The organism is Moraxella porci DSM 25326 (genome assembly GCF_002014855.1).
GTDB classification, from domain to species: Bacteria; Pseudomonadota; Gammaproteobacteria; order Pseudomonadales; family Moraxellaceae; genus Moraxella; species Moraxella porci.
This window is the reverse complement of sequence record NZ_MUYV01000001.1, coordinates 1-57,671: the sequence shown is the minus strand read 5'-3', so window position 1 is coordinate 57,671 and position 57,671 is coordinate 1. Positions and strand designations below refer to the sequence as shown.

At 47.0% G+C, this 57,671-nt stretch carries 53 protein-coding genes (1 of these 53 running past the window's edge); 20 read left to right on the top strand and 33 right to left on the bottom strand.

Annotated features, from left to right (window positions below; genetic code table 11):
* The 6 genes from ubiA to ffh form a co-directional block, all read right to left on the bottom strand.
* On the bottom strand, positions 1–744 hold the 5' portion of the coding sequence (ubiA, locus tag B0681_RS00265) for a 4-hydroxybenzoate octaprenyltransferase (RefSeq protein ID WP_078316757.1). The gene continues 171 nt to the left of window position 1, outside the view; only the first 744 of its 915 coding nucleotides appear in the window; the start codon lies at positions 742–744; its stop codon lies beyond the left edge, outside the window.
* A 12-nt stretch (positions 745–756) separates the two neighbouring features.
* Entirely contained in the window at positions 757–1,005 is a 249-nt protein-coding gene (locus B0681_RS00260) for a hypothetical protein (RefSeq protein WP_078316756.1), read from the bottom strand.
* A gap of 52 nt (positions 1,006–1,057) precedes the next feature.
* Entirely contained in the window at positions 1,058–1,852 is a 795-nt protein-coding gene (locus tag B0681_RS00255) for a class I SAM-dependent methyltransferase (protein ID WP_078316755.1), read from the bottom strand.
* Positions 1,853–1,876: 24 nt separating this feature from the next.
* Positions 1,877–2,719 (bottom strand): undecaprenyl-diphosphate phosphatase, encoded by an 843-nt coding sequence (locus tag B0681_RS00250; protein ID WP_078316754.1) that lies wholly within the window; start codon positions 2,717–2,719, stop codon positions 1,877–1,879.
* A gap of 79 nt (positions 2,720–2,798) precedes the next feature.
* Positions 2,799–3,485 carry a tRNA (adenosine(37)-N6)-threonylcarbamoyltransferase complex dimerization subunit type 1 TsaB gene (tsaB, locus tag B0681_RS00245; protein ID WP_078316753.1) on the bottom strand — a complete coding sequence of 229 codons (687 nt, stop codon included), beginning with the start codon at positions 3,483–3,485 and terminating at the stop codon, positions 2,799–2,801.
* 93 nt (positions 3,486–3,578) lie between these two features.
* On the bottom strand, positions 3,579–5,123 hold the full coding sequence (gene ffh, locus B0681_RS00240; RefSeq protein ID WP_078316752.1) for a signal recognition particle protein: 1,545 nt from the start codon (positions 5,121–5,123) through the stop codon (positions 3,579–3,581).
* A 216-nt stretch (positions 5,124–5,339) separates the two neighbouring features.
* Here ffh and B0681_RS00235 point away from each other — a divergent pair, with 216 nt between their 5' ends.
* The 4 genes from B0681_RS00235 (at position 5,340) to B0681_RS00220 (ending at position 11,906) form a co-directional block, all read left to right on the top strand.
* A complete protein-coding gene (locus B0681_RS00235; protein ID WP_211271482.1) occupies positions 5,340–6,134 on the top strand; it encodes a cytochrome C assembly family protein in 795 nt (264 codons plus the stop codon).
* A 75-nt stretch (positions 6,135–6,209) separates the two neighbouring features.
* The gene (locus B0681_RS00230) at positions 6,210–6,512 is read left to right on the top strand and encodes a YbeD family protein (protein WP_078316751.1); all 303 of its coding nucleotides are present in this window, start codon (positions 6,210–6,212) and stop codon (positions 6,510–6,512) included.
* A 38-nt stretch (positions 6,513–6,550) separates the two neighbouring features.
* Positions 6,551–7,933 (top strand): exonuclease SbcCD subunit D C-terminal domain-containing protein, encoded by a 1,383-nt coding sequence (locus B0681_RS00225; protein ID WP_078316750.1) that lies wholly within the window; start codon positions 6,551–6,553, stop codon positions 7,931–7,933.
* Positions 7,934–7,973: 40 nt separating this feature from the next.
* Positions 7,974–11,906, top strand: a complete 3,933-nt coding sequence (locus tag B0681_RS00220; protein WP_078316749.1) for an AAA family ATPase — start codon at positions 7,974–7,976, stop codon at positions 11,904–11,906.
* 95 nt (positions 11,907–12,001) lie between these two features.
* Here B0681_RS00220 and B0681_RS00215 read toward each other — a convergent pair whose 3' ends face one another.
* The 3 genes from B0681_RS00215 to mnmG all read right to left on the bottom strand — a co-directional run bounded on the left by B0681_RS00215 (position 12,002) and on the right by mnmG (position 15,628).
* On the bottom strand, positions 12,002–12,463 hold the full coding sequence (locus B0681_RS00215) for a hemerythrin domain-containing protein (RefSeq protein ID WP_078316748.1): 462 nt from the start codon (positions 12,461–12,463) through the stop codon (positions 12,002–12,004).
* A gap of 285 nt (positions 12,464–12,748) precedes the next feature.
* The gene (locus B0681_RS00210; protein WP_078316747.1) at positions 12,749–13,720 is read right to left on the bottom strand and encodes an AEC family transporter; all 972 of its coding nucleotides are present in this window, start codon (positions 13,718–13,720) and stop codon (positions 12,749–12,751) included.
* A 3-nt stretch (positions 13,721–13,723) separates the two neighbouring features.
* A complete protein-coding gene (gene mnmG / locus B0681_RS00205; RefSeq protein ID WP_078316746.1) occupies positions 13,724–15,628 on the bottom strand; it encodes a tRNA uridine-5-carboxymethylaminomethyl(34) synthesis enzyme MnmG in 1,905 nt (634 codons plus the stop codon).
* A 271-nt stretch (positions 15,629–15,899) separates the two neighbouring features.
* On the opposite strand from mnmG, the gene B0681_RS00200 reads away from it, so the two are divergent.
* From B0681_RS00200 to B0681_RS00145, 12 genes are all read left to right on the top strand, one after another.
* A complete protein-coding gene (locus B0681_RS00200) occupies positions 15,900–16,085 on the top strand; it encodes an NF038104 family lipoprotein (RefSeq protein ID WP_078316745.1) in 186 nt (61 codons plus the stop codon).
* 251 nt (positions 16,086–16,336) lie between these two features.
* Entirely contained in the window at positions 16,337–16,768 is a 432-nt protein-coding gene (gene rplM / locus B0681_RS00195) for a 50S ribosomal protein L13 (protein ID WP_078254213.1), read from the top strand.
* A 9-nt stretch (positions 16,769–16,777) separates the two neighbouring features.
* Positions 16,778–17,164 carry a 30S ribosomal protein S9 gene (gene rpsI / locus B0681_RS00190; RefSeq protein ID WP_078316744.1) on the top strand — a complete coding sequence of 129 codons (387 nt, stop codon included), beginning with the start codon at positions 16,778–16,780 and terminating at the stop codon, positions 17,162–17,164.
* A 482-nt stretch (positions 17,165–17,646) separates the two neighbouring features.
* Positions 17,647–18,231, top strand: a complete 585-nt coding sequence (gene petA, locus B0681_RS00185; protein ID WP_078316743.1) for a ubiquinol-cytochrome c reductase iron-sulfur subunit — start codon at positions 17,647–17,649, stop codon at positions 18,229–18,231.
* 23 nt (positions 18,232–18,254) lie between these two features.
* Positions 18,255–19,472 (top strand): cytochrome b, encoded by a 1,218-nt coding sequence (locus B0681_RS00180; RefSeq protein WP_199174066.1) that lies wholly within the window; start codon positions 18,255–18,257, stop codon positions 19,470–19,472.
* A complete protein-coding gene (locus tag B0681_RS00175; RefSeq protein ID WP_078316741.1) occupies positions 19,472–20,197 on the top strand; it encodes a cytochrome c1 in 726 nt (241 codons plus the stop codon). The genes B0681_RS00180 and B0681_RS00175 overlap by 1 nt, the downstream gene beginning before the upstream one ends.
* Positions 20,198–20,360: 163 nt before the next feature.
* Positions 20,361–20,987, top strand: a complete 627-nt coding sequence (locus tag B0681_RS00170; protein WP_078316740.1) for a glutathione S-transferase N-terminal domain-containing protein — start codon at positions 20,361–20,363, stop codon at positions 20,985–20,987.
* Positions 20,984–21,394: a ClpXP protease specificity-enhancing factor gene (locus B0681_RS00165; RefSeq protein WP_228143810.1), complete on the top strand. Its 411-nt coding sequence runs from the start codon at positions 20,984–20,986 to the stop codon at positions 21,392–21,394. The genes B0681_RS00170 and B0681_RS00165 overlap by 4 nt, the downstream gene beginning before the upstream one ends.
* A 93-nt stretch (positions 21,395–21,487) precedes the next feature.
* Positions 21,488–22,942 carry a TolC family protein gene (locus B0681_RS00160; RefSeq protein WP_158077900.1) on the top strand — a complete coding sequence of 485 codons (1,455 nt, stop codon included), beginning with the start codon at positions 21,488–21,490 and terminating at the stop codon, positions 22,940–22,942.
* A 9-nt stretch (positions 22,943–22,951) separates the two neighbouring features.
* Positions 22,952–24,130: an HlyD family secretion protein gene (locus tag B0681_RS00155; RefSeq protein ID WP_407661921.1), complete on the top strand. Its 1,179-nt coding sequence runs from the start codon at positions 22,952–22,954 to the stop codon at positions 24,128–24,130.
* Between the two features lie 55 nt (positions 24,131–24,185).
* Complete coding sequence (locus B0681_RS00150) at positions 24,186–25,340, top strand: ABC transporter permease (RefSeq protein WP_158077899.1); 1,155 nt, start codon at positions 24,186–24,188, stop codon at positions 25,338–25,340.
* 19 nt (positions 25,341–25,359) lie between these two features.
* Positions 25,360–26,457: an ABC transporter permease gene (locus tag B0681_RS00145; RefSeq protein ID WP_228143809.1), complete on the top strand. Its 1,098-nt coding sequence runs from the start codon at positions 25,360–25,362 to the stop codon at positions 26,455–26,457.
* 55 nt (positions 26,458–26,512) lie between these two features.
* Here B0681_RS00145 and clpB read toward each other — a convergent pair whose 3' ends face one another.
* From clpB to B0681_RS00110, 7 genes are all read right to left on the bottom strand, one after another.
* Positions 26,513–29,089 (bottom strand): ATP-dependent chaperone ClpB, encoded by a 2,577-nt coding sequence (gene clpB, locus B0681_RS00140; protein ID WP_078316736.1) that lies wholly within the window; start codon positions 29,087–29,089, stop codon positions 26,513–26,515.
* 311 nt (positions 29,090–29,400) lie between these two features.
* Positions 29,401–30,276, bottom strand: coding sequence for a formyltetrahydrofolate deformylase (purU, locus tag B0681_RS00135; protein WP_078316735.1), 876 nt, complete (start codon positions 30,274–30,276; stop codon positions 29,401–29,403).
* Positions 30,277–30,360: 84 nt separating this feature from the next.
* Complete coding sequence (locus B0681_RS00130; RefSeq protein WP_078316734.1) at positions 30,361–31,155, bottom strand: ABC transporter ATP-binding protein; 795 nt, start codon at positions 31,153–31,155, stop codon at positions 30,361–30,363.
* Positions 31,156–31,164: 9 nt separating this feature from the next.
* Entirely contained in the window at positions 31,165–32,058 is an 894-nt protein-coding gene (locus tag B0681_RS00125) for an ABC transporter permease (RefSeq protein ID WP_078316733.1), read from the bottom strand.
* A gap of 151 nt (positions 32,059–32,209) precedes the next feature.
* Positions 32,210–33,211: an ABC transporter substrate-binding protein gene (locus B0681_RS00120; protein WP_078316732.1), complete on the bottom strand. Its 1,002-nt coding sequence runs from the start codon at positions 33,209–33,211 to the stop codon at positions 32,210–32,212.
* Between the two features lie 183 nt (positions 33,212–33,394).
* Positions 33,395–34,477 carry an ABC transporter substrate-binding protein gene (locus B0681_RS00115; protein WP_078316731.1) on the bottom strand — a complete coding sequence of 361 codons (1,083 nt, stop codon included), beginning with the start codon at positions 34,475–34,477 and terminating at the stop codon, positions 33,395–33,397.
* A 198-nt stretch (positions 34,478–34,675) separates the two neighbouring features.
* Positions 34,676–35,626, bottom strand: coding sequence for a hypothetical protein (locus tag B0681_RS00110; protein ID WP_078317191.1), 951 nt, complete (start codon positions 35,624–35,626; stop codon positions 34,676–34,678).
* Positions 35,627–35,852: 226 nt separating this feature from the next.
* Between B0681_RS00110 and B0681_RS00105 the strand changes: the two genes are divergently transcribed.
* Complete coding sequence (locus B0681_RS00105) at positions 35,853–36,650, top strand: methyltransferase domain-containing protein (protein WP_078316730.1); 798 nt, start codon at positions 35,853–35,855, stop codon at positions 36,648–36,650.
* Positions 36,637–37,524, top strand: a complete 888-nt coding sequence (locus B0681_RS00100; protein WP_078316729.1) for a DMT family transporter — start codon at positions 36,637–36,639, stop codon at positions 37,522–37,524. The genes B0681_RS00105 and B0681_RS00100 overlap by 14 nt, the downstream gene beginning before the upstream one ends.
* Before the next feature lie 44 nt (positions 37,525–37,568).
* Here the strand turns inward: B0681_RS00100 and B0681_RS00095 are convergent, their stop codons facing one another.
* The 4 genes from B0681_RS00095 to pepN form a co-directional block, all read right to left on the bottom strand.
* Positions 37,569–38,282 (bottom strand): 16S rRNA (uracil(1498)-N(3))-methyltransferase, encoded by a 714-nt coding sequence (locus B0681_RS00095; protein ID WP_078316728.1) that lies wholly within the window; start codon positions 38,280–38,282, stop codon positions 37,569–37,571.
* Positions 38,279–39,619, bottom strand: coding sequence for a 3-deoxy-D-manno-octulosonic acid transferase (locus B0681_RS00090; RefSeq protein WP_078316727.1), 1,341 nt, complete (start codon positions 39,617–39,619; stop codon positions 38,279–38,281). The genes B0681_RS00095 and B0681_RS00090 overlap by 4 nt, the downstream gene beginning before the upstream one ends.
* Positions 39,620–39,722: 103 nt before the next feature.
* Complete coding sequence (locus B0681_RS00085; RefSeq protein ID WP_078316726.1) at positions 39,723–40,427, bottom strand: DUF805 domain-containing protein; 705 nt, start codon at positions 40,425–40,427, stop codon at positions 39,723–39,725.
* Positions 40,428–40,579: 152 nt separating this feature from the next.
* Positions 40,580–43,153: an aminopeptidase N gene (gene pepN / locus B0681_RS00080; protein WP_078316725.1), complete on the bottom strand. Its 2,574-nt coding sequence runs from the start codon at positions 43,151–43,153 to the stop codon at positions 40,580–40,582.
* A gap of 288 nt (positions 43,154–43,441) precedes the next feature.
* Here pepN and pal point away from each other — a divergent pair, with 288 nt between their 5' ends.
* A complete protein-coding gene (gene pal, locus B0681_RS00075) occupies positions 43,442–43,954 on the top strand; it encodes a peptidoglycan-associated lipoprotein Pal (RefSeq protein WP_078316724.1) in 513 nt (170 codons plus the stop codon).
* Between the two features lie 76 nt (positions 43,955–44,030).
* Positions 44,031–44,603, top strand: a complete 573-nt coding sequence (locus tag B0681_RS00070) for a 4'-phosphopantetheinyl transferase family protein (protein ID WP_078316723.1) — start codon at positions 44,031–44,033, stop codon at positions 44,601–44,603.
* Between the two features lie 106 nt (positions 44,604–44,709).
* On the opposite strand, the gene B0681_RS00065 is transcribed toward B0681_RS00070, so the two are convergent.
* The 13 genes from B0681_RS00065 to B0681_RS00005 form a co-directional block, all read right to left on the bottom strand.
* On the bottom strand, positions 44,710–45,459 hold the full coding sequence (locus B0681_RS00065; RefSeq protein ID WP_078316722.1) for a hypothetical protein: 750 nt from the start codon (positions 45,457–45,459) through the stop codon (positions 44,710–44,712).
* A 331-nt stretch (positions 45,460–45,790) separates the two neighbouring features.
* Positions 45,791–46,558, bottom strand: coding sequence for a hypothetical protein (locus B0681_RS00060; protein WP_143821207.1), 768 nt, complete (start codon positions 46,556–46,558; stop codon positions 45,791–45,793).
* A 5-nt stretch (positions 46,559–46,563) separates the two neighbouring features.
* Positions 46,564–47,523, bottom strand: a complete 960-nt coding sequence (locus B0681_RS00055; protein WP_078316720.1) for a hypothetical protein — start codon at positions 47,521–47,523, stop codon at positions 46,564–46,566.
* Positions 47,520–48,065 carry a type IV pilus modification PilV family protein gene (locus B0681_RS00050; RefSeq protein WP_078316719.1) on the bottom strand — a complete coding sequence of 182 codons (546 nt, stop codon included), beginning with the start codon at positions 48,063–48,065 and terminating at the stop codon, positions 47,520–47,522. Before B0681_RS00050 ends, B0681_RS00055 begins: the two co-directional genes overlap by 4 nt.
* Positions 48,062–48,844: a ComF family protein gene (locus B0681_RS00045; protein ID WP_078316718.1), complete on the bottom strand. Its 783-nt coding sequence runs from the start codon at positions 48,842–48,844 to the stop codon at positions 48,062–48,064. Before B0681_RS00045 ends, B0681_RS00050 begins: the two co-directional genes overlap by 4 nt.
* A 70-nt stretch (positions 48,845–48,914) precedes the next feature.
* Complete coding sequence (locus B0681_RS00040) at positions 48,915–50,270, bottom strand: phospholipase A (RefSeq protein WP_078316717.1); 1,356 nt, start codon at positions 50,268–50,270, stop codon at positions 48,915–48,917.
* A 151-nt stretch (positions 50,271–50,421) separates the two neighbouring features.
* Positions 50,422–50,904, bottom strand: coding sequence for a DUF3465 domain-containing protein (locus tag B0681_RS00035; RefSeq protein WP_078316716.1), 483 nt, complete (start codon positions 50,902–50,904; stop codon positions 50,422–50,424).
* 27 nt (positions 50,905–50,931) lie between these two features.
* On the bottom strand, positions 50,932–51,390 hold the full coding sequence (locus B0681_RS00030; protein ID WP_078316715.1) for a hypothetical protein: 459 nt from the start codon (positions 51,388–51,390) through the stop codon (positions 50,932–50,934).
* Between the two features lies 1 nt (position 51,391).
* Positions 51,392–52,108, bottom strand: a complete 717-nt coding sequence (rph, locus tag B0681_RS00025; protein ID WP_078316714.1) for a ribonuclease PH — start codon at positions 52,106–52,108, stop codon at positions 51,392–51,394.
* Positions 52,109–52,219: 111 nt separating this feature from the next.
* Positions 52,220–53,923, bottom strand: coding sequence for an AMP-binding protein (locus tag B0681_RS00020; RefSeq protein ID WP_078316713.1), 1,704 nt, complete (start codon positions 53,921–53,923; stop codon positions 52,220–52,222).
* Positions 53,924–54,230: 307 nt separating this feature from the next.
* Entirely contained in the window at positions 54,231–55,916 is a 1,686-nt protein-coding gene (locus B0681_RS00015; RefSeq protein WP_078316712.1) for an AMP-binding protein, read from the bottom strand.
* Between the two features lie 142 nt (positions 55,917–56,058).
* On the bottom strand, positions 56,059–57,291 hold the full coding sequence (gene coaBC, locus B0681_RS00010; RefSeq protein WP_078316711.1) for a bifunctional phosphopantothenoylcysteine decarboxylase/phosphopantothenate--cysteine ligase CoaBC: 1,233 nt from the start codon (positions 57,289–57,291) through the stop codon (positions 56,059–56,061).
* 122 nt (positions 57,292–57,413) lie between these two features.
* Positions 57,414–57,623 carry a hypothetical protein gene (locus tag B0681_RS00005; RefSeq protein ID WP_143821206.1) on the bottom strand — a complete coding sequence of 70 codons (210 nt, stop codon included), beginning with the start codon at positions 57,621–57,623 and terminating at the stop codon, positions 57,414–57,416.
* Positions 57,624–57,671 lie beyond the last annotated feature (48 nt).

Genomic DNA, 57,671 nt, shown 5'->3' with positions numbered 1-57,671 from the left:
CATCGACAATAGCCCAAAATAATGCGCCAAAGCCATTGCCATCAATACCAAAAACCCGACTTGTAACAAAGTAATGATCAGCACATCATAGCGACCAAATAAAATCGCCGTGGATTTGACCCCGATTTTCACATCATCATCACGATCGCACATCGCATACTGTGTATCATACGCCACCGTCCAGCACATATAAGCAACAAACAGCACCCAAGTCCACACATCGGTACGCCCCTGCACTGCCACATACGCCATCGGTATCGCCCAGCCGAATGCCGCCGCCAGCACCAGCTGTGGCAAATTGGTGTATCGCTTCATAAACGGATAGACGAATGCCAGAGCCACCGCTCCAAGCGACCAATAAAATACTGCAACTGGCAAGAAAAACAGCAGGCACGCTGATAGCAGTGACAGCCCCACGAATGTCACTGCTGCAGTCTTGGCAGACAGGCGCCCATCAGCCAGCGGTCTGCCATTGGTACGCTTGACTTGCCCGTCCACCTTGCGATCGGCAAAGTCATTAATGGCACATCCTGCTGCACGCATCAGCACTGCACCAAGCGTAAAAATCAGCACCACGAGCCAGTCAATCGGCCGAGCCACACCGACATGCGCCAATAGCACCGCCCACAAGGTCGGATACAGCAAAAGCTCAGTGCCGACTGGTTTGTCAAATCGGGTCAACTGCAGCCATGCAGTCAGCTTATCACGAAGCGTCATCGGCTCGCCTGTTTGATGGTTTTTCATGCTACTACTCAATCACTGTTTGGCGATGGTGTAAAGCTGCAAAGCCTGCCTTAGGCTCAGCTCGGGAAACTGTGTACGAATGGCCTTGACTGACTGCGCCATCGGTAAGTGCGTCTGTGTCCGCGCAAATGGCAGCCATTCATGCTGTTTTAGCTTAAAGATCTCATCCTCAAGTGTGCGGATACGGCGTTTGTGATTGAAATTTTGGATAAGCAGTAATACGCTGATGCCCAAATACGCCCAAACAATAAAATTATCCATCCTTATTATCCTCATTAATCATCAGATCATCGATTTGGCCATCACCACTTCGTCAAGACATTTGGCCATCATATCTGTCAAAACGGATAGCGTCATTTTGCCATGACTGAATGGGTGGCTCATTCGCCAAAAAAGGTGCATTTAGTGGTCTTTTTACCACCACTCGTCCATCTGCACTGTGCAATAATGATTTAGCATGGCTTAATAGCTCATTTTCATCATCAAGGGTTGGTGGTGATACAAAACTGTGCAAGGCTTGCATATGTTTATTCACCTTGGCATCATAGCTATCCTTGGGAAACATCGGATCTAGATAGACGACATCAGCACCATCACTGCAATCACGCACATCACCATAGCGGATAGACAGCCGTGATAATAGACCTTGCCAATTTTGATTATCCTGCATATAAGCATATTCAGCATACAGCATCAGTGCCATGATAGGACTACTCTCAAGCATCAAGACATTCGCCCCAGTGCTAGCAAGTATTAGGCTGTCATGCCCAAAGCCTGCTGTGCCATCAATCGCCATCATGCCTGCATTGAGCCGACACGCCTGCAACACAAGCTCCGACTTACGCCCTGCCGATACCACACGACGAGTCTGCGATGCCCAATCAGGGCTGACTTTGATGATATCGTCGCCCAGCTTTTGGATCAGTAGCAATCTATCTTTTTCAACGATGAATGCCTGATTGGCATGATGATCACAAAATGCGAAATTCAGATGCTTATTATTAAGTTTTGATAATTGAATAAAATCCAACTGTATTGGCAAATCGTGCGTGCTAATCAGTGACTCAATTGGCTTGATTTGCTCAATATCCACACCAAAAAATAGCATCGAACACCCCTTTTTAACCACCGATTAACCTTGAATCTGATAATCAAATCCAAAAAACGCAATCAACACCACCACGCCTGTGATGATACGCAGCCAAGCAAAAATCATAAAGTCTTTTTTGGAGACCCAGCCCACCATCAAGCGGATACAAAGCAGCGCCACAATGAATGACACCACTGTGCCGACAGCCAAGATCATCCAGTCGCCACTGGTCTGTAGCGCGTCTTTATGTTTGACCAAATCAAGCAGTGCCGCACCAACGATCACAGGAATGCCCAAGAAAAACGAAAACTCAGTCGCCGCCTTGCGTGATGTACCAAGTAGCAACGCCCCAATGATGGTTGCCCCCGAACGGCTCGTGCCTGGAATGAGCGCCAGACATTGACACAGACCAATGTACAGTGCAGTCTTAAAGCTGATGTTCTCGGCCTCGATAGCGATGATTTTGCGGGGAGTTTTCTCAGCATAAATGATCAGTAGCGCACCAATGATCAGCATGGTCGCCACCACCAAAGGATGGAACAGCACCTCGGTAATCACATCAGCGAACAAAAAGCCCATCACCATCACAGGTATGGTCGCTACAATCAAGGCAAGACCCAGCTGGCGAGGCTTGGCAAGGCCTTCTGCCTTACCAGTCAATAGCCCGATAAAGGCATTCCACAATCTACCCCAGTAATCATAAATGACCGCCAAAATCGCCCCAAGCTGAATAAAAACGATGAACAGATTGCGAAATTCACCGCTCAAAAAATTCATCATATCCGCTGACAAAATCAAATAGCCAGTGCTAGAAATCGGCAAAAATTCTGCAATGCCTTCAACAATACCCATGATGACGGCTTTGATAATCAGCAAAATATCCATAGTACAACCTAAGAAAAATAAAAAGACGGCGTATTGTACACCACAAATCTGAAATTTGGCTTAAGCCAAACCCGAAAGCTTAAGCTTTGCCCTGTTCAGCTAGCGTTTTCCACGCATTATCTCGCAGATACACAGGCAGTGCCTTGTCGGCACTCACCGCTTTACCTGCCAAAAAGTCAATCAGACCAAGGCGTGCGATATCCACCGCCGTAGGATGCACCTGTACAGTTTGGGCATTGTCAGTCTGCACCAGCTGCACCCCATCACCCACAGTCACATCACAGATAAGATGACTGTCATAATCCAGCAAAGCTTCATCACCGACTATCCCACCGGCATCATCACGGTTAAGCAAGCCATTTTTGGTGACAAATCGCCCATGATACACTTGGTTTTGGCGAGCGTCCATCACCGCTGATATGACGGTGTTGTCTTTAAAGTCATCATTTTGGCAGGCAGTATCGGCAAGTACAGCCAAGCTTGACACACCGACACAGGGTGTATCACTGGCGACAGATAGTGCCTGCACCACCGCTGTATTGATGCGAATGCCGCTAAACGCCCCTGGCCCACGGTTGAACGCCAAGCAGTCCAGTTGTGCCAATGACAAGCCTGTCTGCATCAAGGCTTCGTCTACCATCCCAAGGATAATCTCAGTCTGCCCACGATTGCCCGCAACGCTCTTATGATACAGCACCGAGTCGTCTTGTATGATTGCCACCGAACACTGCTCAAACACCGTATCAAACGCCATCAAGATTGCCATGTTTTACCCTATATACTGATTTTGCTGACAATTTATACCGACAATTTAAGACCCAAGCCATGACAGCTTGGGCGTCGTGATACCATGAATGCATCAGAAGCGTTTTTTGAATTGTGGTGGCAGCTGACCGCCCATTTCTTGCATTTTTTTCTGCATTTCTTCCATGCTTGGCAAATCGTTCGGGTTTAGCCCCAAATCCTGCATCGATTTTTGCATCTCAGCCATATTTGCTGCTTGATTGGCATCACCGCCTTTATTGCCAAACAATGGGCCACCGCCCGACATACCACGAGTCAAGCCCTGCACCGCTTTCATCATCTTGCCGATACCATCAGGACGGCTGATCATTTTCATCATTTTTGCCATTTGCTTGTGTTGCTTGAGCAGGCGATTGACATCTTGGATTTGTTTACCCGAACCTGCAGCGATACGACGCTTACGGCTTGGGGTGATTTTGTCTGGATTTTGACGTTCAAATGGTGTCATCGAATGAATCAACGCTTCCATTTCTTTGACCTTTTCTTCTGGCTTGGCTTCTGCCATCGCCTTTTGGATATCCGCACCGCCTAAGCCTGGCATCTTATCCAGAAAACCTGCCATGCCGCCTAGATTTTTCATTTGTTGGAACTGGGTCAAAAGATCTTCAAGGTCAAATTCACCACCCTTTTGCATCTTTTTCGCCATTTGTTCGGCTTTTTCGCGGTCGATTTTAGCTTCGACTTCTTCAACCAAACTCAGCACATCGCCCATGCCAAGAATACGCTGTGCGATACGCTCAGGGTGGAATAGCTCAAGTGCTTCTAGTTTTTCGCCACGACCCAAAAACTTAATCGGCTTACCAGTAATCGCACGCACCGACAGAGCCGCACCACCACGGGCATCGCCATCAGTCTTGGTCAAAATCACACCAGTCAATGGCAGTGCATCATTGAACGCTTTGGCGGTATTGGCAGCGTCTTGACCAGTCATCGCATCGACGACGAACAGCGTCTCTACTGGATTGACCGCTGCGGTCAGCTCTTTGATTTCATCCATCATCTCATCATCGATGTGCAAGCGACCTGCAGTGTCGATGATTAGGATGTCTTGGTACTGTAGCTTGGCTTCATTAATCGCACGACGAGCGATATCAATCGGCTTTTCATCCACCGATGATGGTACAAAGCTTGCTTTGACTTGTCCTGCCACCTGCTCAAGCTGCTTAATCGCCGCAGGACGATACACGTCCGCTGACACCAGCATGACTTTTTTGCCTTGTTTTTCTTGCAAAAACTTCGCCAATTTACCCGCTGTGGTCGTCTTACCCGCACCTTGCAAACCAGCCAGCAAATAGACCATCGGTGGCTTACCTGTCATCTCAAGCGATTGGTTTGCACTCCCCATCATTTCGGTCAGTTCATCATAGACGATTTTGACAAAGGCTTGACCTGGTGCTAGCTCTTTTAGGACATCTTGACCCAATGCCTGCTCTTTGACCTTGGCGACAAAATCTCGCGCCACAGGCAATGCCACATCCGCTTCAAGCAGTGCCATACGCACTTCACGCAGCGTGTCTTTGATGTTATCTTCGGTGAGCTGACCAGTACCTGCGATATTACGCAAACTGCCAGAGAGTCGTTCTGTTAAAGTATCAAACATATCAAATCCGTCATTATCAAGTGACAAGCGTGTCAAGATAGCCACTTGCCAAAACTATTGCTACAAATAACTGCTATTTTATGCTAAATTAGGCAAATATTCCAATTTAATTGCACGAATCCCATCAATATTGACTATTTTTGCTGTATTTTCGCGTGTAATCACGCAACACAAGCAGGCTTGATGTGTTGATGGTATAAGAATAAAGGGGTTTTTGTGCTGTTGATTTTTTTGAGTGTCGTGCTGATTTATACAGCAAGCAGTCTGTATTTGGCAAATGCCTTAGTCAAGCAAAGTCGTATTTCAAAAGGTTTGCTACTGGGCGTGCTTGGCATTGGGCTGATTTTACACGGCTGTTTATTGTATCCACAAATCATCACCACAGATGGGCTAAATTTTAATCTATTTAATACACTAAATCTCACAGGCTTATTTTTCCTGCTATTTTATGTGCTGTTTGGCTTATATCGTCCGATTTTGAGCCTTGGGATTTTGGCAGTGCCAAGTGCGTTGATTGGGGTGAGCTTGGGCTATATCGGTGATGCCACTTATGAGCCGATTGAACAGCTTAGCATTTATCTTCAAGTGCATATCCTGCTGTCTTTTGCCGCTTATTGCGTACTACTGATGGCAGCGGTACAAGGGCTATTGCTTCGGCTACAAATCCGTGAACTCAAGCACAAAACCATCCATCGCTTTTGGGTATCTCGCCTGCCATCGCTACAGAGCATGGAGAGCTTGTTATTTGATATGATTTTGATGGGATTTGTGATTTTGAGCATCGCGCTGGGCTTAGGCTTTGGTGCGACTTATGACATCATGACACAGCACATCGCACATAAGATGGTGTTTAGTGTGTTAAGCTGGCTATTATATGGCGTGCTGATTGCTGGTCATTATCGCTATGGTTGGCGGGGTAAGCGTGCGGCGAATTTTGCCATCTATGGCTTTGTACTGTTGGCGGTGGGCTTTGTGGGATCTAAGGCAGTGATGGAGTTTTTGTTAAGCTGACTGATGGTTTTTGGCTCTTTTAATTGGCCAAATCATCCCCATTAAGTACTCAAACATTTTTAGTAGGAAATTTTTATGACCCAATCTCAAAAACCCGCACGCACCGAAATCCAAAACCCTGATCTGTGGCATTTTCCAATGGATTATCCAATGAGCATCATCGGCCATGAAGGTCATCACGACAGCCTGCTCAATGAAGTTAAGCTGATCTTGGCTGAGCTGTTTCCTGAGTTTGATCATGCCACGATTCAGGTGCGTCCTTCGCGTACAGGCCGTTTTCATTCGCTGCGTGTCAATTTACACCTGACGCACGCCGATCAAGTCAATCGCTTGTACACCGCCTTAGATAAGGCCGAAAGTGTCCGTACTGTCGTCTAACACGAAGACCGTCTTGCACGGTCTTTTTGGTATCTGTTATGTCAATACTAAAAACCCATCTGATCGATCAAAGTCTGGCAGCGCCTGAGTTGCCCAAGCCTGATGAGCATTTACGCATTTTACATACCTCCGATTGGCATCTGGGCAAGATGCTATATCACCAATCGCGTTATGATGAATTTGCTAAATTTTTAGATTGGCTACAAGATTCATTGAAAATTTATCAAGTGGATGTGCTGATTGTTGCTGGCGATATTTTTGATACCATGACGCCAAGCAACCGCGCCGAGCATCTGTATCATCAGTTTTTGGCGACGGCATTTAAAAACGACATCAAGCACATCATCATCGTCGCAGGCAATCACGATTCACCCACCAGCCTACATAAAACTAAAGAAGTGCTTGGCGTGCTTAATACACATGTCATCGGCAGCATCAGTGATCAGATCAATGATGAGTTGATCACCCTGACCGATGATGCAGGCGTACCTTGTGCCATCATTATGGCTGTTCCCTATCTGCGTGATCGAGATGTGCGTACCAGCATCGATGCCACCAGTATCGACAACAAAAATCAGCTACTGATCGATGGTATGTTTGATCATTACCATTGTTTAGCAGATCTTGCCAAAAGTCAGCAAAATCACATTTATAAAACACATCAAAAAACCATCCCAATCATCGCCACAGGTCACCTGTACGCCGCAGGCGCCGCGGTCTCTTCTACCGATGATGGGATGCGTGATATTCAAATCGGCACCCTCGGCCAGATCAACAGTGAGGTTTTTGATGAGGCCATCGATTATGTCGCCTTAGGACACATTCACGCCGCCCAAATCGTCGGCAAACAATCCCGCATTCGCTATAGTGGCTCACCGATCGCGATGGGATTTGGGGAGATTGGGCGGCATAAACAAGTGCTGATCGTTGATTTGCCTTATGACAAGTCACCAAAGCAGTTCATCGATCAGCCAGATCTGATGCAATTTTTTGATGGCGCGGATAGCTCAGCTATACGCATTCATAGCCTGCCTGTACCGATTTTTCAGAGTCTTGCCAAAATCAGTGGCGATATGGCATTCATCGAATCCTCCATTAATGACCTAAAAGCGCACGATCAGCCCATTTGGCTTGAGATCGAATACACAGGCGACAGTCTGATGCCGAACCTAAAGCAGCAGATCAATGCACTCACCAAAGACAGTCAACTACTGGCGCTGAGCATCAAAAACACCCAGACGCACTCAGGTAGCCTGCGCGCCAAATCGATGGATATTACTTTAGATAAGCTAAATGAAATGCAAGTTTTTAAAAAGCGGCTGGCCAAAGAAAATCTGCCAGATGATGAACAAGAGCAGCTGATCCAAGCGTATCAGGCACTAATGAAACAGATGCAAGAGACAGATAATAATGCTCAATAAAGCCAAAGTCATGCATGGCGGCAGATTTCAGGAATGATGGATGAAAATTTTAAAACTGGTCTTTGAGAACATCAACTCTTTGAAGGGAAAGTGGCAGATTGACTTTGAGGATCCTGCCTTTCACAATCATGCACTGTTCACCATCACAGGCGCAACTGGCGCTGGCAAGACGACGATATTGGATGCCATCTGCTTGGCGCTATATGGCGAGACGCCACGACTGAACATCTCTGCCAATCAAAATGAGCTGATGAGCATCGGTACCGCTTTTGCAGCCAGCACGGTGATTTTTCGCGCCAATGACAAGCTGTATCAAGCCAGCTGGTCGCAGCGCCGTGCCAATCAAAAAAGTGATGGCAAATTACAAGCGGTCAGTCGCGAGATCAGCGAGCTTAAGCATGTCAATGATCCTGATGGCAAGATCATCGAAGAAAAATCCAGTTTGGTCAATAAGCAGATTGAGCGAATTTTAGGGATGAATAAGGCGCAGTTCACCCGATCGGTAATGCTGGTGCAAGGCGAATTTGCTGCTTTTTTGCGCTCGGATGCTGCCGAACGCGGACAGATACTAGAGCAAATCACCGGTACTCAGATCTACGCACAGATCAGCCAAGCCGCCTATGAAAAGCACAAACAACAAAATAATTTGTTAAAAGAACGCCAATTAAAACTGGCAGAATTACAGCTGTTAAGCACCGAAGATTATGATGCTTTGATTGATCGTATCAGCAGCATCAGCGAACAAAAATCACAAATTGACAGTCAAATTGAGCAGACCCAAGCTCAACTAAAACTGGCCGAGCAGTACGCCACCTTAACAGATGAAGTAACCACATGGCAAAATAAAATCCTTAAAAATCAATTAGATATTAACGAATTTTCTGATGAAATGGCATGCCTTAATCAAGCCAAGCACGCCCAAGCGCTCAGTCCATTATACCAAGCCGTCGCACAAACAGCCGAGCAGCACGATCACAAAACACAAGACAGAATAAAGCTCACCGAAAGCCTAACCGCCCTTCAAGGCAGCGTCGATCACCATCGTGTTCAGCAGTCAAATATTCAAGAAAAACTTCAAAAACACACCCAAGATTACGAAGCCATCAAGCCCAATTTGCACGCAGCGCGCAAGCTTGATTTGCAGATTTCATCATTGACACAAAACCTGACCCATCAGACAAAGGCTCTAGAAAAAAACCAGCTGGATTTGCAGCACAGTGAGCAGATACTGGCCCAGCTTATCAGCGATCGGCAGCGCATCCAAGCAGTCATCGCAGAATTAAACAGCAATTATCATGACAATCAGCTAGAGCATTTGTCAGAAAAATTTCATAAAAAATCCCAAAATCTGGCACAATTTGATGCCCTGTCGGATTCGATGATGCGTGCATATCAGCTATATCAAACCGACTTAGCAAAACTAAAACACACCCTGATTGAATTACAAAATATCCGAAATGATTACAACGCAAGCAAAGATAATATAGATGAAAAAAGTAAAGAATTGGACTCACAGAGACAAGCATTTTATCAGCTGTTAAATCTAGATCACATCCATAAAGATCTCAACATCGCTTCGCTTCAGCAGCAGCTGAACGAACTTCAAAATACCATCAAAAACAGCAGCCAGACACGACAAATCCTCGAGCAAATCCAGCAGCACTACCAGCACTATTTGCCGATATCCAATGAGATCGCGCGATTAAATCAACAAAAAATTCAGCTGTCAGATGAGCAGTCCTCAATCGAAGATGCCGTGCAGTCTCTGCAAGGTCAAATTGAGCAAACCCAGAAGAATCATAGCCTGCAGCTCGATAACTTCAGCCTTCAAACTCAGCTGATACAGCTAAAAGCACAATTAGATCACTTAAATGATGGCGATCCTTGCCCACTGTGTGGCAGCACCGAGCATCCTTATAAGCATGCACATCACCCCAGCGACACTGATGATGTCGCATTGGCAAAAAAGCAGCTTGAGTCTATCGAACGCAGCCTTGAGCAGCAACGACTGCAGCTCGAACACTACAAAAACTCACTGCAACAGCTACAGATTAACCTTCAAAATAACGCGTATCAGCTGTCCACTCAGCACAAAAACAGTAAGACTATCCAGCAAAGGATGCGCGATCTATGGGTGCAGATTTCACAGGATTTTTCTGAACATAATGATTTGCCCTCTCACAGCGACATTGATATGTTAAGCCATCAGTTGCATGCCGATGTCGAGCATAAGACGCGCACTTTTGAGGATGCCAATCATCTCATGGCTCAGATTCAGATCAGTGAGAAAAATTTAGATAAATTCAATTATGAGAATCAGTCACTCGAGAATGCAGGGGTCAAAACCAATCAAGAAGCACAAGCACTGATCTTGACAGTGCATGATGCAGCTTGTCATTTGCAGCAACATCTCATACCCTCACTGATGGCATTGTTACAGTCAGAAGGCAATGACAATTTTGGTGAACTTAGCTTGCATTTGGCGACATTGAGTGACAGCCTACCGAATCTGTCTGTTTGCGCTGAGCGCGTTGAGCAATATCAATCTCAATCTCAATATCAATCTGATCCTCACAATCAACCTGCGTTTAAAGGTTTTCCAGATGCAAATGCCATCATCATACCGCATGATGCCGATCTGGCCCTAATCACCGACATGCGTGCTGCTTTAGATCATGACTGCAGCACCTTAAAAATACAGATTAATGCCGCCAAAGCACACAGTCAAAAGCTTAATCACGCACAGTCCCAACTGGCCGAGCTGTTGATAAAAATCGATGTTGAGCAGCACAAAATCCAAGTACTAAAGCCTGATATCAACGATCTGTACACAGCACAACAGTCAACATCCGCCGAGATGCAAGTTTTGCGCGATCAAAAGGTGCAGCTCATCGGTGATGCTGACATCGATGCTTTGGAGCAGTCTTATCAAACAAAACTTGGCGATCTGCGCAATCAGCTTGATCAGCTCACCACAAAATTACAAAGCGATCTTGTACAGCTTGAATCTCAAAAAGCCAAAGCCACAAGCCTTGATGCCATCATCGATGAGATCGCCCAAAAGCTCACCGCTCATCAAAGCGCCTATCAGGCAGCCTTGGCCGAATCCATCTTTGGAGATGAGGCGGAATTTTTGGCATCCAGACTGCCAGATGAGCAGATCGTCAATCTGCAGCATACTGCCGATCAGCTACACGAGGCACTCAAACAAACCCAAATATCACTCAAAAACAGCCAAGCCAAATTAGATGAACTGATAACACGACATGCAGATATAACGCTGCTGGATCAGTCTGCATTACAGGCGCAGTCAGCTGAGTTGCATGAGGCTTGGACATCGATTCATCAGCAGATCGGTGAGATGAATGCCATCAAAGCCCAAGAATTAAAAAATCGTGAGCGCCAAGCTGCCTTATTGGCCGACATTGAAAAACAACAACAAGATAATGCCATCTGGGCAAAGCTCAATGCCCTGATTGGCTCAGAAAATGGAAATAAATATCGCAATTTTGTGCAGGGATTGACACTCGATCTGGTGTTGCAGCATGCCAATCAGATTTTAAGTAAGATGAATGACCGCTATCTATTGACCACCGATGATCAAGATGGCAAAGCGCTTGAGATCTTAGTGACCGATCTGCATCAAGGCGATGCCATTCGCAGCAGCAAAAACCTATCTGGTGGCGAAAGCTTCATCATCTCGCTGGCATTGGCTTTGGGATTATCACAAATCAATAGCCAAAATGTGCAGATCGAATCGCTGTTTTTGGATGAAGGTTTTGGGACGCTGGATGAAGCGGCACTGGATTTGGCGCTAAGCACTTTATTTGAGCTACAACAAAGCGGTAAAAGCATCGGCATCATCAGCCATGTCGCAAGCCTAAAAGAGCGCATCGACACTCAGATCGTCGTGCAAAAACACGCCGGCGGCCACAGTATCTTATATGGCGCCGGCGTTACTCAGCTTGGCTAGTTTGAGTTACTCATCCAAGCTCGTATTGGCTGATATGCTCGTCATCACAAACTGCGTTTTTGTGGTGATGGGTCAGTCATTGTTATGGTGATGGGCTAGCCATTATTACGCTCAAAGGTGCTATGCTCCACTTCATATAAAGCACCCAAACGCTGCTGCTGCTCGTCATCCAAAATCTTTTTGGCTTCCTTAAAAAATTCTTGCTCTTCTTCTTTGAGATGATGGCGCACTTCAACGATCAGTGATTGACAGGTAGTCTGCCAAGTCTCATCACTGATGCGGCCATCATTGAGCGTGTGCATCAACTCATCCATTTCGTGATGCTCAGCGATGGCATGGCGTGACAAATCCAGACCCTCATCATACTGCATCACAGGCACATACAGGTGACGCTCTTCGGCAGCAGCATGGGCTTGCAGCTCGATTTCAAGTTCAGGATAGGCTTTTTTGGCAGCTTTAATGTCTGTTGATAGTAGCGATTCTAGATCATCGCACAGCGCACGCTGTGTCTGATGTGATGAGATAAGTGCTTGAAAAATATCTTGATTCTGGCTCATGTGCTTTCCTTAAAATTCTATTAATAAACTAAAACATTAATACTGACAAATGGGCTGATAAATTCAGACATCGATGAAAAATCATCGTGCCAGCACAGCGAACGATCTTTTGTTCAGATCTTTTGTTCAAATGCTGATCTTCATAATCATTTGATCACAAAACGACTGTTGTTTTGGATAAAACAACATCAATCCAACCACTTGTCTTGGTTTTATGATAACAGCCTGAGCTAAAAGGCGTGCATATTTTTGTTGTGATTGTGCTATCAATTTGTAGCCAGACGCTCACACCCAACCCAAAACCCTTAAAATCGCCATACCAACCGCCATACCAATCATCCCAAATACCGTGGTAAAGCCCAAAATATTCGCCGCAAGCACATCGTTGCCGCCCATGGCTTTGGCCATCACATAGCTTGCCGCTGCAACTGGGCTTGCGACCATCAAATACAATACCCCAAATTGCAAAGGCGGTAGCGCCATCGCCACACCCGTGATCACTGCGATCAACGGCGCGATAAGGATTCTTCCGATGCTGGCTTGCATGGACACCCCAGATGGCTGCATCATCGAACGAATGTCTAAGGTCGCCCCAGCGCAAATGAGCGCCAAAGGCAGCGCCACCGCACCCAACAGCGCACCTGTGGTATTGATGAATTCTGGCAATGCAGGTAGATTTAGACCTTTATAAATAAAAGCCAATAACAGCGCGATGATTAAAGGATTTTTAAAAATTTTGATGGCAATGTCTGTCGCTTGATTGAACCAGTTGCCTGTTTTTTGGGTGGTGCGTGACAAGGTAATCACCGCCAGCACATTATATAAAATGGTGATGATGCCCATATAGACCGCGCCGACACCAAGTCCTGCATCACCGTAGGCATTGGCAACAGTGGCCAGACTGATGATCGCCATATTCGAGCGAAACACACCTTGAACGAACACACCTTTATCGCCAAGCTTTGGGACAAAAAATTTGGCATAAATCTCTGCCAAAAAGAACAGCCCAAAAGTGGTGATAAATCCCGCCAACAGCAGCCAAGATTGATCAAAGATGCTCACCTCGCTTTTTAGTACACTAAAAAATAGCAGGCAAGGCAAGCAATAATTAAACACCATGCTCGACGCCGTCTCGATAAAGCCTGCATTAATGATCAGGCGTCGCTGCATAACATAGCCCAAGGCCATCAAAGCCAAGTTTGGAAATACAATCACAAAAGCAAAGCTTAACGCAGATAAGACAGCTTGGGCAGTCATGATTTACACCGTCTGTTCAAGGATAGCTTGGGATTTTTTCTGCTTTTTGAGCGTCATGCCAAGCAGACTGATCGCCGCTGGTGTGACACCGCTGATACGCGATGCCTGACCCAAGGTGGCTGGGCGGATTTGGCTGAGTTTTTGGATAATTTCATTGGATAAACCTGACACAGAGGCATAATCAAAATCCAAAGGCAAAGCCGTATCCTCAAGCCGCTTCATCTGTGCGATCTCTTCATTTTGGCGATCGATGTAGCCTGCGTATTTTATCGCGATCTCAATCTGCTCGCCCACTTCATTGCTAACGCTACTGTCAGAGACTTTGGCGATGTCATCAAAGGTGATATTCGGGCGCTTTAGCAGATCAAGCAGAGTATTTTCTTTGGTTAATACCTCATCGGTGTGCGCCATGAATGCTTTGCCGATCGCATTATTTGGCGTCGCCCAGATGTCTTGCAGTCGCGCGGTTTCTTGGGCGATGGCTTCTTGTTTTTGCTCAAATTTCTCCCAGCGCGCATCACTGATCAAGCCAAGCTTACGCCCGATGGCAGTCAGACGCTCATCAGCATTGTCCTCACGCAAAAGCAGGCGATGCTCAGCGCGACTGGTGAACATGCGATACGGCTCTTTGGTACCGTGCGTGATCAAATCATCAACCAATACCCCAAGGTATGCTTCATGACGCATCGGCGTCCAAGGCGATTCATTCATCGCTTGGCGTGCAGCGTTCAGTCCAGCCAACAAGCCTTGTGCCGCAGCCTCTTCGTAACCTGTCGTACCGTTAATTTGTCCAGCAAAAAACAACCCATCAATGGACTTGGTTTCCAAAGTCGGCTTGAGATTTTGCGGATCAAAATAATCGTACTCAATGGCATATCCTGGGCGCGTGATATGCGCGTTTTCAAGACCTTTCATCGAATGAATGAATGCCACTTGTACATCAAACGGCAGACTGGTTGAGATACCATTAGGGTACAACTCATGGGTGGTCAAGCCCTCAGGCTCAATAAAAATCTGATGACTGTCTTTATCGGCAAAACGATGAATCTTATCCTCAATCGAAGGGCAATAACGTGGGCCGACACCCTCAATTTTACCGCTGAACATCGGGCTGCGATCGAGATTTTGGCGGATGATCTCATGTGTGCGCTCATTGGTGTGGGTGATGTAGCAGCTGATCTGACGAGGATGCATGCTGACATCACCCATATAGCTCATCACTGGCAGCGGTGTATCGCCTGGTTGCTCGATCATCACGCTAAAATCCACCGTACGGGCATCAATACGCGCAGGTGTGCCTGTCTTCAAGCGACCAACAGGCAGCTTAAGTTCGCGCAGACGATCAGCCAGTCGAATCGATGGCATATCACCAGCGCGGCCGCCACTTTGACTGTCTAGACCCACATGGATCACCCCACCCAAAAAAGTCCCCGAGGTTAACACCACCGCGCGCGTATTAAAGCGCACGCCTGATGCCGTCACCACCGCGACCGCACGACCATTTTCGATAATAATGTCATCAACAGGCTGCTGAAATAAGTCAAGATTTGGCTGATTTTCAAGGGTGTGGCGAATCGCGGCTTTATAAAGTATGCGGTCAGCCTGCGCACGCGTCGCTCGCACAGCCGCGCCCTTTCGGCTATTTAATACCCGAAATTGGATACCCGCTTGGTCGGTGGCCAGCGCCATCGCCCCACCCAGAGCATCGACCTCGCGCACCAGATGTGACTTGCCGATGCCGCCGATGGCAGGGTTGCAGCTCATCTGACCCAAAGTTTCGATGTTATGCGTCACCAGCAGCGTCTGACTGCCCATGCGAGCTGCAGCCAAAGCCGCTTCGGTGCCTGCATGTCCGCCGCCGACGACGATGACATCATAAGTTTTTGAAAAGTGATAAGTGCTTGTCATAAATTCATCCACCCGATTTTTGTTGCAGATCGTCTGTCAGATGCCGACCTCTTAAGATCCCGACCTTTTAACAGATCAAACACTAAATACTGACCAAACATCGGCTCATCGCCTAAGCCAACAACAAAAAAATCCAAATCTAAACTGCTTATTTTAGCATAGTTTTATCACAAAACTGCGAAAATCTGAGCTCTGTACTCAGAATTTCTTCAGTTGCATTTTGTTGCATCATTGATTATGATAAGCCAATCTATCGCATGGGAGCTGACCGATGAAATTGGTACATTTTTTGACCCTGTTTACACTAAGTGTGGCATTAAGTGGCTGCGTGCATAAAGTCGTCACTGTCCCCGCCAAAATCGCCTACAAGACCACCAAAGGCGTCGTCAAAGGCACGGTTGCGGTTGGCAAAGCCATCATCCCAGGCGATGCTGATAACAAGGGTAAGAAAGACTAAAAATCCAAGCGCACGATGGCGAGCGATACAGCCGCTTGACTCAGCCAAACTCTTTAACCTTTTTTGGGATCAGATCATCATTTATCCACACAAATAATCAAATAATGCTTGCATAAGCCATCAATAATTTGGTATAATCGCGGCTGTTTTTTGAGAGCCCTTCGTTTCCCCAACTTAAAAAACAACTAAAATCAAGCATTGCTTGAGATTTTTTGTTTATACTCTCTCAAACTCAACTAAATAGGTTTTTTATGACTACTACTATCAGTGCCAAACCCGCTGAAGTTGTACATGACTGGTATGTCGTGGACGCTGAAGGCAAAACTCTAGGTCGTCTAGCTTCTGAGATTGCTTCTCGTCTGCGTGGTAAACACAAGCCATCGTACACTCCACATGTTGATACTGGCGATTATATCGTTGTTATCAATGCTGACAAAATTGCTGTAACTGGCAAAAAAGCTCAGGACAAGAAGTACTACCGTCACACTGGCTATCCAGGCGGTATCAAAGAGACCAACTTCACAAAACTTCTAGCACACAAGCCAGAAGATGTGTTGCACAAAGCTGTTAAAGGCATGCTTCCAAAAGGTCCTTTGGGCTATGCGATGATTAAAAAGCTAAAACTGTATGCGGGTACTGAACACCCACACGCAGCTCAGCAACCTAAAGTACTAGACATCTAAGGAGACATTATGGAACGCAATTACGGCACTGGTCGCCGCAAGACTTCTACCGCTCGTGTCTTCTTGTCTAAAGGCACAGGTAACATCGTTGTAAACGGTAAATCACTTGACGAATACTTTGGTCGTGAAACTTCTCGTATGGTTGTTCGTCAGCCACTAGAGCTGCTAGAATTGACTGACAGTGTTGATCTATACATCACTGTTGTTGGTGGCGGCATCAACGGTCAAGCAGGTGCGATCCGTCATGGCATCACCCGCGCTTTGATCGAACAAGATGAAACCTTCAAGCCTGCCCTAAAAGCAGCTGGCTTCGTCACTCGTGATGCTCGTGAAGTTGAGCGTAAAAAACTTGGTCTACGCAAAGCACGTCGTCGTCCACAGTTCTCAAAGCGTTAATTTTACGATTATCGTTCAAAAAACTCTCGATGCATATCGGGAGTTTTTTTGTGCCAATTAGCGAGCACCATTTCCACCAAGACCCAATGGCTAAGTGTCAGCATTTAGCATCAAGACCGCTAACTGATAATTTTTTTGTAATTTTCGCCGCTTTTAACACATGTAGTGCAGAAAAAAAGTTTAAAATATGGTAACATTATAGAGATAATTTTTTTGCGAAAATTTCAGATTTAGCAACTTTACTTCAATATTACACAAACCAATATTCAGTAAACTCGCATTTTCGTTAAATCATTAAATTTTTTGCGACTTTTTTTGCCAAGTTTGTAAGAGAAGAATTTATTTTATTACAAAAATAGCTTAAAATAGTCATATTTAGCAAAAATAGGCACAGCAAATGTGGCAAATTTGATAAAAGTGTTTTATCATAGCCACACACCCAGCATGGGAATATTCCCATTCTTTTTCTGGAGGAAGTTTTAATGAGCCATGCCGAAGGCGTGAATGTTAAACGCCGTAGAGTCCTAATCGCGACGACCGCTGCCATCGGCGCAGTCGGCGTCGGTGCGATTGCCACCCCATTTGTCCGTTCTTGGTACCCAAGTGCAAAGGCGGAAGCTGCGGGTGCTGCTGTTGTAACAGACATCAGTGGCATTGAAAACGGTCAAATGATTACCGTAAAATATCGCGGCAAGCCAATCTTCGTCGTTAAGCGTACCGACGAAATGGTGGCAAATCTTAGCAAAGTAACCCCAAAACTTGCCGACCCAACATCCGATGGGTCTGTACAGCCTGAATACTGCAAAAACGAGACACGCTCTATCGAACCAAATATTTTGGTCGTTGAGGGTGTTTGTACGCATCTGGGCTGTGCGCCAATATTCCGTCCTGAAGTTGGTGCAGCCGATCTGGGCGGTGCTGACTGGTATGGCGGCTTCTTCTGCCCTTGCCACGGTTCTATGTACGACTTATCAGGTCGTGTTTATAGCGGCATGCCAGCTCCGCTTAATCTACCTATTCCAGAATACAGTATTGATGGCACAATCTTGACTGTTGGGGAGGCCTAATCATGAGTGCTGCTAAGAAATTCATGAGCTGGATAGATGCTCGCTATCCTGCGACTGAGACTTATGAATATCATATGTCTAAATACTACGCACCAAAGAATTTTAACTTTTGGTATTTCTTTGGCGTATTATCCATGGTGGTACTGGTAAACCAGCTGGTTACTGGTATTTGGCTTACCATGATGTTTAACCCAAGCGCCGAGGGTGCTTTTGCCTCACTTGAATACATCATGCGTGATGTCAAGGGCGGCTGGCTGATCCGCTACATGCACTCCACTGGCGCGTCTGCTTTCTTTGTCGTCGTGTATCTGCACATGTTCCGTGGTCTACTGTATGGTTCGTACAAAAAACCGCGTGAGCTGGTTTGGATCATTGGTATGGCGATTTACCTATGCTTGATGGCTGAAGGTTTCTTTGGTTATCTACTGCCATGGGGTAACATGTCATTCTGGGGCGCTCAAGTTATTTTGAACCTGCCAGCAGCCATTCCATTCATTGGCGATGCATTGGGTGAATGGGTGAAAGGTGACTACATCATCTCAGGCATCACTTTGAACCGCTTCTTTGCACTGCATGTCGTTGCCATTCCACTGATTTTGGTTGGCTTGGTATTCATGCATCTGGTTGCACTACACCATGTTGGCTCAAACAACCCTGATGGCATCGATATTAAGAAACTAAAAGACAAAAATGGCGTGCCGCTAGATGGCGTTCCGTTCCATCCTTACTATACCGTGCATGACATGGTTGGTATCGTGGTATTCTTCATCTTGTTCTTTGCTGTGGTGTTCTTCTTCCCAGAAGGCGGTGGTTACTTCCTAGAAAAGCCAAACTTTGAAGCTGCTAATGCATTGAAAACGCCAGCACACATTGCTCCTGTTTGGTACTACATGCCATACTACGCGATGCTGCGTGCAACACCATCAATGTTCGGTTCAGCGCTGCCTGGTGTCATCGTGATGTTTGGTGCGATTGCCATCTTGTTCGTATTGCCTTGGTTGGATCGTTCACCTGTTCGCTCAATCCGTTACAAAGGCACGCTGTCTAAGATTGCTTTGGCCATCTTTGTGGTAAGCTTCCTGATCCTAGGCTATCTGGGCGGTGTTACCTCTACACCAACAGGCACCATCGTTGGTCGTATTTGTACTATCCTATACTTCTTGTATTTCCTATTGATGCCTTTTTACACCTCAATTGAGAAGTGTAAACAACCACCAGAACGCGTAACCGGAGGCCACTAATGAAAGCACTTAATTCACTTGTTAAATTTGGTGCAGGTGCCGTTTTGGCGACAGTTGGTGCTTTTGCCAGCACCAACGCCATGGCAGCTGGTGGTGATGGCTGTGGTACATTTACCGAAGCTGATGGTACTGTGGTGACTTTAGAATGTAGCAAAGCACCGATCGACCTGACCAACAAAGGCTCGCTACAACGCGGTGCTGCAATGTTTATGAACTACTGTGTCGGCTGTCACTCAGCCCAGTATGTGCGCCATTCTCGCATCGCCCAGGACTTGGACATTCCACCTGAATTAGTCGAAAAATATTTGATGGTCAGTGCCAACCAAATCGGTGATCACATCACCGCAGGCATCGATCCTGAACTGCAAGGTGCATGGTTTGGTGCGCCGCCACCAGATTTGTCACTAGAGACTCGCCTGCGTGGTGATGACTGGGTTTATACCTATCTACTCAGTTTCTATGAAGATCCAAGCCGCCCTTGGGGCGCCAACAACTTGGTCTTGGCCAATGCCGCCATGCCGCATGTGCTTCACAACCTACAAGAAGAATTGGGTCAAGAAGCGTATGAACAGCGCGTCGGTGATTTGGTCAACTTCATGGCGTGGATGGCTGAGCCAGTCCGTCATGATCGTAAGATCTATGGTGCGTTTGTGATTTTATTCCTGTTAATTCTTTTAATCCCAGTTTATCTGTTGAATAAAGAATTTTGGAAAGATGTCAAATAATCTGCATTAAGCAGATTGGGCGACACCCAACAAAGACCGATGATATGTGTCATCGGTCTTTTTTTGATAAATATGCCAATGAATTGAGAAATTGGGCAGATAATTACACACAGCTTGGCAAATTTTTGATAAACTAATATGCTCATTTAGGCAATGGTATTTTATGGAATTACCGCATCTTTCATTGACACAATTTGTCTTGTATGCCGATCATGGCATACACAGTCATATCGTGCGCCTACTGCTCGAAGAAAAACAGCTTAACTATCAGCTGGTCATAATGGAAGATGAGCGCTCTGAAGAGCTGACGGAACTCAACCCCTATCGCACCCTGCCAGTACTGGTGAACCGCGATGTCGCTTTGTATGAGTTGACTGTCATTTTTGAATACCTAGAAGAGCGCCATCAATCACCGAGGCTGCTGCCTAGCGTACCCAGTGAGCGCGCCAAAATTCGTCAGTTGGCTTGGCGATTACAGAATGATTGGTTATCCCAAGCGTTCATTTTAATGACACATCCTGACAGCTTTGATGAACAAAGCGCACTTAATGCCAAAAAATCGTTATCCGATTCACTGGTGACGCTCGCCCCTTTATTTGGACATAAGCCCTATTTTTTATCCGATGAATTTGGGTGGTGTGATGCATTACTTTTGCCTTTGTTATGGCGCTTACCTGAGATGCACATCAACTTGCCCACACATCTGATACGCCCCTTAATAGAATATCAAGATCGGCTATTTGCACGCCCCAGTTTTATTGCCAGTATTAGACCCATGGAGTCACTATGATCACACCAAAACGCCCTTACCTTATCCGCGCCTTTCATGAATGGATGCAGGATAATGACTATACACCTTATTTGATGATCGACGCCACTCACAACGATCTGCACGCACCATTGCAATACGCCCAAGACAGCCGTTTGGTGTTGGCTGCATCCTATCAAGCCACCCACAATCTACAGATTGATAATGATGCCATCAGCTTTGCTGCACGATTTGGCGGTGTGTCGGAAGAAGTCTGGATACCGATGGCTGCCGTGATGGCGATCTATGCCAAAGAAGATCCTGAGCACGGCATATTCTTCGACCCTTCAGAATATGATGGCTATGAAGAGTCTGAGGCCATCGATGAAGACATTGATACAGATGAGCAGGATCGCCCCAAAGGCAGTACCTTACGCATCTTGGATTGATTGCACTTACCGAGCAGTCATTGTTTCAAGTCTATCTAAAATGAAAGATTTGCTATAATGCAGATCAAATTTAGCACAGATAATGGCCCCATGATGCAACATCTCATCAGACTGGCAGGGGCGGTGATTTGTTTATACACCTCCACAGTCCTTGCCAGTACTTACAGCTTTGAGCAAGCACAGTCCAAGCTATTGACTTCCTCAAAGCGCTTACAATCTTCGGCATTACTCAGTCAAGCCAGTCAATTACAAGCAGACGCTGTACAAGGGCTGCACAGACCTAATGTATCGCTGAATGTACGCGCGCTCAGCTATCATCAGACTGCCGATGTATCGACGCAGCCTCTAATAAATACCCTAAATCAACAAATCTCAGGCAGTATCGATGAACACATCCAACAGCTCAATGCTCAAGGCTTAGACCCTGCCTTATCTGAGCTGATGAGCAGCAGCGCGCAATCACTGTTAAGCCGTGCCAATGATCGCCTACCAAATGAGCTGCATCTGGACGCCAAAGACACAACAGTTAAGCCAAGCATTGCCGTCACTTTGCCCATTTATACAGGCGGCGCGATCAGTAGCCTCCAACAAATCGCACAGCTAAACGCCAAGCGCCATCTGCTGTCCGAACAAGAACAGCAGCAGCTTGAGAAACTTAATCTCATCGGCAAATATTTTGGCACCCAGCTTAGCCAGTCTCTACAAAGCACCACAGGCTACCAATTCCAAGCCATGCAGCTGCATGTCGATCACGCCCATCAGCTTGAGCAAGCAGGTTTTATCAGTCGTGGCCAGCGCATGCAGTTCGAGGTGGCGCGTAACCATGCAGACCGTCTGCATCAGTCTGCTGCACTCACGCACCAACAAAATATCTTCGAGATTCGAACCTTATTACAAGATCCGACGATCAGCCAGCTAACCACACCGCTATTTATAAATACCAATGAACAGCCAAATTATGACGCGCTGCTTGAAAAACTAACATCCAATTCTCCGATCACCCAAAAGCTGAGCACCGATGTGCGCATCGCCCAAAACCAAGTCACACTCCAAGAAGCCAGCAAAAAGCCTAAAGTGTTCGCCTTAGGTGAAGTGGCGCTTGATGACCAAGACTGGTTCGTGGGCATCGCTGCCAATTATACCCTATATTCAGGCATGGATCGCCGCTCACAGATCAAAGCCAGTCGATTACAAGCAGATGCTGCCAATCTGGTCGCGCTCCAAACTACCCAAGACATGACCAGCAGCCTGCACCGAGCCTATTTGGATATCCAAAATACCCAAAACACCCATCGACTGCTCACCGATAACCTCATCGCTGCACTTGAGAATCTGCGCATTCAGCGACTCTCTTTTCAAGAAGGCTTTGGTACCGTCGCAGAAGTGGTCGATGCTGAGACTCGCGTCCATCAGATCCAAAGCGACATTGCCACCAATGCCTATCACTACATCATGGCACTGGCGACTGTATTGCACCACACAGGTGAGCTCGATCGCTTTGGTGAGTATCTATACCGCGCCGACACCACCATGATCGTAACCGAATGATGATTTGCCATGACACAAGATCTCAAAAAACCCATGACGCCTGCCGATGAACCCACCAAAACATCGACCGCTGAACAATCAGACATCGATCATATGCAATCACAGGCTAAGCACAGCTATAAAAAACCCAAAAAACCCATCGCCTTAATCGCACTGATCGCGCTGTTCGTGCTGCTGATTTTGGGGATTTTATATGGATTATTACAAAGCTATAGCGCGCCCTCGCCTGCCTCAAGTGCGCCATCGTCAGGCGGGCTCTTTCATGCCGCCAAAAACAAATTGGCAAGCGGTGGTCAAATCGTCACTTTACAAGGTGAGGTGGATAGCGAAACGGTCAACCTAAGCACGAAGCTGCCCAGTCGCATCGACGCCATCTATGTCCAAGAAGGCCAAAGCGTCCAACAAGGTACACTACTGGCTAAGCTGATCAGCCCTGAGATCATCGCCAAAAAAGAACAAGCCGACGCTATGCTACAGTCGGCACTGGCCTCTCAGTCACTGGCAAATCGCGGCACACGCCAAGAAAATACCGACAGCTTGTATGCCAACTGGCAAAGTGCCAAAGCTCAAGCAATGCTGGCAGCCGAAACAGCAGCACGCGGTGAGTATCTGTACCAACAAGGCGTCATCAGTCGCCAAAGACGCGATGAAATGCAAGCCGCCAAAACCTCATCAGAACAGCTGGCAGAAGCCGCGCATCAGCAGTATCTTAAGGCAGAGCGCGGTCGCAGTGATGAGGTCATCTCTAGCGCCGACGCACAAGTGCAGATCGCACAAGCTGCGGTCGCTGAAGCAGCCGCTTTAGATGCTGAGACCAATTTGATCGCACCCATCGATGGCGTCATCAATAAAATCTATGCCAAGCCCAGTGAACTGGTCGCCATCGCCGTGCCTGTGATCAGCATGATCAAGCCTAGCGATACCGTCAAGCTCAGCGTCCGCGAGGATTATCTACCCTATGTACAGCAAGCATCAAGCCTGACAGGATTTATCCCTGCATTAAACCGCTCTGTAGAATTTCACATCAGCCACATCGGCGCTGAGGGAGAATTTGCCACCATCAAAACCACGCGACAAACAGGCGGCTATGACATCAAAAGCTTTGAGCTAAAGCTTAAACCTGCAGAGCCAATCGAAGGTTTGGTTGCTGGTATGAGCGTTGTTTTTGAGATTCGCATTGCCGATTGACTGACTGATTTGGCAGAATGTTATGAGCACAAAGCACCCTCCCAAAAGCCGCTTCATGATGGAAGTTTGGCGCAGTTTTTATCGTGAATGCAGGCGCATCTCTCACAGTCGTTGGGATATGTTTGGTGTATTTGGTATTCCTTTGCTGGTGGCGGTGCTATTTGGCAGCATGTTCATTCACACCAAAGCTGAGCACCTGCCGATCATGATCATCGACCGTGACCACAGTGAACTTAGCGCCACCATCATTCACCACGCGCGTGCTAATCAGCAACTGGAAGTCATTGCTGTCATGAGCGATCAAGCTGCAGTCGAACAGGCGATCAACACCCTTGAGATCGGCGGCTATCTATATATTCCGCATCATGCCCAATATCATCTGGTCAATGGTGAGGATCCCCAAATTCAGCTGGTCTATAACCAAGCCTTATACAGCATGGCCGCCGGAATCAGTACTGCGCTAAAATCAGCGGTACTCTCAGGCATGCAGGCATTTATAAGTGAGTCTTATCTCATCAATACCTTGCCCAAATTTGAAGTGCCATTACCGACGATTAAGACCGCGGTGCTGTTTAATCCAAGCTTGAGTTATGAACTGTTTTTATCACCCTTTGTGCTCACCGCCGTGCTACATCTGCTGCTAAGCTGCCAAGTGGCTTATGCTGTCGTGATCGAGTTTGCTGATGATACGATCAGCTCATGGTTAACGAAGGCACCGATGGCAGCGCTGATTGGTAAAATCATGCCATATCTGCTGAGCATCTGTCTTTGGACATGGCTGTGGCTAATGTGGATGGTGTGGGTTCGAGATTATGCTGTGATGGGCAGCATCGGCTGGCTGCTGTCTGGGCAATTGGTGTTTTATTTAGCTTATGCTTTTTTTGGTGCATTGATTGCCCTGGCGGTACGCAGTGCCAATAAAAGCTTTGGGATATTAGCGGTATATGGCGGCTCATCGATGAGCTTTGCAGGGGTGACGCTGCCTTTGAATAATGCCTCTGGCTTTACTCAGTTTTGGTCGCACATTTTGCCATTTAGCAGCTACGCCCAATTACAGACCCAAAGCTGGATCATTGCAAGCCCTTGGCAAGCGATGCTGCCTAATTTATTAAATTTATTGGTTTTTTTGATGCTATTTGTCGGATTGTGCATGCGATTGCTCAAAAAACGCGCATCACACATCGCCTTATCGCCTGATGCTTATGATTGATCGTTTTCGGTGCGCATTGATGCAGTTGTTATACGACTGCCTACAAGCGCTTAAGCTGATTTTTACAAATCGCTCCATTGCCTTGACGATGGTGCTGTCTGTTGGCTTTTATGGGTTTTTTTATCCTGCAGCATACCAAGCTGAGCATGTCGAGCACCTGCCATTGGTGATCGTCGATGCTGAGCAAAGTCCGCTGACCCACACCATCATTCAAACTACCGCAAACAGCCCAAACATCCACATTTACGATATCACCACAAGCTTTCCAGAGGCCATGTACCAAGTAAAAATGGGGCGAGCTGATGGCATCTTATACCTGCCTGATAATCTTAGCCAAAGCATTCACCATCAGGACACAGGCGGCATTGGTTTGTATTTAAGCGGCGCGTATTTATTAAAAACTCAAACCATCGGCAAGGGCTTGGTCAGTAGCCTTAAGCAGACTTTGATCAGTGAAATAGAAAAATATCGTGAAATCAGTCACTTTCATCTGCCGCCGCCGGTTCATGAACAGCCCTTATTTAACACCACTGCAGGTTATGGCAGCTATGTTTTTCCTGCAGTTGCCCCTTTGATCGTGCATCAGACACTGCTGCTAGGCGTCGGGATGTTACTGATGGAATATCGCAGACGATGGCTGCGCTTGACTACCAGTCGTTTTTTGGCGATCTATGTGGTTTCAGGGATCATTGGCTGTTTGTCTTGTTGGTTTTTGTTTGGGTTTGTGTATTGGCATAATGATTATCCCAGAGGGGGTAATTTTTGGGGCATGATGTTTGCGACGCCGATTTTTGTCGGTGCGGTGATTTCGCTGTCTTTGGTCATCAGTTCTTATTTTGATCGTGCCGAACGCGTTGGGCAGATGTTGATTTTCTCATCAATACCTTTATTTTTATTATCTGGCCTTGCCTATCCGTTGTTGGCGATGCCTGATTGGCTGACCAAGATCGCTTGGCTGCTACCCAGCACACACGGCATTCAAAGCTTTATTCAGCTAAATCAAATGGGCGTTCCCACCCATCTGATCTTAGCCAAGCTATATTATCTGATGGCAGTGATGCTGCTTTTGGGTACTTTGGCTTATTGGCGCTTGGTGCTAAAACCCATCAAAGCTTAATCATAAAAAAACCAACCGCCTACTGATGTAAACGGTTGGTTCGTTGGATGATGAATTAGCTATAACGCAATTTGTTAAACGCAAACTTATCATCCACCCACTCAACGCTGATGACATCACCTGCGACAAACTCGCCAGACAGTAGCAGCTGCGCCAATGGGTTTTCGATTTCTTGCTGAATGGCTCGCTTGAGTGGTCGCGCGCCAAATACAGGATCGTAACCAATCTCTACCAAATGCGTCATCGCATCATCACTCATCACAAGCCCAAGTTCGCGCTCTTTTAGGCGGCTGCGCAAGCGATCGAGTTGAATCTCAGCGATGCCTGCCATCTGTGCTTGTCCCAGGCTATGAAACACGACAATCTCATCGATACGGTTGATAAACTCTGGTCTAAAATGACCATTCACCGATGCCATCACCGCCGATTTGATGGTGTCATAATCATCGCCTGCCATCTCTTGGATTGCATGACTGCCTAGGTTACTGGTCATAATAATGACGGTGTTTTTGAAATTCACCACTCGACCTTGACTATCGGTCAATCGACCATCGTCCAGCACCTGCAATAGGATATTGAACACATCAGGATGCGCCTTTTCTACTTCGTCAAACAAGATCACGCTGTATGGCTTACGGCGCACCGCTTCGGTTAACACGCCACCTTCTTCATAACCAACATAACCAGGGGGTGCACCAACCAGACGGCTGACACTGTGTTTTTCCATAAATTCACTCATATCAATCCGCACCAGCGCATCTTCAGAATCAAACAAGAAATTCGCCAGTGCCTTGGTCAGCTCGGTCTTACCCACACCTGTCGGGCCTAGGAATAAAAATGAACCGCTTGGTTTATTCGGATCTGACAGCCCCGAACGGCTACGGCGGACAGCGTTTGCCACGGCAGTGACCGCTTCGTTTTGGCTGATGACACGCTCATGCAGGATGTCTTCCATCGCAAGCAATTTATTACGCTCGCCTTGGAGCATCTTGGCGACTGGAATGCCTGTCGCTGCCGATACCACTTCTGCGATTTCGTTATCAGTCACCTTGTTACGCAAAAGCTTTGGTGCATTGTCCTCACCATCATCACCCTGAGCTTCAAGTGCTTTTTCAAGCTCAATAATCTCACCATATTGTAGCTGTGATGCTCGCGCATAGTCACCTTCACGCAGTGCCTTATCCAGTGCGATACGCGCATTATCCAGCTTGGCTTGTAGCTGTTTGCTGTTTTCAACACCTGCTTTTTCAGCTTTCCAGACTTCTTCAAGCTCGCTGTATTCTTTTTGGGCGTCATCGATTTGGGCGGTCAATGATTTCACCTGTGCTTTTGCACCAGCATCATCTTCATTTTTGACCGCTTCTAGCTGCATCTTGAGTGCGATGATACGACGATCCAGCTTATCTAGGCTTTCGGGCTTGGAATCCAGCTCCATCTTGATACGGCTTGCTGCTTCATCAATCAAATCAATCGCCTTATCAGGCAGCTGACGATCGGTGATATAGCGATGACTCATCTTGGCAGCTGCGATGATGGCAGAGTCCATGATTTTTACACCATGATGTAGTTCATAACGCTCTTTGAGTCCACGCAAAATGGCGATGGTATCTTCGACACTTGGCTCATCAACGAGCACTTTTTGGAATCGACGCTCAAGCGCTGGGTCTTTTTCGATATATTGGCGATATTCATCCAAAGTCGTCGCACCCACACAGCGTAACTCACCACGAGCCAAAGCAGGTTTTAGCATATTGCCTGCATCCATCGCACCACTGGTTTTGCCTGCACCGACCATGGTATGTAGCTCATCGATGAACAAGATGACATTGCCGTCTTGTTTGGCAAGCTCATTCAGCACGGCTTTTAGACGCTCTTCAAATTCGCCATGATATTTCGCCCCTGCGATCAGCGAACCCATATCCAGTGATAGCACGGTCTTATTACGCAGGCTCTCAGGCACTTCACCATTGACGATACGCTGAGCAAGCCCTTCGACGATAGCGGTTTTGCCCACGCCTGCTTCACCGATGAGTACAGGATTATTTTTGGTGCGGCGAGATAGCACCTGCACGGTACGGCGGATTTCGTCATCACGACCGATGACAGGGTCAAGCTTACCTTGCAGGGCACGGTCGGTCAGATTGATGGTATATTTATCTAGGGCTTGACGGTTTTGTTCGCTGTTTTGATTATTCACGGTTTGATCTCCACGGATTTTTGTAATGATGTTTTGTAAAGTCTCGGCGGTAATGCCTGCTGATGCCAGTGCTTTGTGCGTGCTTTTTTCTTCAAATAATGCAAGCAGTAGCCATTCGACCGCCACATACTCATCACCAGCTTTATTGGCAAACTGCTCAGTCGCTTGTAGCACTCGGGCGGTATCAGGCGCCAATCCTATCTGAGCAGGTGGCGTTGTTGCCACCGCCAAATGCGACAGCAAAGTCTCACTTTGTGCTTGTAAGGTCTGCACAGCTGCCCCACTCGCTGCCAGTATCGATACCGCAGTTTCGTTCTGAATCAATACTGACAATAAATGTGCAGGGCTGATGGCGGTATGCTTGCGACTGATGGCAAGCTCATTGGCTTTACGGATGATGTCTTGTAAGGTGCGTGTATATTTATCAAAGTTCATGTTATTATCCTTTTTTTGATGATTTATAAGCAAATAGCTTAAGATTAGTTAAACATAACTGCTAGATAAATCATGTATTGCATTGTTAGTCAATATATGGTAGATGCTTGTGTATTTTTCAATAGTTTATAAAAGTTATCCACAATTTTTCTTATAAGTTATTGATTAATATGTATTTATAATAATAAAAATTTTAGGCTTGATTTTTTAAAATTTCGCCCCATAAGCTCATGCTTGATGGCTTTGGTGCTTTATGCTTAATAATAAAAAAAGGGCATGCGCTCGGCCTGCCCTTTAATTTGCTGCGGGTATCAATCAAACACCACCGTCTTGGCACCATCGATGATGATGCGGTCTTCTAAATGCCATTTGACTGCTCGTGCCAGTACATCACGCTCGATATCACGCCCCAATTCTCGCAAGTCGCTCACGCTAAAGCCATGGCTGACACGCTCTACGCCCTGCTCGATGATTGGCCCTTGGTCAAGCTCACTGGTGACATAATGTGCCGTCGCTCCAATCAGCTTCACCCCTTTGTCAAAGGCTTGTTTATAGGGATTTGCACCCACAAACGCCGGCAAGAATGAATGATGAATATTGATGATTTTGCCCTGCCACAGATCCACAAACTCAGGACTTAGAATCTGCATATAACGCGCCAGTACCAGCAGATCGTTATTTTTCATCACTTCGTGAATCTGATCATACGCCGCCTGCTTGTTTTGCTTATCCACAGGGATATGTACAAACTCAATGCCAAACGACTCCACCGACGCGCGCAAATCTTCATGGTTTGAGACCACTTGGGTGATTTGACAAGGCAATGTGCCACGGCTGTATCGCCAAAGTAGCTCAAGCAAGGCATGATCTTCTTTGGAGACTAAAATACCAACCTTTTTGAGATCGCGGTTGCAGTTTAGCTGCCAAGTCATGTTATATTTGGTCGCGACATTGGCAGCAAAAGTCGCCATCATCGCATCTTTTTTGATGGCAAGTCCATCCAAATGAAACTCCACTCGCATAAAATACTTGCCACCATAAGCTTCGGTGGTATGCTGATCTAGCGAAATGATGTTCGCCCCTTGGTGGTACAAAAACCCCGATACCGCCTGCACGATGCCTGATTGATCTTCACACGTCACCAATAGGCGAGCCACTTCGCTTTCACAGCCTTCACAATTACTCATACTCTTACTCTTTATATGTTAAAATAAAAGGACATCTATTCATAAATGTCCTTTTTGATCATTCAATCACACAAGTCCAGTCACCTAGCCAAGGATTAGGCTATCGTCTTCGACTTTTTCGCCACGAGTTTTTTCAAACATATTTAATAGATCCTGCACCGTCATACCACGGCGTTCATCACCTGCAACATCCAACACCACTTGACCTTGGTGGAGCATGACCGTGCGAGTGCCATGCGTCAAGGCCTGCTGCATCGAGTGCGTCACCATCATCGTGGTCAATTTGCCATCACCGACAATTTTATCGGTCAATTCTAGTACAAAGGCAGCTGTCTTTGGATCGAGCGCAGCGGTATGCTCATCAAGCAGTAGAATCTTGGACGGTTGTAAGCTTGCCATCAACAGACTCACCGCTTGACGCTGACCACCAGAGAGCAGACCCATGCGATCGGTTAGGCGATTTTCTAGACCCAGCTTTAGGATTGAGAGTTTTTCGCGGAATAGCTCACGGTTTTTGGCATTCAAAGCACCGCCCAAACCACGACTACCGCCACGCTTATACGCCAATGCCATATTCTCTTCGATGGTCAACGCTTCACAAGTACCCGCCATCGGATCTTGGAACACACGAGCGACCTGCTTGGCGCGCTTATGCGTATCTTGGCGAGTGACATCTTGACCATTGATCAAAATCGAGCCGCTATCGACACGCACTGCACCACTGATGGCATTCAAAAAAGTCGATTTGCCAGCACCGTTTGTACCGATCACCGTGACAAATTCACCATCAGCAATCGACAGTGACAGCCCACGCAGTGCAGGGTTTTCAATCGGGGTGCCTGCATTGAACGTCAGGCGTAAATCAGTTGCTTGTAACATATCTATCCCCTAGACTTTTTTGGCAAGTAGCTTCGATTTGATTTTTGGTAGCATCAGCACGATGACCACCAATAGCGAAGTAACCAAGTTCAAATCCTGCGACTTAAAGCCGATGCCTCGAAGTAGGTCGCTCGATAGTGCAATCTGGACAAACAGACGATACAAAATCGCCCCAATCACCACCGCCAAAGTCATCCAAAAAATCCGCTTGGCAGAAATGACCGCTTCACCGATAATCACCGCAGCCAAACCAATGACAATCGTACCGATACCCATCGATACATCAGCAAAGCCTTGGGTCTGTACAAACAACGCACCCGATAGAGCAATCAAGCCATTCGAGATCGCCATGCCTAGGATAATCACCCACGGCGTATTAATGCCCTGCGCTTGTGCCATGCGTAGATTTGAGCCCGTGGCACGCATCGCAAGACCCGTCTCGGTGCTAAAGAACCAATCCAAGGCAAGCTTGACCAGCAGCACAACGCCAGCAACGACGGCGACACGTACCCAAAAGCCGTTACCACCATCAACAAATGGCGTAAAGACAGTCGGCTGACCCAGTAGTGGCAAGTTTGGTGCATCCATGATGCGTAGGTTCACCGAATATAAAGCTGTCATCATCAAGATACCTGCCAATAGGTGCAAAATACCCAATTTGACATGCAGCCAAGCCGTCATCATCCCTGCCATCATCCCTGCCATCATGCCAAAAGCACATGCCAGCCACGGATTTAGACCTGCAACAATCGCCACGCCTGCGACAGCACCGCCCAAAGGAAAGCTACCATCAGCAGTCAAATCTGGAAAATCCAAAATACGAAACGAAATCAGCACACCCAGTGCCATCAAAGCATAAATCAGACCGCTTTCTAGCGCCCCAAAAAAGGCTATCATATTCATGCGCGATACTCGCCAAAAATCAAAACACCTATTATATCAAAATCCGTGTCTTGAAAGAAATAAATTATAAATCAAAACCCAAGCCAATGGATGCACTTGGGTTTGAGTAGGTTGTCCGATCCTAAACGATCAGACCTAAAACAGCAGCAGATTACTCAACCACTTTGGCAGCACGATCTAGGACAGCTTGTGGCAAGGTGACGCCTTGCTCGGCTGCGTGTTTTTTGCTGACATATAGGTCAAGATTTTGTGAGATGTACACCGGGATGGCATCTGGCTTTTCGCCTTTTAGCACACGCGCGATGATCTTACCAGACTCTTTACCAAGGTCTGTGTAGTTCACACCAAGTGCCGCCACTGCACCACGCTCAACAGTACTGGTATCTGCTGAAATCAGTGGGATTTTTGCGCTTTTTGCCACTTGGTACAGTGCTTCATAGGCATTGATAACATTGTTGTCAGTCGAAGTATAAATCACATCCACTTTACCCACCAAAGCATTGGCAGCTTGAGTGATGTCGCTTGATTTTTGGGCTGGTGATTCGATGACATTGATGCCAAGCGGTGCCAGTTTTTCTTTCAGATTTTTTAGTACGACAGTTGAGTTGACTTCGCCTGGGCTATAGACATAGCCGACATTTTTGACATTTGGAATCAGCTCACGAATTAGCTCAATCTGCGGCTCATACGGCAGCACATCTGAGGCACCAGTGACATTATTGCCTGATTTTTCTAGGCTTGTGACCAATTTGGCTTCTACAGGATCGGTCACCGCCGAGAACACCACAGGGATGGTAGTGGTCGCCGATGCCACAGCTTGGGCTGACGGAGTCGCGATGGCATAGATCACATCAGGGTTTTCTGAAGCAAACTGTTTAGCAATCTGACCTGCTGTACCCATATTGCCCTGTGCTGATTGGAAATTGACGGTCAGATTTTCACCTTCTTTAAAGCCTTCGGCAGCAAGCTGCTCGATCGCACCAGCACGCGCTGCATCCAGTGCAGGATGTTCAACAATGGCAGTGATGGCCAAAGTCTTGGTTTCAGTAGCTGCGGCAGCTGCATTGTCAGCTGGCTTATCGCCACCACAAGCAGCCAAAGTCAAAGCAGCTAAGCTTGCCCAAAGGGTGGTTTTTAAAAACTTGGTTGTCATGCTAAACTCCTGTCATGCAAATGATAAAGCCCAAAAAAAACTATACAAATTCTAACACAGCGTTAACTCACTTGCCAAGCATTTTGGGTAAGATTTTTTCACATTTGTTAACAATAATCCACTGTACGCGACTCTGTGTCAGCACTTAACCACAGCAAACACAGAATCGTGCAAAGTAATGGATTATTTGCTGTGTTGGCGTGGTGGCGTGGTATCGACATTGATGCTGTCACCCAAAGTGGTCAGATCCACCGTCACACCTTGCTCGGCTGCGTGTTTTGGGCTGATAAACAGCGTCAGAGTATTCATCACCTTCGGGCTGATCTCGCTTGGCGCTTTGCCATCTAATACATCCGCGACGATCTTGGCGGTGGTCAAGCCAAAGTCATAGTCGTTCACGCCCAACGCTGCTGTCGCACCACGGCGCACCGAGAACTCATCAGAGGTGATCACAGGGACTTTAAGCTCATTGGCAGCTTGCACCATCGCTTCCATCGCTGAGGCCACGCCATTATCCAGTGAAGTATAAATCAAATCCACTTTACCTGCCAATGAACGCGTCGCATCCGCCACATCGCTTGAGCGGTTGGCGGGGACTTCCACCAAAGTCATGCCATATTTTGGCAACAGCTTGGCAAGCTCATCTTTAACGGCCACAGAATTGGCCTCACCTGGGCTATAGACGAAACCGATGCGCTCGGCTTCAGGCTTGATTTTGGTAAATAATTCCACCTGTGGCTCAAGCGGCAGCTGACTGGACAGACCAGTGATGTTCGCTTGTGTACCCTTATTATTCTCATCGATCAATTTGGCGGCCACAGGATCTGACACCGCGGTATAAATCAAAGGAATGCTGGTAGTTGCTGCTGCCAGTGACTGAGCGCTTGGCGTGGTGATGCCGACGATGGCATCAGGATTATCAGCGACAAACTGCTTGGCAATCTGACCGACGGTGGCCATAGAGCCTTGAGCAGATTGGAAATTCACCGTGAGATTTTGACCCTCTTTATAACCCAAACTTGCCAAACCATCAATCACACCCAAACGGATGTCATCGAGTGACGGATGCTCAACGATGGCAGTGATGGCAATGGTTTTGGCAGGTTTTTGTGCAGTTTCTGCGACTTCAGCTGGTGCGCTGTTGGCAGGCTCGCTGCCGGTTTGGGTGGTAGTATTTTGACCGCAGCCGACCAATGCCGCTGCTGCCAACATAGGCATGACATACGCAGGCATCACTTGAGCAAATTTATTGCGTGCAAGATTCATATCAATTCTCCAAAATTATCAATTTATAAATGCGTCATCAGCAACGATGATGGTTTTGATTGTAACACAAAATAAACGCGATGGATACCATTTTGAAATATTAATAAATATAAATTTTTTGATTAAAATTTATATAATAAAAGCCTTTTTGAAAAAGGCTTTTATTAATCAATCTTTGATGATTCATCTATCAGCGTATCAATAAGTCTCATTTGACTCGACGATGGTGATGCTAGAGTCGCTCTCAGGTGCAGCAGGTGCTGGTGCAGCCTCTTCACGGCTTGGTGCAGGCGTTGGCGTTGGCTCTGCTGGGCGAGCTTGGTCTGTGGTAGCTCGGTTGGTTGGTGTATTGGTGCTTGGCGTCACAGTGCGCACAGTTTGGCGCTCTTGCGTGCTTGTGCTTGGGGTTCTGGTGGTATTAGTTGTCGGTTGGCTATTGGTTGTTGGGCGCTCAATACGCGATGTCACTGCAGGTGCGCGTTGCTGCGGGGCAGCGCTTGGCACGGTCTCATCAGTAGGTAGTGTCTCAGCTTGGCGCTCGATCACCTGCGGACGCGTCGCCCCAGTCACAGGCGCCATCTGCGGCAAAGTATCAGCCGACGCCACCAAAATATCAGCAACCAGACGGATGGCATTGTGATTGCTGGCGTACATGACGATGTCGCCATTGACCATCTGATAAGTGACTTGCTTGGCGATGATGGTGCCATTATTCAGCTCTACTTGATCTTGATTGGCACGCTGAAGCAATGTTGCACCCGATCTGGCAAAAGCATACTCTGCCGCCACCACATCCTCTGGATTTGGGGTGATGAGTACATCGACCATGCAGCTGTCAGCAAAGTTGGTGGCATTTTGGGTATCGATGCGCACATTATTCAGCTGCTGACCGAAAGCATTTTGGATGGATAGCGCCTGCTCAGGCTCGGTGCCGACCATCTGATTCATCGCTGCGCTTAAGATGGCATCTTTGATGGCAACATCTAAGCGTACTTTTAGCGCTGGATCTTCACAGATGGCGTCAAGCTCTTGTACCACAGGTTCGGCCACGACCACATCAGCGTCATCGCGATTATCCTTGCTACAGCCAATCAAAGCCAAAAGTGCCAATGTTGGCATGCTCATCAATTTTAGGGTAGATTGTTTCATAAATTTGCTCATCAATGCGATCTGTTAAGGCAGCCAACTCAAAGCCACATGCGCTGCAACTTGCGCACTGCATTCAAGCACCGTATTATCTGTGCTATAATGAGGGTTTGGCGAAAATGGCTTATTATAGCATAAGTTTGACTTGACGCCATAGCACAAGCCATCCAAATGCCGCGTGCAGCAGCGATGGATACACTTATTCGTTTAATATTTACAAATCATTAACATGACAGCATCCATCACCGACCGAAATTTTGATCCCATCGCTGACCACTTCGCCAAAAAAGTCTATGGCGGACTCAAAGGTCGCATCCGCTTGGCGGTACTCACACAAGACATCACCGATGCCATCACAGGGCTTAGCCAAACGCTCGGCAGACCACTTCGGGTGCTTGATGTCGGTGCAGGACTTGCACAAATCAGCCTTGAGCTTGCCAAAAATCATCATGTTACTATCAATGACATCTCGGTCAATATGCTTGATAAAGCCAAAGATAGTGCAGCACAGATGCCCATCAATCCTGACAATCTGCGCTTTATTGCTTGCCCTTATCAAGACTTACCGACATATCTTGGCGATGAGAAATTTGACCTAATTCTTTGTCATGCTGTGCTTGAGTGGCTGGGTGAGCCTGAGGCGATTATGGCGTTTTTTGATCAGTATTTGACGGATGGTGGTGCATTGTCGCTTTGCTTTTATAACCCAGCCAGCCTTATTTATCGCAATCTGGTGATGGGGAATTTTTATCAACTTGACACACCACGCCCCGCTGATGATAAGAGTCTAACACCCAATCACCCTGTTGCCCCCGAAGTGGTCGAGTCTTGGCTGGCACAACACGGCTACACCATCGCCATCCGCTCGGGCATTCGGGTGTTTTCAGACTATGCACCGCTCAAGCGTGGCGGACTCAACAACCCTGATGACATCGTCGCGATGGAGCTACGCTATGCAAGACAGATGCCATTTCGCCTGATGGGTCGGTATTTGCATCTCATTGGAGTCAAGCATGACAACCAATAACCGCACACTACTCATCGGCTCGCTACAGGTCATCATGGCAGGGATTTGCTGGGGGACTTTGGGAATTTTTTCGACACAGCTTGGCAGACTTGGACTGGATAGCTTTGCCATCACCACACTTCGCATCGTGACCGCAGGGGCGATGGTGCTTGTACTATTACCAAGCTTGTATCGCACCTTTTTATCCATGCGTACCAAAGAGTGGCTCAGTCTGATGACACAATCACTCATCGGCGTACTTGGGATGACTTTGTGTTATTTTTATGCGGTGAGTCAGGTGGGTGTGAGTATGGCAGTGGCACTACTTTATACCGCACCTGTGTTTAGCCTTGTGCTTGCCAAACTCATCTTAGGGGAACAAATCTCGGTCAAATCTGCTCTGCTTGCCATCATTGCTGTTATCGGTGTGGCGTGCTTGATGGCGGGGGATAAATTTAGCCTAAATATGGGCGTGGTAGTCGGTCTATTATCTGGGCTGTGCTATTCCCTGTACGGCATTCTAGGCAAAAAAGCCATGTCGTTCAATCACTCAACACAGATGGTGTTTTTTAGCTCCGTGGCATTTAGTGCGATTGCACTGCTCTTTTTGCCACAAACTTTTGCCACTTATCAGGCCTTATCCACCTTACCGATACAGGCATGGGCTTATGTCGTTGGGCTTAGTCTGGTTGGCACGATTGCGCCGTTTTTTCTGTATATGACTGCACTGAACAAACTGCCTGCCACGACGGCATCAGTCTTTACCATCATTGAGCCTTTGACGGCGATTATCTTGGCGATTGTGCTTTTGGGTCAGCCACTACTACCCTTACAGATGGTTGGTGTGGCACTGATTATTGGTGCGACTTTGGCAAATGCCTTGGCGCGCCGTTGATGGCTTTGTTGCTCTATCAAGGCAAGTCATCAGCCATCGCCAAATTAATCCAGCCATCGACCCAGTAGCGCATTGACCGCTGCCTCTGTGCGTAAAATGCGACTGCCTAGGCTAACAGCCTGCACGCCGATGCTTTGGAGCAGCTCAATTTCATAGGGTATAAAGCCGCCTTCAGCACCGACGATCAGCACACTTGGCAATCCTGTCTGCACCGCCACCCCAAAACTCGTATCCGCATAAGGATGTGCTACCAATGCCTTGGCATCGCCAATGATGGTAGGTAGCTCATCTTGGACAAAAGGCTTAAACCTTTTTGCCATCACAATCTCTGGCGGCATGGTATCGATGCCTTGCTGTAGCCCTTCGATGATATATTCATCAATTTTATTTAATAATGGCGACCCCCAATAGGATTTGTCGGTGCGGTAGCTATTGATGAGTATGATACGATTAACGCCCATCGCTGTCATGTCCATCACAAGACGACGCAGCACCTTTGGGCGAGGCAATGCCAATATGACCGTAAGATTCAGCTTCGGTGGTGGTGATTTATCTAGACTAAGCCCACCTAGACGGATGCTGTCATCATCCATCTGTGTGATGGTGGCTGTACCGATAAGCCCATGAAGGCAGCCGACCTTTAGGATATCGTCCACGCCTGCACCGAGTACCGTTCGGATATGCGTGATGGCTGCCTTGTCATCTATGCGTGCATGATTGCCTGTGATGCTATTTGGGCTTAATAAGATAATATTCATAATCCACGCCCATCCTGCGTGTGATGTAGCACACTGATAATCTGCTCAAGCTGATGTGTCAGTGCTGATTGTTTGGCGTTGACAAGCTGTTTGCCCTGCTCACCACTCCAGCGATAGATATAAGTCTGCACCAACGCTTCAGCAAGCTTATCCACCACTTGTGCATCTGTAGCGTCCAATTGTGCCAGTGCACCCACTTTGCGTAGCTCCTTGGTCAATAGATGACAATTATCATCATAGCTACCCATGATTATCGGCTTACCAAGGCTTGCTGGCTCAATCGGATTGTGCCCACCCACAGGCACAAATGAACCACCAACCACCGCCACATCACACAGCTGATACCATGCCATCAGCTCACCCATCGTGTCCGCCAGATACACCTGTGTCTGGGCAGTAATGGCATCATTTGCCGAGCGCCTGGCTGTCACCAATCCCATCTCAAGACACAGCTGATACACCGTATCAAAACGCTCAGGATGGCGTGGCACTAGTATCAATAGTGCATGATTCAGCTTAGGATGTGCTATCAGCCCTTGATGTGCCAATAAAGCAAGTCGCTCTTCGCCATCATGCGTGCTTGCCATCGTCCACACCGCTCGGCTGCCTGCGGTATGAATCACATCCGCCGTCGTCTGGGCAAGCTGTTGATTGGCAGGCGTCAAACTACTTTGACTGACCCATTTGAGCGAATCAATCACCACGACCTGCGTATCACTCGCCCCAAGTGCCAAAAACCGCTTGGCAGAGTCGCCATCTTGGGCGATGATTTTATCCAAATTTGCCATCATGCTCTGGCTAAGCTTGGTGAATTTGGCATAGCCTTGATAGGATTTTTCGCTCAGTCTGGCATTGATCATCAGACTTGCAATGCCACGAGTTTTGCAGGTGTATAGTGTATTTGCCCACAATTCAGTTTCGATAAATAGCACCACCACTGGATTGACATGAGCCATAAATCGCTCAATCACAGGCAAGGTATCAACTGGCACAAAGCTATGCGACACCCGTGACTGCTCAATCTCACCTGCAAATAATCGACTCGCGCGCTCAAAGCCCGTCTGCGTGGTACTGCTAATCCATAAACCAAAGCCAGCATCGAGCAGTTTTTTGAGTAGTGGATAGGCGGTATTTAGCTCGCCCAATGACACAGCATGGCACCAAATCACCCCTTTGTCCGTCTTTGGCACAGGCAGATACTGCTCGCCAAATCGCTCAGCAAGCTCACGAGATAGCGTCGATCTATGGCGAGATTTTTTCTTGACCATCATCCGATAGATAGGTGCAAGTAAACGCATCGCTAGGCAATAATATAAAGGCGGACGAACAGCTGTCATAAGTCTAGTCGGTTAAAAATTTTGCTTATTTTAGCATTTTTACTGGCGTTTTTGGCGATAAAAAAGACAGGCAATCACCTGTCTTATCATCAGTCACACGCTTTTATCGCTCAAGTGACTTTGGGTCAGCACCAAATCGATTGTCGCCACGTGTACCTTCGGTACATAGCAAAATCAATAGCCAAATCCCACCAATGAGTGGTACAAGCGAAATCCAATACCACCAGCCAGATTTATCAATATCATGCAGACGGCGCACGGTCAGTGCAATGATTGGCACAATCGTCGCCAAATAAAAAATCGATGCCACTAGTACAAAAAAGTACGACAAATATTCCGAAATCCAAAAAGCAATATTCATCAGCATCGACAAAATGACAGCGACAATGATATAGATGAGCATCGCGCCCCAGTACTCTTTGCGACGCGCACGACCATTGAAATTGGCAAAATTTTTGGTGACTGCTTGCACTGCATAATCTACAAAAGTCGATGGCGTCTCTTTGCTATTGATTTTGACCAAGCTGTTATTGATATCTGTGGCAAATTTATTAAACGAATCATTCACCTTAGAGCCAATCTCATCAAGCTTAACCGCTGACTGACTCTGTGCAGGCACCGCATAAACATCAGGATAAATATCAATCGCCTTGTGTGCATCATCGATATTAAAATCCACATCCTGCCCCACTTTTGGCAAGCTTTGACCATGCCACTGTTCAGCATTGAACAAATAGCGTGTGCCATCACTACCTAAGATCAGGCCACCGCCTTGCGCCACCGAAAAATCTAAAATCTTACCTTTCATCAGATACCCATCATTGTTTTAATCAGTTGTTTAATAAATAAATCATTATAACACTTTTTATAATTAACAACAATCATCCACGACACAAAAGCAAATAAACGATAAAAAAAGACAGGCATACACCTGTCTTTATTTGGGTCACAAACCCGATATCAGCCGTTTAGCATATTGCCCAAAAACTCAAGGACATTTTTGGATTTGGCTTTGGTTTGTAAGCTTTCAAGTTTTTGTTTAATCACAACTTTTGGTTCGCTTGACAATGTCTGCCAACGAGCTAAAGCTGTCAATAGTCGAGCCGCCATGAGCGGATTACTGCCATCGAGCCGCTCAACTGCTGATAGACACAGTGCTACACCCGCTTCGCTCCATAGCTGCACAGGCTTTGCTGCCAAAGTACTAAGCACAGCACGCACACGGTTTGGTGTATTCCAATCAAAATCATCACGAGCCATCAAGCCTGCAATCTCATCAATACTGGTATGGCTTGCTGATGTTTGGGCAGCAAGCCAAGTATCAATCACCAAATCTTCATCGCTAAATCGACTATAAAAATCATCGATAAACGTTTGTTTTTGTTCAAGATTATGATGAATAATCGCTATCAATGCACCCAATCGTTCACTCATACATGATGCGTTTTTGTACTGCTCATACGCCAAAGCATCCGCACCGTCCACGCCTGCCGTCAATGATAAGTCAAGTAGGACATTTTTTAGCAGGCGACGACCACGAGCATCAGGCGTATCGGCATAAACTTCATTACCAAGTGATGCATACCAATCCGATACCACATCAGACAATGCCTGTGCAATCAGCGCTTTGAGCTTATCACGGCGTGCCTTGACCGCCACAGGGTCATAGTCAGTATCATACGCCATCGCAAGCTCTTTTTCGCTTGGCAAATCAAATAGACGCGCAGCCAGCATCGGATCAGTGTCTTTGAGCTTGGTGACAGCGGTTTTTAGTGCATCGGTCAAGATGGCAGCATCATCGCTATTGCCAAACAACCAACGATTCACCAAAGTTTGCAGGGCCTGCCATTGGTTAAAGCCTTCGGTCTCAAATGCCACTAGGCGTGCCAAATCTTCATCCGTATAATTAAAGTCAAGCTTCACAGGTGCGGAAAAATTACGCAGCACCGACACCACAGGGTGCGCACCGTCACTTAGCTGGATACCATCAAAGACAAATTCATCTTGATCTTTGGTCAATAGTAGCATCTGACTTGCCAGCATCTCACCTGTCACACTATCAAAAATCGCTGTATCCACAGGGATAGGCAGTGCAATCGGCGCATCATAATTTGGCACATGGCGAGTGACTTGGGCAAGACTCACCACCACTGTGTCACCATCAATGCGTGATGAGCCTGACAGCACAGGTGTACCCGGCTGACGATACCAAGGCATAAATAGCGACACTCGCTCATCAGCGACAGACAAAGCAGACAAGAAATCTTCAACCGTCACCGCCATGCCGTCATATCGGCGAAAATATTCATCGGTGCCTTGGCGGAATTTTTCTTTACCCAATAAATTGGCAAGCATACGCACAATTTCTGCACCTTTTTCATAGATGGTCATGGTGTAAAAATTGTTAATCTCAACAAAACTCTCTGGTCGGACAGGGTGTGCCAATGTACCTGCATCTTCGGCAAACTGTGCTGAGCGTAGCAATGCGACATCTTCGATACGCTGAACCGCTTTTGAGCGAAAATCCCCTGAGAAACTTTGGTCACGAAATACCGTAAAGCCTTCTTTTAGGCACAGCTGAAACCAGTCACGGCAGGTAATGCGGTTGCCTGTCCAGTTGTGAAAATACTCATGAGCAATCACTGATTTGACATTAAAACTGCGCTCATCACTTGTCGTCTCTGGACTTGATAGCACACAGCTTGTGTTAAAGATATTCAGACCCTTGTTTTCCATCGCCCCCATATTAAACTGACTGGTCGCAACGATCATATAGCGGTCAAGGTCATAAGCACGACCATAATTATCCTCATCCCATTTCATCGCGTCTTTGAGTGCCTGCATACCGACATGGCATTTATCAATATCATGCGCCGATGCATATACTTCTAATAAGACATCACGACCCTCGATGGTGGTGTAGCTGTCACTGAGCACTTCCAAATTGGCGATGACAGCAGCGAATAGATAGCTTGGTTTTTTGGTGGGATCATGCCAAATGGTAAAGTGGCGATCATCACCAACATCACCCGATTCGATCAGGTTGCCATTAGCAAGCAAGGTCTTAAAACGCTTGGGTGCTTCAAGCCGCGTGGTGTACTCCGTCAAGACATCAGGACGGTCAGGAAAATAGGTAATCTTACGAAACCCTTCAGGCTCACACTGCGTCACAAACATCAGCTCATCACCTTGACCTGATTGATATAAGCCCTCAAGCGTGGTGTTGGTCTGTGGCGTGATACGCACCACCGTCTCAATGGTCAACTCATCGGCGGCATCATGCAGTGTCAGACTTTCGTCATCGAGCGTGTACTCATCTGCTGACAACGACTTGCCATTCACACAGATACTTTGTAACTCAAGCGATCGACCAAGCAGCACAAGCTTGCCATCATATCGGCGATGCATCAAAAGCTTGCTATATACCGTGGCATACTCGTCAAATAGCTGAATGTCCAAATCCACTTTTGTGACATCAAAGCTTGGTGGCGTATAATCTTTTAGATAAATTTTGGTGGGTTGTTGGTTTGTCATCACATTACTCAACTGATCAAATAAAAATTACGCATCATACTACCAAAAATCAAGTACGAATGAAAGCATCTCCATGTTTGATGGCTGTATCGCTTATCATTTTATCGCATCAGGCATTGTACTAATGATCCATCATTTTATGCACAGTAATTTGTTTCACTTAGCGTAATAATTTGAAAAATGAATGCAAAAAGTTCTTGTAAAATTGTTGTAAATTTGTCATTATAGTCACATCCATGCAAATATTTGCATCATTCATATCAGATAATTACAAATAAAGGTGTTCTTATGTCACATCTTAAGCTTACCATCGCCTCTGCTGTATTGGCTGCTTTGACCATCACCACAGGCTGTGCCAGCAAATCTGGCGGCGTTGTGGTCGCGCCAAATGCACCGACTGGCTACACTGGTCCTGTATATAACGCCAATGCTCCTTTGGTGGCTAACAGCGATGCCATCAAGGCCGCTGCTGCCAATCTGCCAAGCTTGGTGCATTTTGATTTTGATTCTGATGTCATCAAGCCAGAAGCCGCTGCCATCTTGGATACCCAAGCACAGTTTTTGAGTGCCAATCAGACGGCACGCGTACTGGTCGCTGGCCATACTGATGAGCGTGGCAGCCGTGAGTATAATATGTCACTGGGCGAGCGTCGTGCTGCTGCGGTGCGTAGCTATCTGCTTGGTAAAGGCGTCAATCAAGCCAATGTTGAGATTGTAAGCTTTGGTGAAGAGCGTCCAGTCGCCACAGGTACTGGTGAAGAAGCATGGTCACAAAACCGCCGTGCTGAATTATCTTACTAATTAAGACCTCTGTAAAAAGCTCAAAGTTATTTGGGCTTTTTTTATTACCCAAATATCACCTAGCCATCGTTACATCATGTCGATCATTCATACGCCTTGGATACATTCAATCGGATCTGCCATCATCGCACATGCACGGATGACAGGCGCCGATCAGTCATTGCAATCTAAGGCTGTGCGTGCTTTGCTCGATGTTGTACTGACACATTTTGATCAACAAGCAATATTAGATGAAAGCAGTTTTCCTTATCGGCTGATGGCAAATGGCTATCATAGCTTTGTCAGCTTTAGTCACTCCCAAGACTGCGTGGCACTGATCATCAGCCCCTATCCGTGCGGCATCGATGTCGAGACTCGAGTGATTTCTCAAGCGGTGGCACAACGATTTTTTGGTCAACATGAAAATTTAATCCTGTACTCTTATCCATCAGACACCCAAGCCATCTATCGGCAAATCCTCTGGCAATTAAAAGAAGCTTGGATTAAGCTACATGGCGGTACACTCACACAAGGCATGGGTGTGGACTTTGGACAATATGTGATCGACATTAGTCCAACTCATAGCGGTCAAATAAAGCTAAGTAATGGCCATCAAGCCTTTATTCATCCAAGCCTACAGTTATCAGCAATTTTTCGGTTGGATGCTTAAGGCGGATTTTGGATGGCTTGGATTTTGATAAGAAGTCAATACAATCACCCACAAAAAAAAACGATGCCACACAAGTAGCATCGTTTTGTTCACGATCAGATCGTGATTAGAAGCGGTAAGTTACACCAACTTTAGCGATTGGGAACCAACGCGCGTAATCTTCGCCTTCGATATCGCGTTCAGCTTGTTCAGCGTAAGCTTTTTGAGCAGTTGGTGACAAAGTGCCATCACCATTTACAGCGGTAACAGTCGCATCAGTTTTACCTAGATATGCTGCACCTAGCTCACCAAACACACCCCAGTTGTTGTGTAGGTTTGGACGGAAGCCAACAGTCATGTAAGGAGCAAGTTTGTTGCGATGCTCAACAGTACCTTCAAGTGTACCCAAAGCTTTAGCAGATACATCTTGACCACCGATACGATAGATAGCGCCATTGGTGCTGTCAACAGGGTTAGAACGAACTTGGATATCGTTGTCAGGTACGATGATACCAGCGCCAACAGTGAACCAGTTTGCAGCAGGACGCATTTGAACGCCTAGGTATGGGTTAGAAAAATCAGTTTCAACTTGATAGTTTACGCCGTTAGCGTCAAAGTTGTCGTTTACAGCTTCAGCGATGTCGCCACCAGCCCAACCAGCTTGTAGCTCAACAGTGTCGTTCACTGCCCAAGCAATGTTCGCACCATAACCCAAAGTACCAACTTCAGCGCTTACCGCCGCTGGCTTAACCAAGGTGCTGAAAATGGTACGAGTACCATCAACAACCGCTGCACCTGTGTCAGTCACAACATTTGCCATCGCAGAAGTAGATAGTAGAACTGCAGCAGAAACTACAGATAGTTTTACAGCTTTCATAGCTTTCTCCTAAAAGCGATGTACCCAAACCCAAAACTGCATCCAAGTACATCTTGTTATTGATGGTTACATTTTAATACGATTTCTCGTGTAATGTCACCCCCGTTTTTATGGTGTTTATATGTCTTTGTGTAAACAATGGTTGAGAATTGTACAACCTTTGCGTGACCAGACAGAAAGTTGTTAGCATTGTTACAATTTTTTACAATTTATCAATACCAACCACGACACCACAAAAATTCCGCCTATTCTATCATAACTCTGCCAATTTTTCACTGCTTGCCACAGTTTTTTGTGACTGATTGGCTCATTATCAGCTGATGCAGTCTTTTTATTCACGCACATTGCGCAGATCATAGGTTCTAAGTTTGATGACTGACGCGGTGATGCTGTCAACTTCTGCAGAATCATGTTGATAAACCGATACCAGCCATTCAGCAGCAACCAATTTATACCGTACTCCCTGATCAATCAGACAGCTGGTGATGTGAGCATGCAGCAGTGACTCACCCAAACAAGGCTCGGCTGCCGCCCTATGCTGCGCTGCAATGCCATACATCAAAACATGACGATGCCGGGCTAATACTTTGTGTGATTCATCAGCTGCTTTGGCGTGCATGGCATCATTAGCCTTGGTCAGATGATGTAAATAATGATCCTCACCCACAGGCAGCGCATAGGCCGCCTGCCACACATAGCCTAGACTGTACGCTGGACAGTCTGTCTTGGGTAAGTCATGATGGCCATCACTGATGCCGACACCAAAACTGCGCCAGCCATCGCAGCTTTTGACCATGGGATAATGACTTTCGGGCTGAGAGTTGATCAGCATTGTCAGCCAGCCATCAGGTCGATCGGTGATCATCGTTGATAACTCATGCTCAGACTGCTGCCAACTGGATGCCAGCGCTGTATCGGCAGCGGCGTATAAGGATTGCTGCTCATGATGATAGATGGCGCTGCGTGCATCCACAGCATTTTGGTTGAGTAGCAGCACAGTGGCACCGCTGATCAGCAAGATCACCACCAGCACCATCAATAGGACAAAGCCTGCTTGGGCTGATGGCTGTCGATGGCTGCATCCAAAAAGCTTGGTCATCAGCATCACTCCGCAGGCAAGCTTAAGTCAGTTGCACTCAAGGTGCCAGCATTAACAAAGCTGATCTGCAGCTGATATAGCTTGCGCGGTTTATCATCTGTTAATGACAGCCGCTGGTCAAATATTGGCACATTGTTTTCGGCATTTGCATCTGATAACTCTTGCGCCAAGATGGCAATCTGCACACCATCAATAAGCATCTCAGACTGCACCTCATCCATGCGCCCAACCTGTACAGATTGCGCCTGCTGGCCGATCCAGCGCACCCAAAATCCCTCAATCTCAGAGAGCATCAGCTCTCCTTGATCGCCAAGACCACGAACCTGATTGGCACGGCGCACGCCTCTATCCGTCACAGCGCGATCGATAATGGCACTGGTATAAGCACTGCCAAGTCCGCGTCGATCACGAGTACTGTCTCGCTCGATCTCATCGGTGACATAGCGCGCCGCATCACAACGCAGTGCCAACGAGCCATCAGCCTCTTTATTGACAAAATACCGCTCGATCACCACTTGCCCATCAATCAGCGCCATCTGACCATTGGTCAAACGCGCACGCCGAGGGCCTAAGGCCACGCTGCCTTCACAGTCAAGCATGTCAGCAGGCGCCACATAACGCACGGTGAGCTGATCAGAGGCGATGGTAAGATTACTCGGATGTCTGCCAGCACTGGACAGATGCTTGGTATCGATGCCTGTCAAGCCATGCAACTGCTCGCGATCCCACAGCAGCGCCTGTGGCTGTGATGTCATGCCCAGACCTGCCAGTCTAAGCTGCTCATTCAGGCTTGCCACGCCATAAATATGCTGGTCGATCATCACAGCCATCGACTGTGCTTGTAGCGTCGTTTTTGCTGATTGGGCATAAAATCCAACCGCCAACAGCACCACCAAAGCGCTCACCAGCAGCGCCACCGCCAGCTCCATCAGACTCATGCCCTGCTGTGTATGAACTTGTCTCACAGCCCACCCATCATGATGCAGTTGTTAAGTTTATCATTGACAGCTCTTACCATCAGATGCGGGCAGTTATTCAGTAGGCCACTGGCTTGATCACCCCATGCCGCCACCCAACAGCGCCCTGTCGCACAAGTCGTGACTGATAAAACGATCTTCGATCTGCCAGCCGACTGCGCCGAACGGATCGCCAAACTTCGTGCCATCTCTTGAGGTGTGCAGCCCTGATAACAGTGAATGATCGCTGCATTGGCTGTGCGCTGATAAGCCTCGATACCGCCATCTGCCGATTGGGCGATTTGTCTTAGTGTCTGTGCATAGCTGTCTTTTTGGCTGGATGAGAACGATCGAATGGCATGATAATCATTGCTCATCAGCTGTATCGCTTGGGTGTGAAATGCAGCATCAGTGCTTGTAATCATAAGCCTGCCTTGCACCGATAAAAAACCCATCGCCACGATCGACAATAACAACAAGGCCACCAAAGCCTCAATCAAGCCAAAACCGCGCTCGTCCACGCCATGATGCCTATACAGTGTCTTACTCATGCACGATCAAGCCCAAAATCCGCGCTACCATGCGCCAGACAGACAGAGATGATGCGCAGCTTTGGTGCGTTACTAATTAGTAGTCTGGCTGCACTTGCCACAGTTGATCCTGTCGTCACCACATCATCAAAAATAATCACCTGCCGTGTCGGTACAGCGCTAGTCAAGTAAAAATCCGATTGGGTGTTGGCCAGTCGCTCACTGCGATTAAGTCCTCGCTGATGGCGCACGCCATCATGACGCGCCAGCCCCTGCCACAATGGCAGCTGCCAGTGCCATGATAAGAATTTTGCCAAAATCAACACAGGATTAAAGCCGCGCGCACGGATGCGACTGCTCGTCGTCGGTATCGGTAAAATCACCGTGTCTTTGGCGGTGCATCCGACGGGTTTGGGCAGTTTTGCAAGTACTGCATATAGTGCCAATAATGCGTGCAGATTCTCATGATCTTTAAAATTTTGGATCAAGTGGTTCATCGGATATTGATAATAGCTAAGCGAAAATAAGCGCACATGACTTGATGCCATATCTGATGGCAAGGATGGACTTAGGGGAATCTTGACAATCGGCGGCAGCAGTGGGATGAGTGATTGGCAATGCTCACATATCAAATCGAGCATCGAGCTGCCATGATGAGACTGGGCGCAGATCACACAGCCGTGACGAAATCTGGCCAGCCACAGCGCGCTGTGATGATGCAGCCATCGCGCCACCGCAAGCTTAGTGGTGTTCGATGGTCGATGGCTGATGGCAGAGCTGATATGAGATATGGGTTTCAATGCGCAATCCTTTGCCAATCATGCTGTCGTAATCGATGGCATCTGCTGATCGCGATGCCACAATCGGTGATTACAGCCCCATCCAGTCATTTAGCATCAAACCAAAACCGATGCCAGTGGATTCATGATTATAATCAATCAAAGACTGGCCATAGCCTTGGAACAGCTGAACATAGCCGCTGACGCCTTTGCCCAGCGGTCGCACATAATCCAACTGCAGCGCGCCTTTTCCAGATTTAGGGTTATAGCGCACCGTGCCTGAGACATTGCTATCATCTTGCAGTTGATACAAGAAACGCACATCGCCATAGCCATAATAATCCAAAATGTCAGGATTATCATCTGGTTGTAGATCATTGCCCTCTTTTAGGATGCGCCCCCACAGGCGCGGCATGACGGTCAATCGACCCCATTCCATGCCTGCCAGCAGATAAGCGCGATTCCAAGAGCGCGATAAGTTGTCACTCTCACCATTAGAATGATGCACCGCACCTGCCCCGATCATGCGCAGCTTACCACCCCAAGGCAGATCAGAATACACTGGCTGTGTCAAAAAAATCTCTGGCTGATAGTCATGCACACGAAACGGGCGCGAGTTATCCTCATTATATACCTGCCAATGCGACTGCTGAGTATAGCCCACCCACAGATCTGCATCCGTACCCAGCAAATCCTCAGCTGCTTTTACCTTAACCGACAGCTGAAATTTAAGTTCAGGCGCTCGAAATTCATTACCCGTAAAATGCTCAACCTCGTGGTTTGGTGTGCTTGGGTGGCGGTTTGGTTTACCATTGACAAACAGCGGCAGTACATACATTGGATTGTGTGGACGCGTCGACCACAGCGGCGTATTATTGCGATCCAAATCAAAAGATAAGCTAAGTGGCGTGTATTTTTTGGCCACGCGCTCAATGTTCTTGGCATCTTCATCTGATAGGCCGCCTTGCTCATCACCCGAGAGTGTCACGCTTGGCGCGGTGTCGCTATATACCACCTGGGGATTGCCTTTGATGGTTTGCCAAATGGTCTCACCCAAACGGATCGGGCGTTTATTTTCGATACTGTTTGGTACATCACCGCCTGCCAAAGTATCATAGCAAGCCAAACGCATGGCATCTTGTGTGAGGGTTGAGCAGCTGACAAGCAATGCTTGCTGATCTGGCTTTTGAGCGCTGTCTACTGTCTGAATGCTGGTTACTTTAGTATCAATAACTGTCTCATCGACAAGCTTTGGCTGACTAGGATGCACCTCGATTTTGGTGGTCAGCACTGCCGCTTGGGTCAATGTGGCATCAGGATTGTTTTCAGTTTCTTCAATAAAAGAAACGGGATTGGGAACAGCATGCGCCTGCTGCATCTGCAGGATGCTTAAGCATGCCAATACAGAAGCTGACAATGCAGACAACGAAAGTTTGGTGGTTTTCATGACTCATTACTCGATGGGTGCTGCCAAATCAAGATGGCCTAGGCAGCGGATAAATCTCATTATAATAGCATATCCCGACAAGCAAGCAAAGCATCAACACTGCATTAACCGATCAGCACCATCAGATCACGGCATACAGATGCTGACAGGCTTATTGATAGCGCTGATTTTGGTGCAAAATATACCCATCTTGATGGCGCGCTGCAGGGTCATGATGCGTCCAATGTACCACACCACCTTGATCGGTGTATTCGTATTCACCATAAAACTCAACCCAGTCGCCTTTTTGTAGCGCATCGATGCGCGGTGCCAAGTCAATGTTATGGGCGATTAACACGGTTTGATCATGACCATCGAGATTGACGATGAATTTTTGATGACGACTGCCTTTAAGATCGTCTTTTAGTAAGGCGCGAACCGTACCGCAGCCAGCCACTTGCACATCAGAGCGTGCATTGTGAAAACTTTGATTGATCAGCTGATTGTTGCAGCGCGCCGAGACATCGTTGGCGCTCCTAGATGCTGCATTTTGTGCTTTAGAATCGGTGTCGCTTGGCTGACAACCGCTTAATGCGATCAGTACAGCTGCCATAGCCATCAAAGGCGTGCGCTTTATGTTATCAATATAGTGCATTGATTTGATCCTGTTGATTGATCGTCTTTAGCCATCAGCCATACGAATGCTGACTTTACGACTTTGGATGGATTTGCCTTCCAGCACTTGCTTGGCTACCGCCATCTCTTTATCATCGCCAAAACCTGAAAAACGATACTCAAGCCCACGATCTTTGATGATTAGCCAAGCGCCATCAATGCTCACTTCAGCGGTCTCAGATAGGGTTAAGGATTTATCATCAATGGCAAATCGCTTGGGTGTAAGTCTTAACTCACCAACGCCAAACACATGACGGCGCTTGGCTTGATGGCGTTTGATATTAAATCCAAACATCGCCACCGCAAATACAAACAATGAGCCGATGGCGTACTCAACAGGCATGGTAAAACACACCACAGCCACGATTATTCCAAGCACCAGTAGCCCCACTGACCACCAAAACAGCGGATCACTGCCTTGTCCTGACAGCTGAATACTGACGCCATCATCATTGACTGTCAGCATCTTACCAGCCTAGTGCTTGCTGCTGCGCTTCGATGATTTGGCGGATGCCTGATTCGGCAAGACTAAGCATACTATCAGCTTCAGCTCGGGTGAATGGCTTATCTTCTGCCGTGCCTTGAATTTCGATAAAGCCGCCCGCTTGGGTCATCACCACATTCAAATCAGTATCGCAGGTTGAGTCTTCGGCATAATTGAGATCCAGATACGCCTTGCCATCTTTGATACCCACCGATACTGCACCGACCAAGCCCAGTAGCGGATCTTGGGTCAGTTTCTTTTCTCGTTGTAGATATTCCAGTGCATCAATCAACGCCACCGCAGCGCCTGAGATGCTTGCCGTGCGGGTACCGCCATCAGCCTGGATGACATCACAGTCGATATGGATGGTATTCTCACCAAGCTTGGATAAATCCAGCATCGCACGCAGACTGCGACCAATCAGACGCTGAATCTCTTGGGTGCGTCCTGACTGCTTACCACGAGCCGCCTCACGCTGTGTGCGAGTGCCTGTGGCGCGCGGTAACATACCGTATTCGGCAGTCAGCCAGCCTTGTCCTTGACCCTTAAGCCATCTTGGCACGCCTGCTTCAACACTGGCTGTGCAAAGCACTTTGGTATCACCAAAGCACACCAGTACCGAGCCTTCGGCGTGCTTGGTGTAGTGGCGGGTGAAGCTGATTGGGCGAAGTTCGTTCAATTGTCTGCCATCGATACGCATAATAATCTCTTTTTGGATGATAAAATTTATCTTATTTTAACAAGTTATCCCCAAAAACACAAAACAAAAACCCACCATCATCTGATGGCAGGCTTTTGGGATGATTTCTACTTATTTACTTTCTTCAAGCTTACGCAAGTCCTTACGCAGAATCTTACCGACATTTGATTTCGGTAGCTCGCTGATGAACTCGATGTATTTTGGACGCTTGTAGCCAGTCAAGTTTTCTTTTGCCCATGCACGCACTTCTTCGACTGTGAGTGATGCATCTTTTTTGACCACGAAGATTTTTGGCACTTCACCACTGTGCTCATCTGACACGCCGATGACGCCACATTCTAGGATTTTTGGATGAGCAGTCATCACATCTTCGACTTCGTTTGGATAGACATTAAAGCCCGAGACCAAAATCATGTCTTTTTTGCGGTCAACAATCTTAATAAAGCCCTTGTCGTCCATCACGCCGATGTCACCAGTGCGAAAATAGCCATCAGCAGTCATCACTTTGGCAGTTTCATCAGGACGATTCCAGTAGCCTGGCATCACCTGTGGACCTTTGGCACAGATTTCACCTGGCTCACCCATTGCCACTTCATTGCCATCATCGTCTAGCAGCTTGATATCTGTCGCTGGGAATGGGATGCCGATTTTGCCGGTGTAGCCACCTGGTGGGTTTAGTGTCAAGACTGGGGAAGTCTCAGACAAGCCATAACCTTCGATGATATAATTACCCGTCAGACGCTCCCACGCTTTGGCAGTGTCGGACAAGACCGACATACCACCGCCCAAGGACAGTTTTAGATTGCTGTGGTCAAGTGCGCGAAAACCCTCATCATGCACCAATCCATTAAACAGCGTATTGACCGCAGGGAAAAAGGCAGGACGGTATTTGGCATAGTCTTTACATACCGCTTTAAAATCCCGCGGATTGGTGATGAGCAGCATGCTAAAGCCCATTTTCATACCCAAAAGACCGCACGCTGTGAACGAAAAAATATGATACAAAGGCAGTGCCACGGCGATGTATTGGCCCGATAAGTCTTTTTCAGGGAAGACCTTGCCCACAAAAGGCATACACTGCTCAACATTGGACGCAAGATTGGCATGGGTGAGCATCGCACCTTTGGCGACGCCTGTCGTACCGCCTGTGTACTGCAAGACGGCGATGTCATCAAGGGCAAGCTGCGGACGGTTGTAGCCTGATGCTGGTACTTGATTGAGCGCTTCTTTAAAGCTGATATGCCCTGGGATATTCCACGATGGCACCATTTTTTTGACATGACGCACCACAGCATTGACAATAAAACCCTTAAAGCCAAGCATATCGCCAAGTGTCGCCACAATGACATGCTTAACTTGCCCTTTGTTGGCGACTTTCTCAAAGGTCTGAGCGAAGTTTTCAACGATAAATAACGCCTTAGCCTCGCTGTCATTCAACTGATGCTCAAGCTCGTGCGGCGTGTAGAGCGGATTGACATTAACCAGCGTCAAACCTGCACGGACAACACCAATCATCGTAATCGGATATTGCAAAATGTTTGGCATCATCACCGCCACTTTATCACCCTTAACCAAGCCCAAAGACTGCAAATAAGCAGCAATTTGACGGCTATAATTATCCACATCACGATAAGTCAAAGACGCATCCATGCAAGTAAAAGCAACCTTATCGCCATGCTCAGCAAATGCCTGCTCAAAGACATCCACAAGCGAATTTACATTGCTTGGTAAGCTAAAATCAAACTCAATGCCGTGTTCTTGGTAAGTCTTATACCATGGGCGGTCGGTGGGGATGGTGAAATTTTGTGCGGTCATACTACTTCCTTATGTCTAAAAATCCATCATTTGATACCATGCCGTACACGATGACTCAAATATCGCATACCTCTTAAATCTATCATAAGTTGGTCGGCATGACAAGAATGTTGGCGAATTTTTTAAGAATACAGTTGTAAGCTATTACACCATGTTTTGGATAATTTTCCAAGTAAAATCAATCAAAACCGCCAAAATATTGCAAAATTTTACAAACCGTTCAGAATCCCCCCACCATTCATGAGATCAAAAAAAAGAACACCGTATAAGTACGATGCTCTTGTGATATAACTGGCAAATCTACTGACTACAGCTTTCTAAGCTCTTTTCGTAGGATTTTGCCGACATTGGATTTGGGCAATTCATCCACAAAGGCGATTTGTTTTGGGCGTTTGTAGCCAGTTAAATTTTTCTTCGCCCATGCTTTGATGTCAGCTTCGGTGAGACTGTCGTCTTTTTTGACCACAAAGACCTTAACCACCTCACCGCTATGCTCATTAGGCACACCGATGGCACCGCATTCTAGCACTTGTGGGTGAGCGGCGATGACTTCTTCGACTTCGTTAGGATAGACATTAAAGCCTGAGACCAAAATCATGTCTTTTTTGCGATCGACGATTTTGAAATACCCCTGCTCATCCATCACACCGATGTCGCCTGTGCGAAAATAACCATCAGCCGTCATCACTTTGGCAGTTTCCTCAGGCTGATTCCAATAGCCTTTCATCACCTGCGGGCCTTTGGCACAAATCTCGCCTGCCTCACCCATCGCGACTTCATTGCCATCTTCATCCAGCAGGATAATGTCGGTAGAAGGAAAAGGAATGCCGATTTTGCCGGTATAACTGCCAAGCGGATTAAAGGTCAAGACAGGTGATGTCTCAGACAAACCATACCCCTCAATGATGTAATTGCCAGTCAATTTCTCCCACGCCTCAGCCGTGCTAGGCAATACCGCCATGCCGCCACCAAGTGAGATTTTCATATTGCTGTGATCAAGACTGCCAAAGCCTTTGTGATTGGCAAGGGCATTAAATAGCGTATTCACCGCAGGGAAAAATTGCGGACGATATTTGGCAAATTGCTTGGTCAAATCATCAAAATCTCGCGCATTGGGAATCAGTAGCATCGCAAAGCCCATCTTCATGCCAAGCATGGTCACCATAAACGAGAAAATATGATACAAGGGCAATGCCACCGCCATATATTCGCCATGCTGATACGCCTTATCAAAGCCTGATTTGACATAGGTCATACACTGCTCAACATTGGCAATCAAGTTGCCATGAGTCAGCATCGCACCCTTGGCGACACCTGTCGTACCACCTGTGTACTGCAAAATCACCACATCATCCAGCGTTAGGCTTGGGCGAGTATATGGCAAGTTATTTTTTAAGATATCTTTAAAATTTTTCTTGTTAGGAATACAATAGCTTGGCACCATTTTTTTAAGATGACGCACAACGGTATTAATCACGATGCCTTTGACACCCATCATATCACCGACGCCTGTGGTGATGACATGAGCCACTTGCCCTTTATCTTGCACCTTTTCAAAGGTATGGGCAAAGTTCTCAACGATAAACAATACCTTGGCTTCACTATCTTTGAGCTGATGCTCAAGCTCGTGAGCGGTGTACAAAGGATTGACATTCACAAGCACCAGACCTGCTCGCACAATCCCCATCATCACCGCAAGATACTGCGGCGTATTTGGCATCATCACCGCGACTTTATCGCCTTGATTGAGACCGAGCGACTGTAGATAAGCTGAGATTTTTAAGCTGTGCTTATCCAAATCATCATAGCTGATGTCATAGCCCATAAAGGTGATGGCTTTTTGACCACGGTTGGCACGGAAATTGACATCAAAAAAATCCAGCAAGTTATTCACACCTTCAGGCATGACAAGCTGAATGTCCAAATTATTTTTGCGGTAAGTGTCCTGCCAAGCACGGTCAACAGGTGTGATAAATGCGTTATAATCAGTCATGAATCCATCCTAAAAATTATTCGCCAGTAAGTCAAAATACAAAAATCATCAGCGATAAACAATGTATTTTTGTGAATCTTCACTCATGATTTTTGATTGACAAATGAAGCAAAATTTGGCTTAAGTTTACTTATTTAATATTTTAATTAGTATCACTAATTAATGCAATACAGTCCACAAGCTGTCTTGCAATGGTGGTTTTTGGTGCTTTGGGCAGTTTTTGGGCAGTTTTTTGGTATTGATCAGCAAAAAACACCATCATCGCATTATCATCACTGCCAAAGCCAATGCTGGTATCAGACACATCATTGACCGCAATCATGTCAAGATTTTTGGCGATAAGTTTGCCTTTGGCATAGTTTTCGGTATCTTGGGTCTCAGCAGCAAAGCCAACGGTCAGCACATCAGGATAAGTCTTAGCGATGGTGGCAAGCACATCAGGATTTTTGATGAGTTCTAGCGTCATGCCATCCACGCCATCGGTTTTTTTGATTTTGTGAGCGGCGATGGTTGCCATCTTATAGTCCGCCACGGCAGCGGTGGCGATGAACACATCCGCCGTACGGCAGACATCTAGACATACCGACAGCATCTCATCTGCCGTGCCGACATCAATGCGATGCACGCCTTTGGGTGCTTGCAATGCCACACGCTTACCGCTGACGAGCACCACATCCGCACCAGCATCACGACACGCCGCCGCCAGTGCATAACCCATCTTGCCTGTGGAATGATTGGATAAAAAACGCACCGGATCAATCGGCTCAAGTGTCGCCCCTGCGGTAATAACGACAGTCTTAGCTGCCAATGACTGCGGCAGTCTTTGGCGAGCCACAAACGCCAAAATCGTCTGGCTCAACGCCTCAGGCTCAGGCAATCTCCCTGCCCCGACATCGCCGCACGCCTGCTCACCACTATCAGGATGGATGAGATGATAACCGAAGCGTTGTAGTTTATTCAGATTATCCTGCACAATGGCATTTGCCCACATCTGCTGATTCATGGCAGGTATAATGAGAATCGCTGCATCTGTCGCCACACATACAGTGGTCAATAGATTGTCCGCCAAACCAGTGGCAAGCTTGCCGATGGTGTTGGCGGATGCAGGTGCAATCACAACCACATCCGCCCATTTGGCAAGCTCAATATGCCCCATGCCCTTTTCGGCTTCTGCATCCAAAAGCTGTGTATGCACTTCGTTGCCAGTCAACGCCTGCAAGGTCAAAGGCGTGATAAACTCGCACGCTGCTGCCGTCATCATCACACGCACTTCACAGCCTGCCTTGATGAGCAGACGAGCAAGCACTGCTGATTTATAAGCAGCGATACCGCCTGTGATGCCGAGTAGGATTTTTGGTTTGGTCAAATCAGTCATGGCTGTCGCCTAAAGTACAAATGGGCATATTATAGCGTATTTTGATCACATGGTGGCAATTAATGTGTGTTTGCTTGGTTAAGCAGGGCATCAATACCAATGCAAAAAGTTAAATTTAATCATCACAAATATTCAAACAATTTCTCAAACGTTTTGCTATTTCTAATGCTTAAATTTTTGAGTAATTTTGGGGTAATCACAGGGTGATGGTACAAGCTATTATCTTGATTGCCTGCCCAAAAACAAGCCATCTTGCCAATATATAAACAACCATGCTCATCTTGCCACTGCCCAGTTGCCCAAATAAAGTTATCCACATCAAAATTTGGCATAAAAAATGCCATTTGTCTTTTGAGCGTTTGGGGCTGTACTAGATTAGC

Excerpts from the sequence above, each read along its gene's own strand:
- B0681_RS00260 (WP_078316756.1), bottom strand. The coding sequence starts at position 1,005 with ATGGATAATTTTATTGTTTGGGCGTATTTGGGCATCAGCGTATTACTG.
- B0681_RS00175 (WP_078316741.1), top strand. The coding sequence starts at position 19,472 with ATGAAAGCACTTAATTCACTTGTTAAATTTGGTGCAGGTGCCGTTTTG.
- B0681_RS00060 (WP_143821207.1), bottom strand. The coding sequence starts at position 46,558 with ATGACCAAGCTTTTTGGATGCAGCCATCGACAGCCATCAGCCCAAGCA.
- B0681_RS00070 (WP_078316723.1), top strand. The coding sequence starts at position 44,031 with ATGTCGATCATTCATACGCCTTGGATACATTCAATCGGATCTGCCATC.
- B0681_RS00180 (WP_199174066.1), top strand. The coding sequence starts at position 18,255 with ATGAGCTGGATAGATGCTCGCTATCCTGCGACTGAGACTTATGAATAT.
- B0681_RS00110 (WP_078317191.1), bottom strand. The coding sequence starts at position 35,626 with ATGAAACAATCTACCCTAAAATTGATGAGCATGCCAACATTGGCACTT.
- B0681_RS00225 (WP_078316750.1), top strand. The coding sequence starts at position 6,551 with ATGTCAATACTAAAAACCCATCTGATCGATCAAAGTCTGGCAGCGCCT.
- rph (WP_078316714.1), bottom strand. The coding sequence starts at position 52,108 with ATGCGTATCGATGGCAGACAATTGAACGAACTTCGCCCAATCAGCTTC.
- B0681_RS00035 (WP_078316716.1), bottom strand. The coding sequence starts at position 50,904 with ATGCACTATATTGATAACATAAAGCGCACGCCTTTGATGGCTATGGCA.
- tsaB (WP_078316753.1), bottom strand. The coding sequence starts at position 3,485 with ATGGCAATCTTGATGGCGTTTGATACGGTGTTTGAGCAGTGTTCGGTG.
- purU (WP_078316735.1), bottom strand. The coding sequence starts at position 30,276 with ATGAGTAATTGTGAAGGCTGTGAAAGCGAAGTGGCTCGCCTATTGGTG.
- rpsI (WP_078316744.1), top strand. The coding sequence starts at position 16,778 with ATGGAACGCAATTACGGCACTGGTCGCCGCAAGACTTCTACCGCTCGT.
- mnmG (WP_078316746.1), bottom strand. The coding sequence starts at position 15,628 with ATGACAAGCACTTATCACTTTTCAAAAACTTATGATGTCATCGTCGTC.
- B0681_RS00030 (WP_078316715.1), bottom strand. The coding sequence starts at position 51,390 with ATGCTGACAGTCAATGATGATGGCGTCAGTATTCAGCTGTCAGGACAA.
- B0681_RS00210 (WP_078316747.1), bottom strand. The coding sequence starts at position 13,720 with ATGACTGCCCAAGCTGTCTTATCTGCGTTAAGCTTTGCTTTTGTGATT.
- B0681_RS00020 (WP_078316713.1), bottom strand. The coding sequence starts at position 53,923 with ATGACCGCACAAAATTTCACCATCCCCACCGACCGCCCATGGTATAAG.
- B0681_RS00155 (WP_407661921.1), top strand. The coding sequence starts at position 22,952 with ATGACACAAGATCTCAAAAAACCCATGACGCCTGCCGATGAACCCACC.
- B0681_RS00255 (WP_078316755.1), bottom strand. The coding sequence starts at position 1,852 with ATGCTATTTTTTGGTGTGGATATTGAGCAAATCAAGCCAATTGAGTCA.
- B0681_RS00065 (WP_078316722.1), bottom strand. The coding sequence starts at position 45,459 with ATGAAAGCTGTAAAACTATCTGTAGTTTCTGCTGCAGTTCTACTATCT.
- B0681_RS00095 (WP_078316728.1), bottom strand. The coding sequence starts at position 38,282 with ATGAATATTATCTTATTAAGCCCAAATAGCATCACAGGCAATCATGCA.
- rplM (WP_078254213.1), top strand. The coding sequence starts at position 16,337 with ATGACTACTACTATCAGTGCCAAACCCGCTGAAGTTGTACATGACTGG.
- B0681_RS00150 (WP_158077899.1), top strand. The coding sequence starts at position 24,186 with ATGATGGAAGTTTGGCGCAGTTTTTATCGTGAATGCAGGCGCATCTCT.
- B0681_RS00130 (WP_078316734.1), bottom strand. The coding sequence starts at position 31,155 with ATGTTACAAGCAACTGATTTACGCCTGACGTTCAATGCAGGCACCCCG.
- B0681_RS00115 (WP_078316731.1), bottom strand. The coding sequence starts at position 34,477 with ATGAATCTTGCACGCAATAAATTTGCTCAAGTGATGCCTGCGTATGTC.
- B0681_RS00220 (WP_078316749.1), top strand. The coding sequence starts at position 7,974 with ATGAAAATTTTAAAACTGGTCTTTGAGAACATCAACTCTTTGAAGGGA.
- pepN (WP_078316725.1), bottom strand. The coding sequence starts at position 43,153 with ATGACAAACCAACAACCCACCAAAATTTATCTAAAAGATTATACGCCA.
- ffh (WP_078316752.1), bottom strand. The coding sequence starts at position 5,123 with ATGTTTGATACTTTAACAGAACGACTCTCTGGCAGTTTGCGTAATATC.
- B0681_RS00015 (WP_078316712.1), bottom strand. The coding sequence starts at position 55,916 with ATGACTGATTATAACGCATTTATCACACCTGTTGACCGTGCTTGGCAG.
- B0681_RS00120 (WP_078316732.1), bottom strand. The coding sequence starts at position 33,211 with ATGACAACCAAGTTTTTAAAAACCACCCTTTGGGCAAGCTTAGCTGCT.
- B0681_RS00170 (WP_078316740.1), top strand. The coding sequence starts at position 20,361 with ATGGAATTACCGCATCTTTCATTGACACAATTTGTCTTGTATGCCGAT.
- pal (WP_078316724.1), top strand. The coding sequence starts at position 43,442 with ATGTCACATCTTAAGCTTACCATCGCCTCTGCTGTATTGGCTGCTTTG.
- B0681_RS00090 (WP_078316727.1), bottom strand. The coding sequence starts at position 39,619 with ATGACAGCTGTTCGTCCGCCTTTATATTATTGCCTAGCGATGCGTTTA.
- B0681_RS00145 (WP_228143809.1), top strand. The coding sequence starts at position 25,360 with ATGCAGTTGTTATACGACTGCCTACAAGCGCTTAAGCTGATTTTTACA.
- B0681_RS00105 (WP_078316730.1), top strand. The coding sequence starts at position 35,853 with ATGACAGCATCCATCACCGACCGAAATTTTGATCCCATCGCTGACCAC.
- B0681_RS00005 (WP_143821206.1), bottom strand. The coding sequence starts at position 57,623 with ATGCCAAATTTTGATGTGGATAACTTTATTTGGGCAACTGGGCAGTGG.
- B0681_RS00200 (WP_078316745.1), top strand. The coding sequence starts at position 15,900 with ATGAAATTGGTACATTTTTTGACCCTGTTTACACTAAGTGTGGCATTA.
- clpB (WP_078316736.1), bottom strand. The coding sequence starts at position 29,089 with ATGAACTTTGATAAATATACACGCACCTTACAAGACATCATCCGTAAA.
- petA (WP_078316743.1), top strand. The coding sequence starts at position 17,647 with ATGAGCCATGCCGAAGGCGTGAATGTTAAACGCCGTAGAGTCCTAATC.
- B0681_RS00160 (WP_158077900.1), top strand. The coding sequence starts at position 21,488 with ATGCAACATCTCATCAGACTGGCAGGGGCGGTGATTTGTTTATACACC.
- B0681_RS00050 (WP_078316719.1), bottom strand. The coding sequence starts at position 48,065 with ATGAGTAAGACACTGTATAGGCATCATGGCGTGGACGAGCGCGGTTTT.
- B0681_RS00215 (WP_078316748.1), bottom strand. The coding sequence starts at position 12,463 with ATGAGCCAGAATCAAGATATTTTTCAAGCACTTATCTCATCACATCAG.
- B0681_RS00040 (WP_078316717.1), bottom strand. The coding sequence starts at position 50,270 with ATGAAAACCACCAAACTTTCGTTGTCTGCATTGTCAGCTTCTGTATTG.
- B0681_RS00230 (WP_078316751.1), top strand. The coding sequence starts at position 6,210 with ATGACCCAATCTCAAAAACCCGCACGCACCGAAATCCAAAACCCTGAT.
- B0681_RS00085 (WP_078316726.1), bottom strand. The coding sequence starts at position 40,427 with ATGAAAGGTAAGATTTTAGATTTTTCGGTGGCGCAAGGCGGTGGCCTG.
- coaBC (WP_078316711.1), bottom strand. The coding sequence starts at position 57,291 with ATGACTGATTTGACCAAACCAAAAATCCTACTCGGCATCACAGGCGGT.
- B0681_RS00125 (WP_078316733.1), bottom strand. The coding sequence starts at position 32,058 with ATGAATATGATAGCCTTTTTTGGGGCGCTAGAAAGCGGTCTGATTTAT.
- B0681_RS00165 (WP_228143810.1), top strand. The coding sequence starts at position 20,984 with ATGATCACACCAAAACGCCCTTACCTTATCCGCGCCTTTCATGAATGG.
- B0681_RS00250 (WP_078316754.1), bottom strand. The coding sequence starts at position 2,719 with ATGGATATTTTGCTGATTATCAAAGCCGTCATCATGGGTATTGTTGAA.
- B0681_RS00100 (WP_078316729.1), top strand. The coding sequence starts at position 36,637 with ATGACAACCAATAACCGCACACTACTCATCGGCTCGCTACAGGTCATC.